52 protein-coding genes and 1 pseudogene (1 of these 53 running past the window's edge) are annotated in these 57,671 nt (G+C 67.9%); 31 read left to right on the top strand and 22 right to left on the bottom strand.

What is annotated here, in order from left to right:
* Positions 1-457 carry the 5' portion of a pyridoxamine 5'-phosphate oxidase family protein gene (locus ACIRRA_RS17930; protein WP_402768890.1) on the bottom strand. It extends 65 nt beyond the left edge of the window, so the window shows 457 of its 522 coding nt (coding positions 1-457); it begins with the start codon at positions 455-457; the stop codon falls past the left edge of the window.
* A gap of 70 nt (positions 458-527) precedes the next feature.
* Positions 528-1,316 (bottom strand): acyl-[acyl-carrier-protein] thioesterase, encoded by a 789-nt coding sequence (locus ACIRRA_RS17925; RefSeq protein ID WP_402768887.1) that lies wholly within the window; start codon positions 1,314-1,316, stop codon positions 528-530.
* A gap of 200 nt (positions 1,317-1,516) precedes the next feature.
* Here ACIRRA_RS17925 and ACIRRA_RS17920 point away from each other — a divergent pair, with 200 nt between their 5' ends.
* A complete protein-coding gene (locus ACIRRA_RS17920) occupies positions 1,517-2,428 on the top strand; it encodes an ADP-ribosylglycohydrolase family protein (protein ID WP_402768884.1) in 912 nt (303 codons plus the stop codon).
* Between the two features lie 5 nt (positions 2,429-2,433).
* On the opposite strand, the gene ACIRRA_RS17915 is transcribed toward ACIRRA_RS17920, so the two are convergent.
* Entirely contained in the window at positions 2,434-3,261 is an 828-nt protein-coding gene (locus ACIRRA_RS17915; RefSeq protein WP_402768881.1) for a PhzF family phenazine biosynthesis protein, read from the bottom strand.
* Positions 3,262-3,655: 394 nt separating this feature from the next.
* On the bottom strand, positions 3,656-6,091 hold the full coding sequence (locus ACIRRA_RS17910) for an HAD-IC family P-type ATPase (protein ID WP_402768878.1): 2,436 nt from the start codon (positions 6,089-6,091) through the stop codon (positions 3,656-3,658).
* Between the two features lie 158 nt (positions 6,092-6,249).
* On the opposite strand from ACIRRA_RS17910, the gene rarD reads away from it, so the two are divergent.
* Complete coding sequence (gene rarD / locus ACIRRA_RS17905; protein WP_402768875.1) at positions 6,250-7,176, top strand: EamA family transporter RarD; 927 nt, start codon at positions 6,250-6,252, stop codon at positions 7,174-7,176.
* A 385-nt stretch (positions 7,177-7,561) separates the two neighbouring features.
* The gene (locus ACIRRA_RS17900) at positions 7,562-7,960 is read left to right on the top strand and encodes a VOC family protein (protein ID WP_402769282.1); all 399 of its coding nucleotides are present in this window, start codon (positions 7,562-7,564) and stop codon (positions 7,958-7,960) included.
* Between the two features lie 28 nt (positions 7,961-7,988).
* Here the strand turns inward: ACIRRA_RS17900 and ACIRRA_RS17895 are convergent, their stop codons facing one another.
* Together ACIRRA_RS17895 and ACIRRA_RS17890 are read right to left on the bottom strand one after the other, a co-directional pair.
* Positions 7,989-8,603, bottom strand: a complete 615-nt coding sequence (locus tag ACIRRA_RS17895; RefSeq protein ID WP_357011372.1) for a methyltransferase domain-containing protein — start codon at positions 8,601-8,603, stop codon at positions 7,989-7,991.
* A 62-nt stretch (positions 8,604-8,665) separates the two neighbouring features.
* Positions 8,666-10,057, bottom strand: a complete 1,392-nt coding sequence (locus tag ACIRRA_RS17890) for an alpha/beta hydrolase family protein (protein WP_402768871.1) — start codon at positions 10,055-10,057, stop codon at positions 8,666-8,668.
* 179 nt (positions 10,058-10,236) lie between these two features.
* On the opposite strand from ACIRRA_RS17890, the gene ACIRRA_RS17885 reads away from it, so the two are divergent.
* The gene (locus ACIRRA_RS17885; protein ID WP_402768868.1) at positions 10,237-11,496 is read left to right on the top strand and encodes a serine hydrolase domain-containing protein; all 1,260 of its coding nucleotides are present in this window, start codon (positions 10,237-10,239) and stop codon (positions 11,494-11,496) included.
* Positions 11,497-11,611: 115 nt separating this feature from the next.
* On the top strand, positions 11,612-15,166 hold the full coding sequence (gene dnaE / locus ACIRRA_RS17880) for a DNA polymerase III subunit alpha (RefSeq protein WP_402768865.1): 3,555 nt from the start codon (positions 11,612-11,614) through the stop codon (positions 15,164-15,166).
* 125 nt (positions 15,167-15,291) lie between these two features.
* Here dnaE and ACIRRA_RS17875 read toward each other — a convergent pair whose 3' ends face one another.
* Positions 15,292-15,516, bottom strand: a complete 225-nt coding sequence (locus tag ACIRRA_RS17875) for a hypothetical protein (protein ID WP_402768863.1) — start codon at positions 15,514-15,516, stop codon at positions 15,292-15,294.
* A gap of 86 nt (positions 15,517-15,602) precedes the next feature.
* On the opposite strand from ACIRRA_RS17875, the gene ACIRRA_RS17870 reads away from it, so the two are divergent.
* Both ACIRRA_RS17870 and ilvA read left to right on the top strand, forming a co-directional pair.
* Positions 15,603-16,040, top strand: coding sequence for a nitroreductase family deazaflavin-dependent oxidoreductase (locus tag ACIRRA_RS17870; RefSeq protein ID WP_402768860.1), 438 nt, complete (start codon positions 15,603-15,605; stop codon positions 16,038-16,040).
* Positions 16,041-16,164: 124 nt separating this feature from the next.
* Positions 16,165-17,520: a threonine ammonia-lyase IlvA gene (gene ilvA / locus ACIRRA_RS17865; protein ID WP_402768857.1), complete on the top strand. Its 1,356-nt coding sequence runs from the start codon at positions 16,165-16,167 to the stop codon at positions 17,518-17,520.
* A 65-nt stretch (positions 17,521-17,585) separates the two neighbouring features.
* Here ilvA and ACIRRA_RS17860 read toward each other — a convergent pair whose 3' ends face one another.
* The gene (locus ACIRRA_RS17860) at positions 17,586-18,263 is read right to left on the bottom strand and encodes a response regulator transcription factor (protein WP_402768854.1); all 678 of its coding nucleotides are present in this window, start codon (positions 18,261-18,263) and stop codon (positions 17,586-17,588) included.
* Between the two features lie 188 nt (positions 18,264-18,451).
* Here ACIRRA_RS17860 and ACIRRA_RS17855 point away from each other — a divergent pair, with 188 nt between their 5' ends.
* A complete protein-coding gene (locus ACIRRA_RS17855; protein WP_402768851.1) occupies positions 18,452-19,624 on the top strand; it encodes a DUF2235 domain-containing protein in 1,173 nt (390 codons plus the stop codon).
* Between the two features lie 12 nt (positions 19,625-19,636).
* On the opposite strand, the gene treY is transcribed toward ACIRRA_RS17855, so the two are convergent.
* Genes treY through ACIRRA_RS17840 form a run of 3 tightly spaced genes read right to left on the bottom strand, consistent with a single transcriptional unit; the run spans position 19,637 to position 24,313 of the window.
* Positions 19,637-22,045 carry a malto-oligosyltrehalose synthase gene (treY, locus tag ACIRRA_RS17850; protein WP_402769280.1) on the bottom strand — a complete coding sequence of 803 codons (2,409 nt, stop codon included), beginning with the start codon at positions 22,043-22,045 and terminating at the stop codon, positions 19,637-19,639.
* 11 nt (positions 22,046-22,056) lie between these two features.
* Positions 22,057-24,168, bottom strand: a complete 2,112-nt coding sequence (gene glgX, locus ACIRRA_RS17845; protein ID WP_402768848.1) for a glycogen debranching protein GlgX — start codon at positions 24,166-24,168, stop codon at positions 22,057-22,059.
* A 10-nt stretch (positions 24,169-24,178) separates the two neighbouring features.
* On the bottom strand, positions 24,179-24,313 hold the full coding sequence (locus ACIRRA_RS17840) for a hypothetical protein (protein ID WP_402768845.1): 135 nt from the start codon (positions 24,311-24,313) through the stop codon (positions 24,179-24,181).
* Positions 24,314-24,363: 50 nt separating this feature from the next.
* Between ACIRRA_RS17840 and ACIRRA_RS17835 the strand changes: the two genes are divergently transcribed.
* From ACIRRA_RS17835 to ACIRRA_RS17820, 4 genes are all read left to right on the top strand, one after another.
* A complete protein-coding gene (locus tag ACIRRA_RS17835) occupies positions 24,364-25,644 on the top strand; it encodes an adenosylmethionine--8-amino-7-oxononanoate transaminase (RefSeq protein WP_402769277.1) in 1,281 nt (426 codons plus the stop codon).
* Positions 25,645-25,699: 55 nt separating this feature from the next.
* On the top strand, positions 25,700-26,200 hold the full coding sequence (locus ACIRRA_RS17830; RefSeq protein WP_402768842.1) for a MarR family winged helix-turn-helix transcriptional regulator: 501 nt from the start codon (positions 25,700-25,702) through the stop codon (positions 26,198-26,200).
* Positions 26,197-27,006, top strand: coding sequence for an ABC transporter ATP-binding protein (locus tag ACIRRA_RS17825; protein WP_402768839.1), 810 nt, complete (start codon positions 26,197-26,199; stop codon positions 27,004-27,006). Before ACIRRA_RS17830 ends, ACIRRA_RS17825 begins: the two co-directional genes overlap by 4 nt.
* 64 nt (positions 27,007-27,070) lie before the next feature.
* Positions 27,071-27,811 (top strand): ABC transporter permease, encoded by a 741-nt coding sequence (locus tag ACIRRA_RS17820; RefSeq protein WP_354843208.1) that lies wholly within the window; start codon positions 27,071-27,073, stop codon positions 27,809-27,811.
* A gap of 57 nt (positions 27,812-27,868) precedes the next feature.
* Here the strand turns inward: ACIRRA_RS17820 and ACIRRA_RS17815 are convergent, their stop codons facing one another.
* Entirely contained in the window at positions 27,869-28,162 is a 294-nt protein-coding gene (locus ACIRRA_RS17815; RefSeq protein ID WP_402768837.1) for a hypothetical protein, read from the bottom strand.
* Positions 28,163-28,267: 105 nt separating this feature from the next.
* Between ACIRRA_RS17815 and ACIRRA_RS17810 the strand changes: the two genes are divergently transcribed.
* The 8 genes from ACIRRA_RS17810 (at position 28,268) to ACIRRA_RS17775 (ending at position 36,624) form a co-directional block, all read left to right on the top strand.
* Positions 28,268-29,422: an 8-amino-7-oxononanoate synthase gene (locus ACIRRA_RS17810; RefSeq protein ID WP_402768834.1), complete on the top strand. Its 1,155-nt coding sequence runs from the start codon at positions 28,268-28,270 to the stop codon at positions 29,420-29,422.
* Complete coding sequence (bioD, locus tag ACIRRA_RS17805) at positions 29,419-30,141, top strand: dethiobiotin synthase (RefSeq protein WP_402768831.1); 723 nt, start codon at positions 29,419-29,421, stop codon at positions 30,139-30,141. The genes ACIRRA_RS17810 and bioD overlap by 4 nt, the downstream gene beginning before the upstream one ends.
* Before the next feature lie 98 nt (positions 30,142-30,239).
* On the top strand, positions 30,240-31,457 hold the full coding sequence (locus ACIRRA_RS17800; RefSeq protein ID WP_402768828.1) for a DUF1800 family protein: 1,218 nt from the start codon (positions 30,240-30,242) through the stop codon (positions 31,455-31,457).
* Between the two features lie 17 nt (positions 31,458-31,474).
* The gene (locus tag ACIRRA_RS17795; protein ID WP_402768826.1) at positions 31,475-32,731 is read left to right on the top strand and encodes a DUF1501 domain-containing protein; all 1,257 of its coding nucleotides are present in this window, start codon (positions 31,475-31,477) and stop codon (positions 32,729-32,731) included.
* A complete protein-coding gene (locus ACIRRA_RS17790; RefSeq protein WP_402768823.1) occupies positions 32,728-33,417 on the top strand; it encodes a response regulator transcription factor in 690 nt (229 codons plus the stop codon). Before ACIRRA_RS17795 ends, ACIRRA_RS17790 begins: the two co-directional genes overlap by 4 nt.
* Entirely contained in the window at positions 33,414-34,811 is a 1,398-nt protein-coding gene (locus ACIRRA_RS17785) for a sensor histidine kinase (RefSeq protein ID WP_402768820.1), read from the top strand. Before ACIRRA_RS17790 ends, ACIRRA_RS17785 begins: the two co-directional genes overlap by 4 nt.
* A gap of 30 nt (positions 34,812-34,841) precedes the next feature.
* On the top strand, positions 34,842-35,309 hold the full coding sequence (locus tag ACIRRA_RS17780) for an SRPBCC domain-containing protein (RefSeq protein WP_402768817.1): 468 nt from the start codon (positions 34,842-34,844) through the stop codon (positions 35,307-35,309).
* Positions 35,310-35,475: 166 nt separating this feature from the next.
* Entirely contained in the window at positions 35,476-36,624 is a 1,149-nt protein-coding gene (locus ACIRRA_RS17775; RefSeq protein WP_402768814.1) for an alpha/beta fold hydrolase, read from the top strand.
* Positions 36,625-36,679: 55 nt separating this feature from the next.
* Here ACIRRA_RS17775 and ACIRRA_RS17770 read toward each other — a convergent pair whose 3' ends face one another.
* A complete protein-coding gene (locus ACIRRA_RS17770; protein WP_402768811.1) occupies positions 36,680-37,519 on the bottom strand; it encodes an RICIN domain-containing protein in 840 nt (279 codons plus the stop codon).
* Positions 37,520-38,012: 493 nt separating this feature from the next.
* Positions 38,013-38,597, bottom strand: a complete 585-nt coding sequence (locus ACIRRA_RS17765) for a TetR/AcrR family transcriptional regulator C-terminal domain-containing protein (RefSeq protein WP_357011335.1) — start codon at positions 38,595-38,597, stop codon at positions 38,013-38,015.
* A 110-nt stretch (positions 38,598-38,707) separates the two neighbouring features.
* Between ACIRRA_RS17765 and bioB the strand changes: the two genes are divergently transcribed.
* The 3 genes from bioB (at position 38,708) to ACIRRA_RS17750 (ending at position 40,778) form a co-directional block, all read left to right on the top strand.
* A complete protein-coding gene (bioB, locus tag ACIRRA_RS17760; RefSeq protein ID WP_402768808.1) occupies positions 38,708-39,745 on the top strand; it encodes a biotin synthase BioB in 1,038 nt (345 codons plus the stop codon).
* A gap of 101 nt (positions 39,746-39,846) precedes the next feature.
* Positions 39,847-40,062, top strand: coding sequence for a hypothetical protein (locus ACIRRA_RS17755; RefSeq protein WP_402769274.1), 216 nt, complete (start codon positions 39,847-39,849; stop codon positions 40,060-40,062).
* Complete coding sequence (locus tag ACIRRA_RS17750) at positions 40,062-40,778, top strand: DUF2567 domain-containing protein (protein WP_402768805.1); 717 nt, start codon at positions 40,062-40,064, stop codon at positions 40,776-40,778. The genes ACIRRA_RS17755 and ACIRRA_RS17750 overlap by 1 nt, the downstream gene beginning before the upstream one ends.
* Positions 40,779-41,041: 263 nt before the next feature.
* Here the strand turns inward: ACIRRA_RS17750 and ACIRRA_RS17745 are convergent, their stop codons facing one another.
* The 3 genes from ACIRRA_RS17745 to ACIRRA_RS17735 all read right to left on the bottom strand — a co-directional run bounded on the left by ACIRRA_RS17745 (position 41,042) and on the right by ACIRRA_RS17735 (position 43,027).
* Positions 41,042-41,623 (bottom strand): carboxymuconolactone decarboxylase family protein, encoded by a 582-nt coding sequence (locus tag ACIRRA_RS17745; protein ID WP_402768803.1) that lies wholly within the window; start codon positions 41,621-41,623, stop codon positions 41,042-41,044.
* The gene (locus ACIRRA_RS17740) at positions 41,623-41,940 is read right to left on the bottom strand and encodes a hypothetical protein (RefSeq protein ID WP_402768800.1); all 318 of its coding nucleotides are present in this window, start codon (positions 41,938-41,940) and stop codon (positions 41,623-41,625) included. The genes ACIRRA_RS17745 and ACIRRA_RS17740 overlap by 1 nt, the downstream gene beginning before the upstream one ends.
* A 103-nt stretch (positions 41,941-42,043) precedes the next feature.
* Positions 42,044-43,027 carry an alpha/beta fold hydrolase gene (locus ACIRRA_RS17735; RefSeq protein ID WP_402768797.1) on the bottom strand — a complete coding sequence of 328 codons (984 nt, stop codon included), beginning with the start codon at positions 43,025-43,027 and terminating at the stop codon, positions 42,044-42,046.
* A 69-nt stretch (positions 43,028-43,096) separates the two neighbouring features.
* Between ACIRRA_RS17735 and ACIRRA_RS17730 the strand changes: the two genes are divergently transcribed.
* Positions 43,097-43,963, top strand: a complete 867-nt coding sequence (locus tag ACIRRA_RS17730) for a helix-turn-helix domain-containing protein (protein ID WP_402768794.1) — start codon at positions 43,097-43,099, stop codon at positions 43,961-43,963.
* A 359-nt stretch (positions 43,964-44,322) separates the two neighbouring features.
* Here the strand turns inward: ACIRRA_RS17730 and ACIRRA_RS17725 are convergent.
* The 5 genes and pseudogenes from ACIRRA_RS17725 to ACIRRA_RS17705 form a co-directional block, all read right to left on the bottom strand.
* Positions 44,323-44,602: pseudogene (locus ACIRRA_RS17725) on the bottom strand (NUDIX hydrolase); the annotation flags it as partial.
* 39 nt (positions 44,603-44,641) lie between these two features.
* The gene (gene hypF, locus ACIRRA_RS17720) at positions 44,642-46,945 is read right to left on the bottom strand and encodes a carbamoyltransferase HypF (protein WP_402768791.1); all 2,304 of its coding nucleotides are present in this window, start codon (positions 46,943-46,945) and stop codon (positions 44,642-44,644) included.
* Between the two features lie 6 nt (positions 46,946-46,951).
* On the bottom strand, positions 46,952-47,989 hold the full coding sequence (hypE, locus tag ACIRRA_RS17715) for a hydrogenase expression/formation protein HypE (protein ID WP_402768788.1): 1,038 nt from the start codon (positions 47,987-47,989) through the stop codon (positions 46,952-46,954).
* Entirely contained in the window at positions 47,986-48,570 is a 585-nt protein-coding gene (locus ACIRRA_RS17710) for an isochorismatase family cysteine hydrolase (protein WP_402768785.1), read from the bottom strand. Before ACIRRA_RS17710 ends, hypE begins: the two co-directional genes overlap by 4 nt.
* 20 nt (positions 48,571-48,590) lie before the next feature.
* Positions 48,591-49,343: a hypothetical protein gene (locus ACIRRA_RS17705; RefSeq protein ID WP_402768783.1), complete on the bottom strand. Its 753-nt coding sequence runs from the start codon at positions 49,341-49,343 to the stop codon at positions 48,591-48,593.
* A gap of 715 nt (positions 49,344-50,058) precedes the next feature.
* On the opposite strand from ACIRRA_RS17705, the gene ACIRRA_RS17700 reads away from it, so the two are divergent.
* From ACIRRA_RS17700 to ACIRRA_RS17670, 7 genes are all read left to right on the top strand, one after another.
* Positions 50,059-51,129 (top strand): hydroxymethylglutaryl-CoA reductase, encoded by a 1,071-nt coding sequence (locus ACIRRA_RS17700; protein ID WP_402768780.1) that lies wholly within the window; start codon positions 50,059-50,061, stop codon positions 51,127-51,129.
* Position 51,130: 1 nt separating this feature from the next.
* A complete protein-coding gene (locus tag ACIRRA_RS17695; RefSeq protein ID WP_402768778.1) occupies positions 51,131-52,315 on the top strand; it encodes a hydroxymethylglutaryl-CoA synthase in 1,185 nt (394 codons plus the stop codon).
* Positions 52,312-53,244, top strand: a complete 933-nt coding sequence (gene mvk / locus ACIRRA_RS17690; protein WP_402768776.1) for a mevalonate kinase — start codon at positions 52,312-52,314, stop codon at positions 53,242-53,244. The genes ACIRRA_RS17695 and mvk overlap by 4 nt, the downstream gene beginning before the upstream one ends.
* Positions 53,241-54,242 (top strand): diphosphomevalonate decarboxylase, encoded by a 1,002-nt coding sequence (gene mvaD, locus ACIRRA_RS17685; RefSeq protein ID WP_402768773.1) that lies wholly within the window; start codon positions 53,241-53,243, stop codon positions 54,240-54,242. Before mvk ends, mvaD begins: the two co-directional genes overlap by 4 nt.
* Positions 54,239-55,351 carry a phosphomevalonate kinase gene (locus tag ACIRRA_RS17680; protein WP_402768770.1) on the top strand — a complete coding sequence of 371 codons (1,113 nt, stop codon included), beginning with the start codon at positions 54,239-54,241 and terminating at the stop codon, positions 55,349-55,351. Before mvaD ends, ACIRRA_RS17680 begins: the two co-directional genes overlap by 4 nt.
* Positions 55,348-56,460, top strand: a complete 1,113-nt coding sequence (gene fni, locus ACIRRA_RS17675; RefSeq protein WP_402768767.1) for a type 2 isopentenyl-diphosphate Delta-isomerase — start codon at positions 55,348-55,350, stop codon at positions 56,458-56,460. Before ACIRRA_RS17680 ends, fni begins: the two co-directional genes overlap by 4 nt.
* Positions 56,461-56,528: 68 nt before the next feature.
* Positions 56,529-57,671: 4Fe-4S dicluster domain-containing protein (locus ACIRRA_RS17670; protein WP_402768764.1), on the top strand; the 1,143-nt coding region annotated here is incomplete at its 3' end.

Genomic DNA, 57,671 nt, shown 5'->3' with positions numbered 1-57,671 from the left:
GGATGGTGAGGCGGTAGAGGTGCCAGGGGGCGGGTCCGGCGCTCTGGGCGCTGTAGGGCGCGGTGACCGCGTCGCCGGATCGTTCCGCGGGCCAACCGCCGGCGCGGTACACGGCGGCGACGCGATCGAGTTCGGCGGGATCGACGATCCGATGGGCTTCTCCGGACAGCACGAGGTCTACGTCCGGGAATCGGATGGACAGTGTGCAGAACGGGTTGGCGGCCAGGTTGCGTGACTTCTTGCTGGCGGGCCCGCTGGTGAAGTAGATGTGGCCGTCGGCTTCGATGCCCCCGATCCCTGCTGAGCTGGGTTTGCCGGATGGGCTGACGGTGCCGAGGAACTGTGGCGTCTCGGGCAGCCCGATCCACGCGTCGATTGCCTTCTGGACGCGGTCCCAGGGCAGCTCGGCCTTGCCGTAGATGTTCAGGTCCTCTGCCGATACCGGATCTGCGAGCATCGTTCCTCCTCGGTGGGCTGATACGAGTCGAGACGGACCGAGACCGTCGGAATCATCGGCCCGGGGGCGATCAGGATGCGACGCGGCGGAGCTGGGCGATGGCCCGGGTGTCGTGGTCGACGGAGAACCAGAGGGTGAGGGCGTCGGGCGTGCGCGCGGTGTGGATGTCCAACGTTTCGCCGTAGCGGATGGGCTTGTTGTATTCGAGGATGAATCGGTGCGGCCCCTGGACGAGATCTGTTGCTTCGGAGGTGAATTCGTGGACGGCATGCCAGTAGGCCGTGTTGGTGATGTGCTGGAAGTGGTCGGTGTCGGTGCGGCGCAGGGGGAATCGGGTGGCGGGCGTGCGCGGCTGGGGTTCGTCGAGCCATTGCCGCCAGCGCAGCCGGTGGTTGTCGGTGGTGGTGCACATGAGCTCGAAGAATTCGTCGGCCAGCCGGGACGGGCTCATCGTCTCCTTGTTCATGTGGATCCAGAAGCCTTCGGTTTCGATCAGGCCGCCGGTGTCGGAGTCGATCCGGACCCGCATGGTGCACCAGCGCGTGGAGATGCCCGAGCACCAGCGGCGGATGCGCAGCTGGGTGGGCCAGGTGATGGGGCGCAGTACGTCGATGACGGTGCGGCGCACGATCCAGTGCGGGTGGGAGTCGAGGGCGCCGACGTGCACGAGATGGTCGACGCCGGCGTCCTGCAGGTGGCGGGCGGTGCCGTCGATGCGCAGGTACTGGTTCTCGTCCATGTCGACGGTGCCGAGCCGGCGGGTGACGTCGAAGATGTGCCCGGAGCCGGGGACGGGAACGAGCGGCGTGGCCGACGGGTGTGCCGCGGTCAGGGTGGGATCGGCGACCTGGTTCATCATCGGCAGAACCTCCGGATCTTCCATCCGAGTGGCGGAGCGGGAGTGCACGGAACAACTGCGGCGGTGACACTGCACGGAAGTGTCCCCGAGCGTAGTGCAGAACCCGTAAAGACGGCGGCTGCGCGGTTCGGCGTGCCCGCGCGGTGGGTAACGTCGCGATAGATCGAGTGGACGCATCGGAGCGGAAGAGGCGAGCGCAGATGGAATTGACGCGGGAGCAGGCCGACCGGGCCGCCGGGGTACTGCTGGGGACCGCGGCCGGAGACGCGCTGGGGGCGGGCTACGAGTTCACCGTGCCGGGTCCGGACGCGGAGATCCGGATGCGGGGCGGAGGCGCGTTCGGGTGGGCGCCGGGTGAGTGGACCGACGACACGGCCATGGCGGTCGCGGTGGCGCGGGCGGCCGCGCGAGTGGGGGACCTCTGCAGCCCGGAGGGGCTGGACGCGGTCGCGGCCGAATTCGTGGCCTGGTGGGATTCCGGACCCAAGGACATCGGCAACCAGACCCGTGAGGTGCTGGAGTGGCGTGATCGGACCGGGCGCGCCATGCAGATGCGCGCCCACGGTCTGACCGGCCTGACGGCGGGCAATGGTTCGCTCATGCGTACCGCTCCGGTCGCTCTCGCCTATCTCGACGATGCCGAGAAGTGCGGTAAGGCAGCCAAACTCGTCAGTTCACTGACCCATTACGATATGCAGGCCATGCAGGCGTGCAAGCTCTGGACCCTGGCGATCCGCCACGCCATCCTGTTCGGCACCTATGACGGCCTGCGCGACGCGCTGTCCCAGGTGGATACGGGTTTCTGGGGACCGTTGCTGGACAAGGCCGAAACCGGCAGCCCGGTCGACTTCCCCAAGAACGGCTGGGTGGTGCACGCCCTGCAGACGGCCTGGTGGGCCATCACACACGCCGAAACCCTGCCCGCCGCACTGGAACTCGCGGTGCGCGCGGGCGGCGACACCGACACTACGGCGGCCATCGCGGGCGGCCTGCTCGGCGCTCGCTGGGGCGCCTCGGCCGTCCCCGCCGAATGGCTGGAGCTACTGCACGGCTACCCCGGCTACCGCACCACGGACCTGCACGCTCTCACCCGGCAGGTCACCGAGCGCTGAATTGCTCAGTCCGGCAGGCGGACTACGCCGTCGAGGTAGCGGCGGCAGCGGCCGGTGAGCCGCACCCGGTCGCCGGTGAGGGCGCAGTGCATGGCCCCGCCGCGCCGGGAGAGCTGGCGGGCGGTGAGGCTGGTGCGCCCGAGTTCGCGACTCCACAGCGGGGTGAGCTGGGCGTGCGCCGACCCGGTGACCGGGTCCTCGGGAATGCCCTGACCGGGCGCGAAGACCCGGGACACGAAGTCGACCTCGTCGCCGGTCGCGGTGAGGATGGCGGCGCGGTTCAACTCGGGAAAGGCCGAGAAGTTCGGACGGGATTCGCGCACTTCGTGTTCGGCGGTCACGACCAGCACCACATCGGTCCCCTCGAACGCACGCAGCGGCCGCACCCCCAGCGCCTGCGCCAGCTGATGCGGAAGTTCCTCGTGCACATCGATTTCCACCGACGACACCGACGGCAGGTCGAGCACCAGGTCGTCCCGGTCCCGATCCACCCGCAACCACCCGCTGCGCGTATAGAAATGGACCCGATCCGCCCCCGGATGCATGTCCTCCAGGATCTGCGCGGCCGCGGCCATGGTGGCGTGCCCGCACAGGTCCACCTCCACTGTCGGCGTGAACCACCGCAGATGGAAGGCGGGCGAGTTGTCCGGCGGCGCACCCGCTTCCGCCGGTAGCGCCGAGGTGTAGAAGGCTGTCTCGGCGAGATTGTTCTCCTCGGCCAGCCGCTGCAGCAGTTCGTCCGGCAGCCAGGACAGCAGCGGCATGACCGCGGCGGGATTGCCCGAGAACGGCGCGTCGGCGAATGCGTCGAGCTGATGCAGCAAGACCTCCATGGCGCTCAAGGTACCTGCGAATTTAATTACTGCCCAGGACGGCACCACCCCGGCGAGCCGAATCATGCGACCAATTCGACCGTCATCGCAGGTCGATGCCGCTCGGATGGCCGCAATCCGAAACCGCCCCAACGCTTTCCCGGGCTGCGTGGCGGGCGGCGGGTCGCACGATTGGATTCCCGATCAGGCCGTGGCTACCGTCCCTTCGGCGGAGGGCACGACGGGCGATGTCCGGATCGTCGATCTCGCGTCGGGTGCGGCCCGGCTGTCATCCCGGTCGATCCCGTCACCCATCGCATCTACGCCCTCGCGGATGAGACGCTCCACATGCTCTCGCGCTGAACATGATTCGAGCCGGGGTGGCGGCACGGCCCCGGCTCGAAACGCTTCCGGATCAGGCGTCTTCGTCCGCCGGTACCCGCGTGTGGGGCGATTCGCCGAGGTACTTGGCGCTGAGCCACCAGGCAACCTCGACCAGGACGATGCCGATTCCGCCGCACACGATGGCCAAACTCGTCAGCGCGACATTCGACGGGTCCAGTTTGAAGAAGTGGCGGGTGAACGGCACCGCGAACAGGATCAGGTATCCCACGATGGAGCCCGCCACCAGCAGGATCTTCCACCAGTTCCATGGGCGGGCGACGATGGCCAGCACCCACACCGCGATGATCAGCAGCGTGATCAGGGCGGTGGTGCCGGCCTGGATCTTCGCGGTCTCGCTGACGTCGGGGCCCTTGTAGGCGATCAGGTACGAGATGAAGGTCATCACGCCGATCACGACACCCGACGGGATCGCCAATCGCATGACGCGGCCGACGAATCCGGTGCGGGCACGCTCGTTGTTGGGCGCCAGCGAGAGGATGAAGGCTGGGATGCCGATGGTGAACCAGGCGGCGATCGTCACGTGGCGGGGCAGGAACGGGTAGCCGATGGCCTTGTAGCTGAAGATCTGTGACCCGATGCCCGCGATGCCGACCAGGAAGGCCAGCACCACCGAGTAGACGGTCTTGGTGAGGAACAGGTTGGAGACCCGCTCGATATTGCCGATCACCCTGCGGCCCTCGCCGACGACATAGGGCAGGGTCGCGAACTTGTTGTCCAGCAGCACGATCTGCGCCACCGAGCGGGTGGCCGGGCTGCCCGAGCCCATGGCGACGCCGATGTCGGCGTCCTTCAGTGCGAGTACGTCGTTGACGCCGTCGCCGGTCATGGCGACGGTGTGGCCGCGCGACTGCAGCGCACCGACCATGGCGCGCTTCTGATCCGGGCGGACGCGGCCGAACACGGTCTTGTGCTCGAGCACGTCCGCCAGCTCGTTCTGATCGGTCGGAAGTTTGCGAGCGTCGACCGGGTCGTCGCCCCCGGGCAACCCCAGTGAGGACGCCACCGCGCCGACCGACACCGCATTGTCGCCGGAGATGACCTTGGTCGAGACATGCTGGGAGGCGAAGTATTCCAGCGTCCCCTTGGCGTCGGGCCGCACCTTCTGCTCGAGCACCACCAGCGCCGCCGGGGTGACCCGCCCGGGCGCGTCGTGCGCATCCACCGGCCGGTCGCTGCGGGCCAGCAGCAGGACGCGCAGCCCCTTGGCCCCGATGTCCTGTGCGGTGTCGGCGATCTCGGAGGCCGGGTCCAGCAGCACGTCCGGCGCACCCATCAGCCAGTTGCCGTGCTCGCCGTAGGACATGCCGCTCCACTTCTTGGCGGAGGAGAACGGCGCGACCCCGGTGGATTCCCAGCCGGGCGCGTCCGGCAGGGCCTCCTTGATGGCCAGCACGCTGGCATTGGGCCGCGGGTCGTCCGCGGCCAGCGCGGCGAGTACCTCACGCAGTGTCGCCTCCGGAATGTCGTTCACGGGACGGACTTCCGCGAGCCGCATGCCGTTCTCGGTGAGGGTGCCGGTCTTGTCCGCGCACACCACGTCCACCCGGGCCAGCCCCTCGATGGCGGGCAGCTCCTGCACGAGGCACTTGCGCGCACCGAGCCGGACCACGCCGACCGCGAAGGCGATCGAGGTCATCAGCACCAGACCCTCGGGCACCATGGGCACCAGCGCGGCCACCATGCCGTTGACGGCGGGCCGCCAGGATTCCTTGGAGGAGAAGAGCTGGTTGTAGATGGACAGCAGGCCCGCCGGAATCAGCAGGTAGGTAATGACTTTCAGAATAGTGTCGATGCCGCTGCGCAATTCCGACTTGACCAGCGTGAACTTGCTGGCCTCGTCGGCGAGCTTGGCGGCGTAGGCGTCCTTGCCGACCTTGGTGGCCCGGTAGGCGCCGCTGCCCGACACCACGAAGCTGCCCGACATGATCTGCGCGCCACGGGTTTTGTCGATGGGGTCGGCCTCACCGGTGAGCAGCGACTCGTCGACCTCGAGCAGTTCGGTCTCGATCACCTCGCCGTCGACGACGATCTGGTCGCCGGGCCCGAGCTCGATGATGTCGTCGAGCACGATCTCCTGCGGCGCGACGGCCCCGGCGATGCCCTCGCGGCGCACCATGGGCTTGGCCTGCCCGATTATGGCCAGCTTGTCGAGGGTGTTCTTGGCCCGGACCTCCTGGATGATGCCGACCGCGCTGTTGGCGATGATCAGCAGCCCGAACATGCCGTCGATGAGCGAGCCGGTGGCCAGCACCAGGATGAACAGCACACCGAGGATCGCATTGATCCGGGTGAACACATTCGCCTTGACGATGTCCTTGACGGACCGGCTGGCCCGCTCCGGCACGTCGTTGGTCAGCCCGTCCTGCCTCCGCTGCTCCACCTCGGCGAAGGTGAGCCCCAGCGCGGGTGGGCTGGGTGGACTAGCTGCCTGCGCAGTAATCGACATGCCCTCCACAGTAAAGGGCGACCAAAGAAAACTGGCCCGTAGCTGCCCGTCACGCACCGGACCGGCATGTGAGGATCATCCTATGTATTCACTGTCGTGACGTTTGTTGCGCAGGCTAACGTAATCGGGTGGCCGAAGGACCGGGGAACGCAGACGTAGTGGTCGATACGACTCGGCGGGATCGGTCGGCGGGACACGAGGGCGCCCGGGACGCGGGCATCGCCTTCGGCATCGGGGCGTATTTCATCTGGGGACTGTTTCCGGCGTTCTTCGGACTGCTGTCCTTCGCGAGCGCGGGGGAGGTGCTGGCCGAGCGGATTCTCTGGACGCTGGTGGTCTCGCTGCTGGTGATGACACTCGCCGGGCGGCTGGGGGAGCTGCGGCGAATCGATGCGCGGACCTGGCGGTTGGCGGCCGTGGCGTCGGCGGCGATCTCGATGAACTGGGGCGCGTACGTCTACGGCGTGATCTCGCATCACGTGGTGGAGTGCGCGCTGGGGTATTTCATCAATCCGCTGGTGACGGTGGCATTCGGGGTCATCGTCTTCCGGGAGCGGCTGCGGGCTCCGCAGTGGGTCGCGCTGGGGCTGGGCGCCACGGCGGTGATCGTGCTGACCATCGATTACGGTCGGCCCCCGTGGATCGCATTGATCCTGGCCTGTTCCTTCGCTACCTATGGGCTGGTCAAGAAGGTGATTCGGCTCGACGCGCTACCCGGCCTGGCGGCAGAGGGATTGGCGGCCGCGCCGTTCGCGCTGATCGCGGTGACCGCGATCGCGGTGACCGGCAACGCGACCTTCGGTTCCTCGGTTCCGCATACGGGATTGCTCATGCTGACCGGCCCGGTCACCCTCGTGCCACTGGTGTTGTTCGCGCTGGCGGCTCCGCGAGTGCCGTTGTCCACCATGGGAATTCTGCAGTACCTCACCCCCGGACTGCAGCTGGCATGGGAGGTGGCGGTGGGGCACGAGCCCATGCCCGCGTCCCGCTGGGCGGGGTTCGCGCTGATCTGGCTGGCGCTGGTCGTCTTCACGGTCGACGCCCTGCGCCGCTCCCGCCGCACGGTGGTCGCCGTCCCGGAATAGCGCGAAACCGCACACCCTCGATCGATGTGCGGTTCCACGTGGGCCGGTCAGGGTTTGCGAGCGGCCCCGGGCCTTCTCCGCGAACTCGTTGGTGCGGGTCGCATCGAGGGCGGTCCTGCACCGGGGCGACATTGCGCGAGTACCGGCCGAGAATGCGCGGGACGTTCTGCGCGCCTTCGGGTTTCATCAGGCTGTCGCCGCACCGCGGGCGACGTGGACGCCGAGCCGCCCCGACTTTCGGGGGCCACTGCGCGCTGTGGCGGTTTGCACAGGGCGCTTGGCGGAATCGGCGGCAGGTGGTTACCGTCGAGGGCGTGGCGATGCTCCTGTCGGCCGACTTGTACCGGTCCAGGGTCGGGATCGTCACGAACACAGGAGAATTCCTATCACTATCCAGTTCAACCACACCATTGTCGCGTGCACGGACAATCGGGTCTCCGCCGAATTCTGGGCGGACATCCTCGGGTTGGAGGTGGGCAAGCCGTACGGTCCGTTCATTCCGATTACCGTCGGGAATGGCGTCACCTTCGACTTCGCCAATCTGCCACCGGGTTTCGAGGGCGAGCCGCAACCGCAGCATTACGCCTTCCTGGTTTCCGAGGACGAATTCGACGCGGCCTACGACAAGATCAAGCGGTACGGCCTGACCTTCTGGGCCGATCCGCGTCAGCAGGGCGTCAACGAGATCAACCACAATGACGGCGGCCGGGGGATCTATTTCCTCGACCCCGTCGGGCACTACATGGAATTGATCACCGTCCCGTACGGCGGCTGGCCGGAGTAGCTCGCACGCCGATCACCGCGGTAACTGCTCACACGGCTACCGCGGTGCCCAAGGCGAGTGCGACCCAGGGCTTCGGCCCCTGCTGGTAATACAGATCGATTTCGCGGATTTCGAAGCCCGCGGTCTCGATCAACCCGCGAATATCGCGGTCGAGGTGGCAGCCACCGGCCAGCGCCTTCTGCATCGGGTTGAACCGGTGCTGCCATTTCTGGACACCGGGATCCGGTGCGAGACCGTGCTCGACGAAATGAAAAGTGCCGCCGGGCGCCAACACCCGGCGCACCTCGGCGAGCGCGGCCTCGACATCCGGGATGGTGCACAGCGTCCACGTCGACAGCGCGGAATCGAAGCTGTCGTCCTCGAACGGCAGCGCCTGCCCATCCAGGCCTGCGCGTTCCACCGGAACCGTCGCCGCCGCCAGCCGACCGGCGGCCAGCCGCCACCCGAGGTCAGCGGGTTCGACGGCGCTCACCGATGTCACCGAGCCGGGGTAGAACGGCACATTGCGCCCGGATCCGAACCCGATCTCGACCACCCGCCCGTGCAGCCCGGCGCAGACCCGCTGCCGCTCGGGGTTCATCTGCTTCGAACCACAGCACAGGTCGACCAGCCTGGGCAGCACCCGATCTTCGTAGATTCCCACGACACCACTCTGGCAACCGGATCGCACGCACGCCACCACTTCGGGCGATGTGTACGAATCGGTCAGTGTGCGGTGGGGAATCGCTGCGTCAGCCAATCCGTCACGAAGGTCAGCACCTGCGGATCGATCGTCGTCTCGATCTTGGCGTACTCGTCGGGCGTGCCCTTGCCGGCGGGCTGCATGAGGTGATTGAGCCCGTCGAAGACGTGCACGGTCGCATCCGGATCGGCGGCCAGCAGCGTGCGCGCCGGGCCCTCGTTCTGGGCCGCGGGCACCTGGAGATCCTTGCTGCCGTAGAAGGCCAGCACCGGCACCCGCAGCGCCGACAGCGCCGGGGCCGGGTCGTAGCCGACCAGCGCCGCCATGTACGGCGTCACCAGCCCGTCGATCTCCGCGTCGGACAGCTTCTTGTCGGCGGGCAGGCTGTCGTTGTGCTGTCGCACATAGGTTTTGGCGGCCTCCCGATCCCCGGAGCGCAGCAGGGTCGACAGGGTGGAGCTGAACGCCACCTGCTGATCGACCTGCTCCGCGGTGGCCCCTTGCGCGGTGAGGATCAGCCGATTCTGTTCCACCAGCACATCCGAGCCCGGCACCGCCGGCCCCACCATCATGATCACGAACGCCACCCCGCTGTCCGGCCGCATGGTGTACAGCGGCGCGAGATACCCGCCCTCGCTGTGCCCGAGCAGCCCGATCCGCTTGGCATCGATCTCTGGACGCCCGTGCAGGAAGGCCATTCCGGCGCCGATGTCGTCGGTCAGATCCCGGTAGCCCGAGGTGTCCAGGTGCCCGCCGGTCTTGCCGACGCCGCGCTTGTCGGTGCGCAGCACCGCGTACCCCGCACGGGTCAGGGTGTCGGCCAGCAGCAGGAACGGCTTGTGGCCCAGCAGCTCCTCATTGCGGTCGTTGGCCCCGCTGCCATTGATCAGCACGACCGTCGGGAACGGCCCGCCGATGGTCGGCTCGGTGAGCGTCCCGGCGATGGTGATGTCCCCGCTGGGGAAGCTGACGTCCTCGGACTTGTACGGGAACGGCGGCTTCGGCTCCTGCGGCCGCGGCGGGCCCTCGACCTTGCCGCGTGTCAGGTTCAGCGGAAACGTCCTACCGGACTGGCTGAACTGTCCCTGGATGCTGTCGGCGCCCTTGTCGTACTTGCCCTGGAACGACGGGTTGCCCGGAATCTTGGTGATGGTCCAGGCCACGCCGCCGGCATCGTTCTTCACCCCGCTCAACGGCGCGGCATCGATACCCTGGGCCGGAATGTCGATGGTGGCCTTGTCCGTGCCGGTGAAGCTGACCCCGACGGCCAGCGGATGGTCGGGTATCTCGATGTTCCCGTGCCAGTCCCCGGTCACGCCGACGGGCGCGGCCTCCTGCTTCGACGACGAACACCCGGTCAGCGCCAGCACGATCACGAGCAGCACCACCGGAACCAACGACCACGCCCTCCGCATGGCCACAGCGTACGCAGCCCCCGCCCGTACTCCCGGGAACTCGCCTTGATCTCGGTAGAGCTCGCTCCGATAACGCCGGTGTCACTACCCGGACACCGGGAATAACCACTGGACCAACGGGAATAACTCTCGTCGCGTCTTCATTGCCGGTGTCACCCGGCGCTCGTACCGTGGAATTCGTGAGCAATGACGCTTCCCCGCCGGGTCTCATGGACCTGCCGGCCACGGTGGGCGGCTACGCGGCCGTCGAATTCGGTCCGCTGGTGCGCACTTTCGCACGGATGGTCGGCGGTCAGCCGGGTGCGGGGGGCGCGCTCACGGTGCACTTGCGCGGGGAACCGCTGGTCGAGATCTGGATCGGGGATGCCGCGCCGCGTCGGCCCTGGGACGCCGACACCGGCGCCATCGTCTTCTCCGCCACCAAAGGCATTGCGGCCACGGTCATCCATCGGCTCGCCGATCGCGGCCTCATCGACTACGACGCACCGGTCGCCCACTACTGGCCGGAATTCGCCGCCAACGGCAAGGGGCGGATCACGGTGCGGCAGGTGCTGTCCCACCGCGCCGGGCTGTACGGGCTGCCCGAGATCGCCCGCGGTCTGGACGACGTGCTCGACCACCGCATGATGGAGGACCACCTGGCCGCCGCCAAACCCGATCATCTGCTGGGCATTCCGACCTATCACGCCCTCACCTTCGGCTGGCTGCTGGCGGGCCTGGCGCGCGCGGTCACCGGCCGCGGCATGGCCGAGCTGTTCCGCACCGAAGTCGCCGAACCGCTGGGCACCGAGGGCATTCACCTGGGCAGCCCGCCGCCCGGGTCGACCACCAGCGCCGCCCTGCTGCACGGCAACAAGCTGTCGGCGGTCGGCACCAACTATGTCTCGCTGGTACTGGGCCGCGCCTACTCGCTACCCGGTCCGCTCGGGGCGGTCGCCCGCGCACTGTTCCTGCCCGGCCTGGATCAGCTGTTGGAAGGCGACGATCCGCCCATCCTGCGCACCGAACTGGGTGCCGGCAACGGCGTCTGCACCGCGACCGGCCTCGCCACCGTCTACGCCGCGCTCGCCAACGGGGGCATGCACCAGGGCCGCCGCTTCCTCTCGCCCGAAACCATCAGGGCCATGCGGCAGGTGGAGACTTTCCGGCTCGACCGCGCGTTGTTCTACATCCCGATGATGTGGCACATGGGCTATCACTCGCTGCCCGTCCCGGGAGCCCACGCGGGCTTCGGGCACATCGGTCTGGGCGGATCGTTCGGCTGGGCCGAACCCCGCCTGGGACTGTCGGTCGGATTCGTCCACAATCGGCTCGGCATCGGGTCGATGAGCCTGGACCAACTCGCGTCGGCATGGGTGCTGCCGCTGGTGGTGCGGGGCGCCCACGCGGCGCGCCGCACCACTATCCCCGCCGTGCCCGCTGCCGCTTCGGTCGCCTAGTCGCGTGCCGCTCCGCGTGACGTCGAACACGACACGCGGAGCCCGCCACGCCGATTCGAGTGATCGCCGCCGCGTGCCTTCGGAACTCGTCGGTGGGGCCGCATAGTATGTCCGGGTGTCAGCCTCGTCGGGATCATTTGTCCATCTCCACAACCACACCGAGTACTCGATGCTCGACGGCGCGGCGAAGATCACGCCCCTGTTCAAAGAGGCGACACGGCTCGGGATGACCGCCGTCGGCATGTCCGACCACGGCAATATGTACGGCGCCTCGGAGTTCTACAACTCCGCCAAGAAGCAGGGCATCAAGCCGATCATCGGCATCGAGGCGTACATCGCGCCGGAGTCCCGGTTCAACACCAAGCGTGTGCTGTGGGGCGACCCGTCGCAGAAGAGCGATGACGTCTCGGGTTCGGGTTCCTACACCCACATGACCATGGTCGCCGAGAACGCGACGGGTCTGCGCAACCTGTTCAAACTGTCGAGTCTGGCCTCCATCGAAGGTCAGCTCGGCAAGTGGGCGCGCATGGACGCCGACATCATCGCCGAGCATGCCGAGGGCATCATCGCCACCACCGGTTGCCCCTCGGGCGAGGTGCAGACCCGGCTGCGCCTGGGCCACGAACGCGAGGCCCTCGAAGCCGCCGCCAAGTGGCAGGAGATCTTCGGGCCGGAGAACTTCTTCCTCGAGATCATGGACCACGGGCTGTCCATCGAACGCCGGGTGCGCGAGGGCCTGCTGGATGTCGGCAAGAAGCTGGGCATTCCGCCGCTGGCCACCAACGACTGCCACTACGTGCACGAGCACGACGCATCCAATCACGAAGCGCTGCTGTGTATTCAGACCGGCAAGACGCTCTCGGACCCGACCCGCTTCAAGTTCGACGGCTCCGGCTACTACCTCAAGTCCGCCGAGGAGATGCGCGCCATCTGGGACGCGGAAGTCCCCGACGCGTGCGACAACACGGTGCTGATCGGCGAGCGCGTCCAGTCCTACGACGATGTCTGGGCCCACCGCGACCGGATGCCGATCTTCCCGGTGCCCGAGGGTCACACCCAGGCCACCTGGCTCGAGCACGAGGTCATGGTCGGCCTGGACCGGCGCTTCCCGAGCGGGGCGCCGGAGGAGTACATCTCGCGCGCCAGGTACGAGCTCGGCGTCATCAACGAAATGGGCTTCCCCGCTTACTTCCTCGTCGTCGGTGACCTCATCACCTACGCGCGCTCGGTCGGCATCAATGTCGGCCCGGGCCGTGGTTCGGCGGCCGGTTCGCTGGTCGCCTACGCCATGGGCATCACGAACATCGACCCGATTCCGCACGGTCTGCTGTTCGAGCGCTTCCTCAACCCCGAGCGCGTCTCGATGCCCGATATCGATATCGACTTCGACGATCGCCGTCGCGGTGAAATGGTCCGCTACGCCACCGACAAGTGGGGCAGCGACCGGGTCGCCCAGGTGATCACCTTCGGTACGATCAAAACCAAAGCGGCGCTGAAGGACTCGGCCCGCGTGCAGTTCGGCCAGCCGGGCTTCGCCATCGCGGACCAGATCTCCAAGGCGCTGCCGCCGCCGATCATGGCCAAGGACATTCCGCTCTCCGGCATCATGGATCCCGAGCACGAGCGGTACAAAGAGGCCGCCGAGGTCCGCGAGCTCATCAACACCAACCCGGACGTCAACAAGATCTACGAGACCGCACGTGGTCTCGAGGGCCTGATCCGCAATGCCGGCGTGCACGCCTGCGCGGTCATCATGTCGTCCGAACCGCTCACCGACGCGATCCCGGTCTGGAAGCGCGCGCAGGACGGCGCGATCATCACCGGCTGGGACTACCCGTCGTGTGAGGCCATCGGCCTGCTGAAGATGGACTTCCTGGGTCTGCGCAACCTCACCGTCATCGGTGACGCGCTGGTCAATATCAAGGCCAACCGCGGCATCGAACTCGACCTCGACACGCTGCCCCTGGAAGACCCGGCCACCTACGAACTGCTCGCGCGCGGTGAAACCCTCGGCGTGTTCCAGCTCGATGGTGGCGCCATGCGAGATCTGCTGCGCCGCATGATCCCCACCGGCTTCGAGGACATCGTCGCCGTGCTCGCGCTCTACCGCCCCGGTCCCATGGGCATGAACGCGCACAACGACTACGCCGACCGCAAGAACGGGCGGCAAGAGGTCAAGCCCATCCACCCGGAGCTCGAAGAGCCCCTGAAGGACATCCTGCGCGATACCTACGGCCTGATCGTGTATCAGGAGCAGATCATGCAGATCGCGCAGAAGGTGGCCGGCTACTCCCTCGGCCGAGCCGACATTCTGCGCCGCGCCATGGGTAAGAAGAAGGCCGAAGTCCTCGAGGCCGAATTCGAGGGCTTCGAAAAGGGCATGCTGGAGAACGGATTCACGAAGCCCGCCATCAAGGCGCTGTGGGACACGATTCTCCCGTTCGCCGGTTACGCGTTCAACAAGTCGCACGCCGCCGGCTACGGCCTGGTCTCCTTCTGGACCGCGTACCTGAAGGCCAACTATCCCGCCGAGTACATGGCCGGTCTGCTCACCTCCGTCGGTGATGACAAGGACAAGGCCGCCGTCTATCTGGCCGACTGCCGCCGCCTGGGCATCCAGGTGCTGCCGCCCGACGTCAACGAGTCCGAACTCGAATTCGCCTCCGTGGGCAACGACATTCGCTTCGGCATGGGCGCGGTCCGCAATGTCGGTGCGAACGTGGTGGCCTCGATCATCGCGGCACGCAAGGAGAAGTCGAAGTTCACCGACTTCTCCGACTACCTGAACAAGATCGACGCCATCGCCTGCACCAAGAAGGTCACCGAATCCCTCATCAAGGCAGGCGCTTTCGACTCGCTCGGGCATCCCCGCAAGGGCCTGCTGCTGGTGCACTCCGATGCCATCGACGCGGTCATGTCGACCAAGAAGGCCGAGGCCATCGGTCAGTTCGACCTCTTCGGCGGCCTCGACGACGCCGACGAGTCCATTGCCAGCGTCTTCAATGTGAAGGTCCCCGACGAGGAATGGGAGACCAAGCACAAGCTCGCCCTGGAGCGGGAAATGCTGGGCCTCTATGTGTCCGGGCACCCACTCAACGGCGTCGAGCACGTTCTCGCGGCCCAGTCCGACACCCAGATCCCCGCCATTCTCGAAGGCGATATCAAGGACGGCGCGCAGGTCACCATCGGCGGCATCTTCGCCAATGTCACCCGCCGCGTGAACAAGAACGGCTTGCCCTGGGCGTCGGCCCAGCTCGAGGACCTCACCGGAGGCATCGAGGTGCTGTTCTTCCCGCAGTCCTACTCCGTCTACGGCATGGACGTCACCGAGGACGCCATCGTCCTGGTCAAGGCCCGCGTCAGCGCCCGCGACGATCGCGTCTCCCTGATCGCCAACGACCTTGTGGTGCCGGACCTTTCGTCCATCGGCGTGGACAAGCCACTGTCGGTGGTCATCCCCACCCGCCTGTGCACCCCCGACAAGATCGGCGAGCTGAAGCGGGTGCTGTCCCGGCACCCGGGCACCGCGAACGTGCACATCAAGCACGTCGGCTCCCGGGATCGCACCACCATGCTGAAGGTGGCCGACAACCTGCGGGTCTCGCCCTCCTCGGCCCTCATGGGCGACCTGAAGGCCCTCCTCGGCCCAGGCTGCCTCGGCGTGGGCTGATCTCGATACCGCCGTCGCATCGTGTGCCCCTCGCCTCGCCGCGGGGCACACGTGTTGTCACAGCCGGGTGAGTTAACAGGGAAACCGCATGAATCGGTCGAAGGGTACGGGCCGGAAGGCTCGAATCAGCGGAAGTTGCGCGTCCCGCCGATGATCCAGCGCAGCGTCGCGATCACCGTCGCGCCGAGCACCGCGGCCTGCGCCGATCCGGTGATCAGGGCGAGTGTCAGGCAGACCACCACACCGGCGAACAAAGCCTCCAGCTTGTAGACCGGCCACGCCGTCCCGGCGATGTCCACGGAAGCGTGCGAGCGAAGCCGCTCGGTGTCCGTAGGGTGAACCACTGCCATACGGTAAGGGTAGACGGTGAACCAAAGTTCGGGCAACCGAAACTTCTGTCGGGAACAACACGGGAACACGTGTGGTTGCCCAGTTCATGCCACTTATCGGAGAGTACGAACCCAGCCCGTCCGACTGGTCGCGAGAGCAGGCCGAGCAGTACGAGAACTCCGGGGGCGCGGAGGCCAACCTCCTGCGCGGTGTGCCGATCATCCTGCTGACCACCCGCGGCAACAAGTCCGGCAAGCTCCGCAAGACCCCGCTCATGCGGATCGAGCACGACGGCGAGTACGCGGTGGTCGCCTCCCTGGGCGGCGCGCCCAAGCACCCGGTCTGGTACTGGAACGTCAAGGCCGATCCGCATGTGGAACTGCGCGACCGCGACGTGGTCAAGGACTACGACGCCCGCGAGGTCACCGGCGACGAGAAGACCCTCTGGTGGAAGCGGGCCGTCGAGGTGTGGCCCGACTACGCCGAATACCAGAAGAAGACCGACCGCGAGATCCCGCTGTTCGTCCTCACCCCGCGCCCCTGAGCGCCGCCCGCCGTATCGCCGGGAAGCACGGCGGCCGGTGAGAGAAGGTCTCGGTTCGATGTGACCGGGACCTTTTCGTGGCGCTGCCGCAGGCCCCTCGCATGCTCCCAGCTAGCATGTTCGGGTGTCTGATCCGCTTGTTGTTGCCGAGAGAGTGTCCGGTTCGCTGCCCGAATTGACGGCGGACGAGATCGATGCGGCCGCGAAGCGAATTTCGGAGATTATCGAGCCGACGCCGCTGCAACGGATTCCGCGGCTGTCGGCGCTGACCGGGGCCGAGGTCTACCTCAAACGGGAGGACCTCACCGCCGTCCGCTCCTACAAGCTGCGCGGCGCCTACAACCTCATGGTGCAGCTGACCGCCGCCGAGAAGGCCGCGGGCGTGGTCACCGCCAGCGCCGGAAACCACGCGCAGGGGGTGGCTTTCGCATGTAAGGCCATGGGCGTCACGGGTCGCATCTACGTGCCCACCACCACCCCGAAGCAGAAGCGCGACAGAATCCGCGTGCACGGCGGCGAATTCGTGGAACTCATCGCCGTCGGCGACACCTTCGACGCGGCCGCCGCGGCCGCCGCCGACGATGTGAAGCGCACCGGGGCGACCATGGTCCCGCCCTTCGACGATCCGCGCACCGCGGCCGGGCAGGGCACCATCGCCGCCGAATTCCTCGAACAGCTCGGCCGCGAGCCCGATCTGGTGGTGGTTCCGGTGGGCGGCGGTGGCTGCCTGGCGGGTATCGCCACCTATCTGCGGGAACGGTCGCCGCACTCCGCGATTCTCGCGGTGGAGCCGACGGGAGCGGCGTCCATGACGGCCGCGTTGGTGGCCGGCGGCCCGGTGACCCTGCCCGAGATCGACCCGTTCGTGGACGGCGCCGCTGTGCGCCGGGTCGGCGCGGTCGGTTACCAGGCGGTGGTGCGCTTCGGCGGCCAGGTTCGCTCGCACGCCTCGCTGCCCCTGCTGACCAGTACTGAAACCGGTTCGGGCGCAGGCTCTTTCCGCATGATACACGTGGACGAGGGCGCCATCTGCACCGCGATGTTGGAGCTGTACCAGAACGAGGGCATCGTCGCCGAGCCGGCGGGCGCGCTCGCGTCGGCGGCGCTGCGCGAGGTCGAGATCGAGCCGGGTTCGACGGTGGTGGTGCTGCTCTCGGGCGGCAACAACGATGTCTCCCGCTACGGCGAGGTCATCGAGCGGTCGCTGGTGCATCAGGGCCTGAAACACTATTTCCTGGTGGACTTCCCGCAGGAGCCCGGCGCGCTGCGCCGCTTCCTGGACGAGGTCCTGGGCCCCGATGACGACATCACCGTGTTCGAGTACGTCAAGCGCAACAACCGCGAAACCGGCGCCGCCCTGGTCGGTATCGAACTGGGTACCCCGGAGGGCCTGGGACCGCTGCTCGAGCGGATGGACAAGGCGCCGATCCAGTGTGAGCGGCTGGATCCGAACTCGCCCGCCTACCGGTATCTGACCTGACCGGTGGCCCGTGTAATCCGACCCCTCGTTCGGATCACACGGGTCCGGTTGCCCCGGTGGGGCATTCAGGCGTGCAGGAGGTATCCCGCCGCCGAGCTGTGAATGATCCGCGGCCGGCCGAGCTTGCGGTCCAGGCGGGTGATCACCTCGTCCACGCCCGCGGTCGAGGTTGAATCGCTGCAGAAGGCGGCGATCTCGGCCGGGGTGACGAGGGTTCCGGCGCGCGCGGCCAGCAGTTCCAGCGCGCAGAATTCGCGGGTGGTCATGGTCAGCAGGATTCCGCGGCGGCGCACCCGGCGACGTAATCGGTCCACCACCAGATCCCCGATGGTGAGCACCGGCGAGTGCGGCGAGCGCCGCGGCGAGCACAGCGCCCGCACCCGCGCGGCGAGTTCGCCCAGCGAGAACGGCTTGGCCAGATAGTCGTCCGCGCCGACCGCGTAGCCCTCGCGCCGATCGGCGGGGCTGTCGCGCGCGGTGATCAGCAATGCGGGTGTGCGATCCCCCGATTCCCGTTGCCGCCGTACGAGTTCCAGTCCGTCGCCGTCCGGTAGCCCGCGGTCCACGATGAGGCAGTCGTAGATCCGCACCCCGCACTGCTCGGCGGCGTCGGTGAGATTGCGGGCCAGATCGACGATGAATCCGGCCGCCCGCAGTCCGTCCGCGACCCGCTCGCCCAGCCGCTCGTCGTCCTCGCATACCAGGACACATACGCTGCGGGCGCTCACTCCATCGTCGGACATGCCGCCACGGTGCCACAGGGATCGTGAACGAATCGTGAGCGATCGCCGCGCGAGCGCGGGGTGTTAACCCTGCGGGGAGAGGTGCCTGTGAGGCGCGCGCCGGGATTAACGACCGCGTGGCGGCGGCGCGATAATCGGGTAGTTCACTACGCGTGAAACCGAACGGTCAGGACGGGAGGCTGACGTTCATGAAAAGGCTGGTCGTGTGTTGTGACGGCACCTGGAAGGCCGAGTCGAGCTCGACGGTGTCGAACATCGTGAAGATTGCGGAAACGGTCAAGCTGACCGGGACGGACAGGGAGGGGAAGTCCGTCGGTCAGCGCATCAACTACGTCTCGGGCCCGGGCTCGCGCGGCTTCATGTCCGACAAGTTGCTGGGCGGCGCGTTCGGGCTGGGTCTGGAGGCCAATCTGTCGGCCGCCTACTGGCAGCTGGCCCTGAACTGGGAGCCCGGGGACGAGATCTACATCTTCGGCTTCAGCCGCGGCGCGTACACCGCCCGCAGCCTGGCGGGGATGATCAACCGGCTCGGAATCCTGACCTACGAGGCCATCATCGGGGGTCGATACCCGAAGGCGCTGGAGATCTACAAGACCCGCAAGAAGAACCCGGACGAACCCGATCCGCCGGAGTGGGCGGCCTTCCGCGCCGCGAACTGCCACCCCGAGAGGCCGGTCATCAATTTCCTCGGCGTCTTCGACACCGTGGGCGCGATGGGCGTCCCGGGCCTCACATCGCGGCTGCACCGCTTCCACGATGTACGGCTCTCGCACATCGTGCTGTGCGCGCGGCAGGCGCTGGCCATCGATGAGCGGCGGCGCGCCTTCGCGCCCTGCCTGTGGGAGATTCCCGACGATCAGCGCAATCTCTACAACCGTCCCGACCGGGTGAAGCAGGTCTGGTTCGAGGGCGTGCACAGCGATATCGGCGGCGGCTACGCCGACTGCGGACTGTCCGACATCACCCTGCGCTGGATGATCGCCGAGGCCGAGGCCGAGGGACTGGCCTTCGATCACGACCGCCTCGGCACCCTGCTCAGCAGTTGCCCGTTCGACGCCATGCACCTGCATGATTCGCTGAGCCCGGGCTTCCGGGTACTGAACTACGCCCGCCTGACGACCAGCCTGCGCAGCCCGCGCTTCTACTGGGATTCGTGGCGCAAGCTGCTGCAGCCCGAGGACCAGGACAGCTTCCTGGCCGCCACCGTCCCGGACCGGAAGGGCTACCGCCCGGCCAATATTCACCGCTGGTGCGAGCATCGGGGCGGTCCGGTGCCGCCGGATCTCATCGAGCCCATCCACCAGGCGCCGCCCACCACCGGTGACGACCAGGGCGGCGGTCCGGAAAGATCCGCCGCCTGACCGGCCGGCCGCTCAGCGCACCAGCAGGGCCACCGGTAGCCGGGCGAACAGCTTCTCCAGCCGCGCGCGCCCGGAGAAGGTATGGCCGGTGAGCCGGTCGGTCCAGTGTCCCTGCGGCAGATCCAGCACCGTGTCGGCCCAGCCGCCCGCCTCGTCCAGCCGGATGCTGTGCCGGGTGACGGCCACGATCACCTCGGGGGTCTCCCCGGTGCGGCCGCGAGCGTAGGAGAGCAGGTGCTGGGCACGGTCGCCGGCCGCGAACAGCGGGATGTAGGCGCCGCCGACGAAGCAGTCGGGGCGTTCGCGGCGCAGCCACAGCGCGTACGCCACGATCCACATCTTGACCGCACCCGTCGGGTCGAGGTCCGGTGTGCCGGTGAGGGATTGCAGCAGCAGGGAACGGTGGGTGAAGTCCACCGGGCGGCGATTGTCGGGATCGACGAGCGAGTCCTCCCACAGTTCGCAGCCCTGGTAGATGTCCGGGATGCCGGGGCCGCACAGTTGCAGCAGCTTCTGCGCCAGCGCGTCGGTCCAGGCGTGGCCGGCCAGGTCGGCCACGAACTCACCCAGTTCGGCGCCGACGGGCCCGTCGATGACGGTGTCGATCCAGCGGTGCACCGCCGTCTCGAACTCGACATCCGGTTCCTCCCAGGAGGATTGGGTGCCGGCCTCGCGAACCGCCTTCTCCGCGAACCGATGCAGCCGCTCGCGCAGCGCGGGTACCGCCGCGGCCGGGCGGCCGTCGGCGGGCCACACCCCGAACATGTTCTGCAGCAGGAACAGTGTGGTCGCGCCGTCGGGTCCGGGCGCGATCTCCTCCCAGGTGCTGATCGAGCGCGCCCAGATGTCGGGCACCTGCGAGAGCATGCCGATGCGGGCGCGCACGTCCTCGCCGCGCTTGGTGTCGTGGGTGGACAGCGCGGTCATGGTGGCCGGCCAGCGTTGCGCGCGTTCGGCATTGGCGAGGTGGAACTCGATGGGCGAGCAGCCGAAGCGGGCCGGGTCCGCGCCCATCTCCTGCAGCGACACCAGCCGCGCGGCGCGGTAGAACATGGTGTCCTCCACGGCTTTCGCGCTCATCGCCCCGCCCACCTGATGGAAGCGGGTGGCGGCCTCGCCACCGGTGGCCAGCGCGGTCACCAGCACCTGCAGCGGCGCGGTCAGCTCGGCATTGCGCCGCGCCACCTCGGCGACGACGGCCCCGACCATGCCCGCCAGCGGTGCGTAGTCGGTGCGGTAGACCGGCATGAACGACAGCACTTCGATGACGGCATTGGTGAGCGCCATGGTGTCGAAGGCGTCGGCGCGGGCGTCACGCTTGACCGCGGCGACCAGCCGCCGCACCTCGGGCACCAGCATGGTCTCAGCGACGGCGCGGCGAATCCGGTGTTCCTGCTCGGTGAACCAGGCTCGGTCGCTGCCGTGCCCGGTGAACTGCCGCGACAGGTCTGTGAGCTGTTTCTCGCCGTCCGGGTCGATGAGCACGCCGCCGATGTCGGCGAGGGAGTCGTAGCCGGTGGTGCCGTCGATGGGCAGGGTGGCGTCGAGCGGTTCACGATTGGAGAGCACCTTCTCCACCAGCAGCAGCCGCTGCGGCCCGATGAGCTGGCGCAGCCGCCGCAGGTACTCGGCGGGCTGGGCCAGTCCGTCGGGATGATCCACGCGCACACCGTCGATGAGGTCGTGTTCGCACCAGGCGGCCAGTTCCCGATGGGTGGCCTCGAAGACCGCCGGTTCCTCCTGCCGGATTGCGGCCAGCCCGCCCACGGTGAAGTAGCGGCGGTATCCGCACAGCCCCGACTTCCAGTTGACCAGGCGGTAGTGCTGCTTGTCGTGAATGCGCAGCGCGTTCTCGCCGTCGGTGCCGGGCGCGATGGGGAAGCGCAGATCGTGCAGTGCCAGCATGGGTTCGGGCCCGGAGCGGTCCACGGTCAGCGCCGCCGGGTCGTTCTCCCCGGCCAGGACCGGCAGTGCGATGCGCCCGCCCGCGCCGTTGCCCGGCGTCCAGTCGATATCGAACCAGGTGGCGTACTTGGACTTCTTGCCCTGCCGCAGCACATCCCACCACCACTGGTTCTGTCGCGGATCGGCCACCGCCACATGGTTGGGCACCAGATCCACGATGAGTCCCATACCGCGGCTGCGCACCTCGTCGGCGAGGGCCTTGAGCCCGGTCGGCCCGCCCAGCCCGGCCGACACCGTGGTCGGATCGGTGACGTCGTAGCCGTGGGTGGAGCCGCGTGTCGCGGTCATGACCGGCGACAGGTACAGATGCGAAATGCCCAGCTGCTGCAGGTATTCGGCGATGGCGCGCGCGTCGGTGAAGGTGAGCGCGTCGGGCCGCAGCTGCAGGCGGTAGGTGCTGCGCACGGGCGTCTGCCGGGCGATGGGTCCGGTGAGGTTTTCGGGCGAGCTGGTCATGGCGGTATCGATCATGCCGTACGGCGCAGCACGAGTAGACAGCGTGCGGGCACTTGCACCGTTGCGGCAGCGGAGAAGACGGTGTCGGCGGCGGGGCGGCCGGTGGGCGTGGCGCAGTCCAGGGCGACCGACCAGGCATTACCGTGCCGGGCGTCGGGGAGGGTGAAGTCCAGGGCTTGGTCGTGAGCGTTGAAGCACAGCAGGAACGAGTCGTCGGCGATGCGTTCCCCGCGCGGGCCCGGCTCGTTGATGCCGTCGCCATTGAGGAACACTGCCAGCGAGCGGGCGAAGCCGGTCTCCCAGTGGGCGTCGGTCATGGCCGCGCCGCCGGGGGTGAACCAGGCGATATCGCCCAGGTCTTGGGGAGCGGGCGCCGGATCGAAGAAGCGGCGCCGCCGGAACACCGGGTGCGCGGCGCGCAGCGCGACCGCGCGCCTGGTGAATTCGAGCAGATCGGCATTGGTGTCCACGAACGTCCAGTCCATCCACGACAGCGGAGAATCCTGACAGTAGACATTGTTGTTGCCGCGCTGGGTGCGGCCGAATTCGTCGCCGTGCAACAGCATCGGGGTGCCCTGGGAGAGCATCAGGGTGGCGAGCAGATTACGGGATTGCCGCGCGCGCAGGGCCAGGATCTCCGGATCCTCGGTCGGGCCCTCGACGCCGCAGTTCCAGGAGCGGTTGTAGTTCTCGCCGTCGTGATTGCCCTCGCCATTGGCGTCGTTGTGTTTCTCGTTGTAGGACACCAGATCCGCCAGCGTGAATCCGTCGTGCGCGGTCACGAAATTGATGCTGGCGCTGGGCCGGCGGCCGGTGGCCTCGTACAGATCCGAGGATCCGGTGAGCCGGGAGGCGAACTCGCCCAGCGTCGCCGGCTGCCCGCGCCAGTAATCCCGCACGGTGTCACGGTATTTGCCGTTCCATTCGGTCCAGGCCACCGGGAAATTGCCGACCTGATATCCGCCCTCGCCCACATCCCAGGGTTCGGCGATGAGCTTCACCTGGCTCACCACGGGGTCCTGGTGCACCAGGTCGAAGAAAGTGGAAAGCCGGTCCACATCGTGCAATTCGCGGGCCAGGGTGGCGGCCAGGTCGAAGCGGAATCCGTCCACGCGCATGTCGAGGATCCAGTAGCGCAGCGAATCCATGATCAGCTGCAGGGCGTGCGGGTGGCGCATGTTGAAGCTGTTCCCGGTGCCCGTGTAATCCATGTAATGCTGCGGATCATCGTCCACCAGGCGGTAATACGCGGCATTGTCGATGCCGCGGAAGCTGATGGTCGGCCCGAATTCATTGCCCTCGGCGGTGTGGTTGTAGACCACGTCGAGGATCACCTCGATACCGGCGGCGTGAAAGGCGCGCACCATGGTCTTGAATTCGGTGACCGCGGCGGCGGGGGAGGAGCCCGCCGCATAGCCCCGATGCGGCGCGAAATAGCCGAAGCTGTTGTAGCCCCAGTAATTCCGCAGTCCGCGATCCAGCAGAATGCGGTCGTCGAGGAACTGGTGCACGGGCATGAGCTCCACGGCCGTCACTCCCAGCCCCCGCAGGTGCTCGAGGATCGCCGGATGCGCCATGCCCGCGAGGGTGCCGCGCAGTTCCGGCGGCACCTCCGGATGCGTGACGGTCATGCCCTTCACGTGCGCCTCGTAGATGACGGTCTCGTGGTACGGGCGTTTCGGCGCGCGATCGTCGGCCCAGTCGAAGTACGGGTCGATGACCACCCCGGTCATGGTGTGCCCGAGTGAGTTCTGCCCGAAGTTGTAGGGCGCGGTGGCGGTCCCGAAATCGCCCTCGAACGCTTTGCCGTACGGGTCCAGCAGCAGCTTGCTGGGATCGCAGCGCAGTCCGCGCTTCGGATCGAAGCCCCCGTGCACCCGGAAACCGTACCGTTGTCCGGGCCCGACGCCGGGCAGATAGGCGTGCCAGACAAAGCCGTCCACCTCGTCGAGCGGCACCCGGGTCTCGCGGTGGTCCGCGTCGATCAGGCACAGCTCCACCCGGCGGGCCACCTCGGAGAACACCGAGAAGTTCGTCCCGGCGCCGTCGTAGGTCGCGCCCAGCGGGTAGGCGGTCCCCGGCCAGACACCGAGCGCGGCGGTGCCGGGAGTCGCGGGAGCCATGATCCAGACCCTAGCGGGCCGGATCGTCCTCCCGGCCGAGTCCCCGCCGCCCGGTCTGCCCGACCAGATCCTCGATCTGGTCGTTGGGTGCGTTGGTCCCGTGCCGGTGGACGCCGGGGTTCGTGGTAACTTGAACGCCGTTCAAGCCCGCTCCTCGAAGGACTTCTCGTGGCATCGACCGAGCCTGTTGCGGCACTGACCGAGCCCGCCGGGGCGCCCTCCGGCGAGATCGCCGCGATCGACGCCGCCCACGTGTGGCATCCCTACGGCGGCTTCCCGGCCACCACCGCACCGCTGGTGGTCGCCTCCGCGTCGGGCACCCGGCTCACCCTGGCCGACGGCCGGGAACTGGTGGACGGCATGAGCTCCTGGTGGGCCGCCGTGCACGGGTATCAGCACCCGGTGCTGGACGCCGCCCTGCTGGCGCAGTCACGCAAGATGAGTCACGTCATGTTCGGCGGCCTCACCCACGAGCCGGCGGTGCGGCTGTCGCAGCTGCTGGTCGAGCTCACGCCCGAGGGCCTGGACAAGGTCTTCCTCTGCGACTCCGGCTCGGTGTCGGTGGAAGTCGCGGTGAAGATGTGCCTGCAGTACCAGCGGGCGCTGGGGCGGCCGGAGAAGCACCGGTTGATGACCTGGCGCGGCGGCTACCACGGCGACACCTTCACCCCCATGAGTGTCTGTGATCCCGAGGGCGGCATGCACTCGCTGTGGACCGATGTCCTGGTCCCGCAGGTCTTCGCGAGCCCGCCGCCGGAAGCCTATGAGCCGCTATACGTTTCGGAGCTGGAGCGGACCCTCGCCGCGCACGCGCACGAATTGGCGGCGGTCATCGTGGAACCCGTGGTGCAGGGCGCGGGCGGCATGCGCTTCCATGATCCGCGCTACCTGGCCGATCTGCGCCGACTGTGCGACGAGCACGGTGTCCTGTTGGTGTTCGACGAGATCGCCACCGGATTCGGCCGCACCGGAACGCTTTTCGCCGCCGAGCAAGCGGATGTCCGGCCCGACGTCATGTGCGTGGGCAAGGCCATCACCGGCGGCTACATGAGCCTGGCCGCCGCGCTGTGCACCACCGAGATCGCCGAAACCATCAGCCGCTCGCACGGCGGGCTCATGCACGGCCCGACCTTCATGGGCAATCCCCTCGCGTGCGCGGTCGCGGTGGCCTCGATCGAACTGCTGCTCTCGCGCGACTGGCAGAGCGAGGTCCGCGAGATCCAGGCCGGGCTCGCCGAGGGCCTGGCCCCCGCGCATGACCTCCCGGCCGTCGCCGATGTCCGCACTCTCGGCGCGATCGGCGTCATCGAACTGAACCATCCGGTGGACATGCGCAAAACCACCCACGCCGCAGTCGAATCCGGTGTCTGGCTCCGCCCGTTCCGCAATCTCATCTACTGCATGCCGCCATTCATCAGCACCCGCGACGACGTCCGCCGCATCACCGCCGCCATGTGCGCCGCCGCAGCCGTCTGACCGTCGATTTCGCGCTCCGGTCGAAATACCTCTGAAACAGAGCTATCGTGGGAGCGTGTCCGAAACTGGCCGGGGGAACGCGGAGAGTGACGACTACGCCGAGCTGATGACCCTGCTGTTCGGCTCCATGGGTCGGCTGCGGCGGCAGGTCGGCCGGCTGGCCGGGCGGTCGTTCGATGAGCCGGGGCTCTCCGGCGCGCAGTCGGAGTTTCTGCGGCTGGTGGGGCGGCGGCCGGGCATCTCGGTGAAAGAGGCTGCCGGAGAACTGGGTTCGGCGGCGAACAGTGTGTCGACGTTGGTCACCGAGTCGGTCAGGGCGGGGCTCGTGGTGCGCGAACCGGATCCGCGGGACCGCCGGACCATGCGACTGTCCCTGACCCCGGATGCGCAGCGGATCGCCGACGAGACCCGGCGGCACCGGCACGCCGTGGTCGCCGAGGCGCTCGACCAGCTCACCGAAACCGAACGCGCGCAACTGCGCAGCGGTCTGGCGGCCATGACGCGCCTCACCGATCTGCTGCACGAACGCGAGCACTCCCGCGGAGGCGACCGATGACCAGCGTGCCCGCCGTCGAATGCGTCGGCCTGACCCACCGCTACGGAACCAACACCGTGGTCGACGATCTCGCCCTCACCATCGAACGAGGTGAAGTGTTCGGCCTGCTCGGCCCCAATGGCGCGGGCAAGTCCACCACCATTCAGCTGCTCACCACGCTCATGCCCATCCAGTCCGGCAGCGTCCGGGTGTTCGGGCTCGATGTCACGACCCGCGCCGCGGACGTCCGCTACAACCTGGGCTATGTGCCGCAACAGCTCTCGATCGAGGCCGGGTTGACCGGGCGGCAGAATGTGGCCTGGTTCGCGCGGCTGTTCGACGTGCCGCGCACCGAGCGGGCCGAGCGGGTGGACGAGGCGCTCGACGCCATGAACCTGCTGGATGTGGCCGACCGGCTGGCGGGCGGCTATTCGGGCGGCATGATCCGCCGCCTGGAGCTGGCCCAGGCCCTGGTGAACCGCCCCGCCCTGCTGGTGCTGGACGAGCCGACGGTGGGTCTGGATCCCATTGCGCGCGACAGCGTCTGGGAGCGGGTCGCCGAGATGTGCTCCGGCCACGGCACCACCGTGCTGCTCACCACCCACTACATGGCCGAGGCCGACGCGCTCTGCGATCGAATCGCGCTGCTGCACAAGGGCGTGCTGCGCGCGACCGGTTCGCCCGCCGAACTGAAGGCCGGAATGGGCCCCGGGGCGACCCTCGAGGATGTCTTCCGGCATCACGCGGGGGAGGGCCTCGACGATGTGACCGAAGGGAACATGCGCAATGTCCGAAGCACTCGCCGGACCGCCCGGCGCGCGGGCTGATACGGCATTCACGCCGGTCCTGGCCCCGCGCGGATGGGCGCGCCTGCCCCGGCTGACCTCCCGCATGGGCACCTTCGCGCTGGTGGAGATCCAGAAGCTGCGCCACGACCAGACCGAAGTCCTCACCCGCGCAATCCAGCCCGTGCTGTGGATGGTGATCTTCGGGACCACCTTCTCCCGCCTGCACGCCCTGCCCACCGGGTCGGTGCCCTACCTGGACTTCCTCGCACCCGGCGTGATCGCCCAGTCGGCGCTGTTCATCGCCATCTTCTATGGCATCCAGATCATCTGGGACCGGGACGCGGGCATTCTCACCAAACTGCTCGTCACCCCGACCCCGCGGGCCGCGCTGATCGCCGGAAAGTGTTTCGCCGCAGGCGTTCGCGCCATCGCCCAGATCCTGGTGATCGTGATCGTGGCGCTGCTCATGGGCGTGGCTCTGACCGGTAACCCGCTGCGCGTGCTCGCCACCGTTCCCGTGGTCTTCCTCGGCACGGCCTTCTTCGCCTGCCTGTCCATGACCATCGCCGGGCTGGTGCGCGCCCGGGATCGGCTGATGGGTATCGGCCAGGCCATCACCATGCCGCTGTTCTTCGCCTCCAACGCGCTCTACCCGGTTGACCTCATGCCGACGTGGCTGCGGGTCGTCAGTCACGTCAACCCGCTCAGTTACGAGGTGGACGCGCTGCGTGGCCTGCTGATCGGCACACAGGCCGACCTCTGGCTGGACTTCGGTGTACTGGCCGGGGCCGCCACCCTCGGCGTCGCCACCGCGTCGGCCCTGCTGGGCCGGCTGGTCCGGTAGGCCGACGCGGTCTCGGCTACCGGTGTGGTGTCGTGTCGGCTCGCGCGGTGCGAGCCGTCAACGGTTGGCCCGTTTTTCGCGTACCTTGTCTGAATTGTCACTGTCTGACAGGACTTCCCAGACCTTGAATACGCAGTGATAGTCGTCGGACCAGCCACGGGCGATCAGCATGAAGGTGTCGCCGTCTCGCAGGATGGTGCGGCGGCTGATCAACTTCGGATGATCGGGTTGGAATTTCGAGACGAGGTCCGGGACTTTCGCGAGGGCTTGTTCGCGGGTTCCCACCACCTCTGTGAGGATCTTCGGACTCCAGGTTTTGCTGTCGCCGAAGCCGGTCGTCTGCTCGACCACTATTGCCCATCGTGGCATCGCGCAGCCTCCTTACGACTTCCCAGCATAGCGCCGCGTACCGACACCCATGGCCCCCTGAACGGTGTTCAAGTATGCTTCCGAGCTGTGACTGCCGATCCCCTGAGCTGGCTCGACGCGCGCGCTGCCGAGCGCGTGGACGCCGGACTGCGCCGTGAGCTGCGCCCCCGCACCTCCGACACGGTGACCATCGACCTGGCCTCCAACGACTATCTCGGGCTGGTGCGCCACCCCGAGGTGATCGAGGGCGCCGTCGCCTCGGTGCGGTACTGGGGCACCGGCGCGACCGGCTCGCGCCTGGTCACCGGGACCACCGCCGAGCACGAGAAGCTCGAGACCGAGCTCGCCGAATTCGTCGGCGCGGAGGCCGGATTGGTGTTCGCCTCCGGCTACGCCGCCAACCTGGGCGCGGTCACCGCGCTGTCCGGTCGTGGCGCACTGGTGGTTTCGGACGCGGGCAGCCACGCCTCGCTGGTCGACGCCTGCCGGCTGTCGCGGGCGCGGGTGGAGATCGCGCCGCACTGCGACCCGGCGGCCGTGGACCGCCTGCTGTCCGAGCGCACCGAGGAACGAGCACTGGTCTTGACGGATTCGGTGTTCAGCGCCGACGGGGATCTCGCGCCGCTGACCGAACTGCACCGGGTGACCCGGGCCAATGGCGCGGTGCTCATCGTGGACGAGGCGCACGGCCTGGGGGTGCGCGGCGACGGCGGCCGCGGCCTGGTGCAGGAGTGCGGGCTGGCCGGCGAGCCCGACCTGGTGATCACCGCGACCCTCTCCAAAGCCTTTGCCGCCCAGGGCGGCGCGGTGCTGGCCAGCGAACGGGTGCGCGCCCACCTCATCGACGCCGCCCGCAGCTTCATCTTCGACACCGGCCTGGCGCCCGCCGCCGTCGGCGCGGCCCGCGCGGCCCTGCGGCTGCTGCGCCGCGACCCCGAGATGGCCCAGCGGGTGCTCGACCGCGCCGCTGATCTGGCCCGCATCGCCGGTGTCGGCCAACCGGATTCGGCTGTCGTCCCGGTCATCCTCGGCGATGCCCAGGTCGCCTACGACGCCGCCCAGGCCTGCCGCGCCCGCGGCCTCAGCGTCGGCTGCTTCCGCCCGCCGTCGGTTCCCGAGGGCACCTCCCGCCTGCGCCTGACCGCCCGCGCCGACCTCACCGAGGCCGAGCTGGCCACCATCGCAACCGTTCTCGGCGAGGTCCTCGCCGAAGCCCGTGGGCGGCAGGTGGTCCCGGCATGAGCCGCCTCCTGTTCATCACCGGCACCTCCACCGACGTCGGCAAGACCATCGTCACCGCGGCCCTGGCGGCGACCGCCCGCTCCGCAGGTCTGGACGTCGCCGTCTGCAAACCGGCCCAAACCGGCGTGGCCCCCGGCGAACCCGGCGACCTCGCCGAGATCACCCGGTTGAGCGGGGTCACCCGCACCCTCGAACTGGCCCGCTACCCGGAGCCCCTGGCCCCCGATACCGCCGCCCGGCGCTGCGGCCAACCGCTGCTGACCCTGTCCGAGACCATCGCCGGCATCGAGTCCTGCGCGGACGCGGACCTCGTCCTGGTCGAGGGCGCCGGCGGCCTGCTGGTCCGCATCGGCGACTTCACCCTCCTCGACCTGGCCCAGAAACTCAGCGCCCCGGTACTGCTGGTAGCAGCCCCCGGCCTCGGCACCCTCAACCACAGCGAACTGACCACCCGAGCGCTGGCCGCCGCGGGCGTCCCCTGCACAGGCCTCGTCATCGGATCCTGGCCCGCCACCCCCGATCTCGCCTCCGAGTGCAACCGCACCGACCTCCCCGCCGTAACCGGCGTCGACGTGGTCGGCTCCATCCCCTCCGGCGCCGGCTCCTGGCCCGCCCCCGATTTCACCACCGCCGCCCCCACCTGGTTCGACCCGACCTGGACCGCCGGCCACCTCCTGACCCGTGCCCAGCAATCGCCCGGGTGGGTCGGTGCCTCGTAGCACCGGTTGCTGGCTTTGCCGGCAGTGACGCGAGTTCCGAGGAACTGTCGGCCGGGCGCCTCATGAATTCCTAACAGGTGGTTCGGCAGGCTGGCAGCATGGATGAGCCCGGGGTTGCGCATGTGCTGCGGCGCACTACGTTCGGACCGTTTCCCGGGCAGGTGGAGTCGTTGGCGGGGCGCGGGACCGAGGGCGTCGTCGACGCGGTGCTCGGGGCGAGACCGATGCAGGTTGCGACGCCGGTATTCGACGAGGAGGCCGATGCCGCTTCGAATGGGCCGGTCGGTGCGTGGCTGCGGGCGATGGTGGATCCGGCGGCCGGGGTGCACGAGAAGATGGTGTGGTTCTGGCACGGGCATTTCACGTCGAGTCATGACAAGGTCGACACCTGGGACCTGATGTGGCGGCAGCATCTGTTGTTCCGGAAATTCGCGCTGGGGAATTTCCGGGAGCTGGCGCAGGCGGTGACGGTGGACGGGGCCATGCTGCAATGGCTCGACGGTGCCGGATCGGTTGCACAGGCGCCCAATGAGAATCATGGGCGGGAGCTCATGGAGTTGTTCACCCTCGGGCGGGGGAACTACACGCAGCGGGATGTGAAGGCCGCGGCGGTCGCATTGTCCGGGTGGAGTGTCGACGACCACGGGTCGGTGGCATTCGATCCGGAATCCGGGAACCAGCGGGCCGTGGAACTGCTGGGACGACAGGTGACCACGGTCCGCGATGCCGTCGACGTGCTGTGCGATCGGCCCGAGTGCGCGCGGTTGATCGCCGCGAAACTGCACCATTTCCTGGTCGGTCGGGTCGCCTCGGAGCAGCGGCTGACCGAGCTGGCCGCGGTGTTCACGCAGGCGCGCTTGGAGATTCGGCCCCTGGTGGCGGCGATCCTGCACGATCCGTCGTTCACGGAGGCGAGGTACGCGCGCCCGCGCTATCCGGTCGAATGGGTCACCGCCACCCTGGCCGTGTGCGGGATCGACAATGCGGCAACCGCTTTCGAGACCATGACCGCGCTCGGCCAATCGCCGTTCTATCCGCCGAATGTGGCGGGCTGGCCGCCGGGGAATCGGTGGGTCGCGCCGGGTGCGGCCGTCGCACGAGCGGCACTGGCGGTGAACGCGCCCGCGCTGACCGAGATCGCGGGGGCCGGCGACCCGGTCGCGGCCGCGTTCACCCGCGCCTCGATCTACGACCCGAGCCCCGGAACCCGCACCGCCGCACACGATCTGGCGTTCGAACTGCGCCGGAACCCGGAACAGGCCGCGACGGCCCTGCTGGCCCTGGTCATCACCTCGCCGGAATTCACGCTGGCATGAACCGGAAGGACTTTTCCATGGTCTCGTTGAATCGGCGTACCGTGCTGCGGGCGGGTATCGGCGCCGGGGCGGTGGCCGCGGTCGGCGGGGTGGCGGGCCATCGGCTGCTCGGCTCGTCAGGCTCGCCCCAGGTCTGGAATCCGCCCGCGCCGATACGGGCGGCGGCGCTCGACAAGCGGCGGCTGGTGGTGATCGAAATGGCCGGGGGCAGTGACGGATTGTCGATGGCCGTGCCCTACGCCGACTCCCGCTATCACGACCTGCGGCGCGGAACCGCGATCGCCGCCGAGCACGTGCACGCCATCGATGGCGCGCTCGGCTTGCATCCGCAGCTGAAAGAACTTGCCGCCGCGGGCGTCTCGGTGATTCCGGGCGTGGGCACCGCCAAACCCGATCTGTCGCATTTCGAGATGCTGCACCGCTGGCAGACCGGCGATCCCGAGGGCACTGCCCGGCCGGACACCGGATTCCTCGGGCGGCTCTGCGACCACCTCGGCGACCCGGCCGCACCGGCGGTGGGTGTGTCGCTGGGCATCGGCGCGACACCGGCGCTCGCCTGCGAACGGGTCACCACACTGTCGGTGGATGCCGGAAACGACGGCCTGTTCCCGGTTTTCGAGGACGAGAACGTCCGCGCTGCCTGGCTGGCCGCCCAGCGGGCCATGGCGCACCCGGACCGCGCGGACGCGCCGCTCTTCGCCGCCGCCCGGGCCGGCAGCGCGGCCGCGCTGCGGTTCTCGGATGTGGCGGCCACCCTCCCGGCGGCCGCGGACGGCTATCCGGGCAGTGATCTGGGTGTCCAATTGCGTTTGGCCGCACGGCTGCTCGCCGACGACAACCACGGCCTGCGCATCGTGCACGTCCCCATGGGCGCGGACTTCGACACCCACTCGAAGCATTCGCGCCGCTACGAGATTCTGATGCGGGCGCTGGACGCGGGGCTCGCCGCCTTCCGCCGGGACCTGGCTGCCCGTGGCATCGCCGATCGCGTGCTCGTCGCCGCGTACAGCGAATTCGGCCGCCGTGTCCCGGTGAACGACTCGGACGGCCTCGATCACGGCGCGGCCGGGACCGCCCTGCTGCTCGGGCCCACCCGCCCCGGCGTCTTCGGGGAGACACCGTCGCTGCGCGCCCTCGACGCGGACGGCAATCTGCACGCCACGGTCGATATGACCGAGTTCTACGCCACCCTCGCCGAGAGCTGGTTCGGTGTCCCGGCCGGGGACGTCCTGCCCGGTTCCCCGCGTCCGCTGCCCGGGGTCGTGGCCGCGTGACCGGTCTGGATGCTGTAATTGCGCAGGTGCGGGTACTGGTGTGCGAGGACGACAGGAATCTGGGCGACGAGGTCGCGGCCGGGCTGCGTGCGGCCGGTTTCGCGGTGGACCTGGCCCGCGATTACGCCGATGCCGACCTGAAGATCACCGTCAACACCTACGACTGCCTGGTCGTCGATCGCGGCCTGCCCGACGGCGACGGCCTCGACCTGGTGCGCGCCCATCGGGACTCCGGGCAGCGCACCCCGGTCGTCATGCTCACCGCCCGCGACGCCCTCGCCGACCGGCTCGACGGCTTCGCCCAGGGCGCCGACGACTATGTCGTCAAACCGTTCGCCATGGACGAACTGGCCGCCCGCGTGGGCGCGTTGTGCCGGCGCCGGGAGCTGCCCGCACCCACCCGCACGGTCGTCGGCACCCTCGTGGTGGACCGGCCGCGCCGCCGTGTCCACCGCGCGGGCACGCTGCTGACCTTGACTCCGAAGGAGTTCGGCGTCCTGGAGCTTCTCGCGGTGCGCGCCGGAACCGTCGTGACCCGCGCCGAACTCATCGAATGCTGCTGGGACGAAATGGCCGAACCCGCCTCCAATGTCGTCGATGTCGTGGTCGCCCAGCTGCGTCGCAAGCTCGGCTCCCCGCCCCTCATCGAAACCGTCCGCGGTGCCGGTTTCACCGTCACGCCGTGAAGATCCGGCGGCATGTGACGGCCCGTGACCGTCCCGGCAACGCGGGCACGCGACCGGACGCCGATCCCGGTGCGGCCGACCATGATTCGGCGCGAGGCGGGCTCGCCCGCCGGCGGTGGAGCAGGCCCGGGCCACGACCGACCACGCTGGGTCGGCTGCGGCGCACGCGATGGCTGCTGACCGCGCTGTTCACCGCGCTGACCGCCGTCTGCCTGATCGTGCTGGCGTCCCTCGCGGCCTCCATCGATGGGCATTCGCGGGAGAAGGCCCTGGACGCGGGCGTCGACCGGGTGGTGACCGGGCTGGTGCGCGAGGTGTACTGGAACGAGGACGGCAGTGTCGATCTGGAGACCGTGCGCGGCGACGACGATCTGACCAGCGGCCCCAGCGCCGTCGCGATTCTGGTCCGCGAGCAGAACGGCCGATGGCAGGAACTGTTCGTGCACAGGCGATCCGGGCTGCCCGCGGACCTGACCGGACTCGCGCAGCGGGCCGCCGATGCCGAGGACACCCAGTGGCACAGCCTCACCGACCGCGGCGGCAATCCGGTGCGACTGGCGGCGGCCCCGGCCTGGGACAACGACTCCACGGTCGGCGCCGTCGTTTTCGCGGGCGGCGACCCGGCGCCGGGGGAGAGCGACCACCGCAGCCTGGTCGTGGCCCTGTGGGGCGGCGGGCTGACCCTGGTGGCGCTGGCCGCCCTGGCCGGACACCTGTTGTCCGGGGTGAGCATGCGCCCGGCGGTGCGCATGCTCGACCAGCAGGAGCGCTTCCTGTCCGAGGCCTCGCACGAATTGCGCACGCCCCTGGCCACTTTGCGGCTCTACCTGGATGCGGCGCTGCGTGATCCGGCCGACGCCCGGCGCGCGGTCACCGACGCCCGCGCGCTCACCGACCGCATGGGACGGATGGTGGCCGGGCTGCTGGCCCGCACCCGCGCCGAAACCGGTGTGGGCGAACTGGATCGGCAGCGCCTGCACCTGGACCAGCTGGTGGAGGGTGTGGTCGCGGAATGCGGCGGGGACGTCACCCTCACCGCGGAACCCACTGCGGTGCGGGCTGATCCGGATCTGCTGGCCCTGGCGGTCCGCAATCTCATCGACAATGCCCTGGTGCACGGCGGCACGCCCGTGGAGGTGCGGGTGGCGGAGGGGCGGGTGCTCGTGCGCGATCACGGGCCCGGCCTGGATCCCGCGCTCACCGATCCCTTCCGGCGTGGCGCGGTCGGGGCGCGCGGGCATCACGGCATCGGCCTGTCGCTGGTGCGGTGGGTGGCGACCGTCCATTCCGGTTCGGTGACCCTGGCTCCCGCACCGGGCGGCGGCACCCTGGCCACGCTGGCGCTGCCGGTCGCGCCCGAGGACGCGCCGGGTGGCCCGGTGGAGTTGCCGTGATCTTCATCACATCGGGCGTAGGGTGGCGCGGTGCCTTCCACTCGAGTCGAGAAGTTCGTCGGTGCCCCGCGTCCGAATGTCTTCCGGGCGCTCCTGGATGCGCATTCGGTGCGCACGTGGATGGTTCCCGACGGCATGACCAGTCGCATCCATGAGTTCGATCCCCGCGTCGGCGGGAGGATCCGGATCTCGCTGACCTACGACCTGCACACCCGGGCGGGGAAGACGACCTCGCACACCGACACCTTCCACGGTGTGTTCGCCCGGATCGTGCCCGATCGCGAGGTGGTGCAGACCCTCGAATTCGAAACGGACGACCCGGATCTGCGCGGCGAAATGACGGTGACCTACACCCTCGACGATGTCCCGGGCGGGACTCGCGTGACCGCGTACCACGAGAACCTGCCGCCGGGACTCTCGCCCGACGTGAACGAGATCGGATTCCGCACGGCCCTGGCCAAACTCGCGGAGCACACTGAGCAGGTCGCCGAGGACTGACACCGCCCGCCCTCGAAATTCACTGACACCGCCCGCGACATCGCCCTCGATCCATCGGCATTGCGCGGCGATGACCGCTGCTCATCGAGATGGCCTGTGCGCTACCAGGAGATGACCGGCAGAACAAGCCTGGATGAGCAGCCGGAAATTCGTACAGTTGATTGGTATGGCGCTGCCGGGTTTTCCGAATCCGTCCGCCGCCGCCGACTATGACGATCGGCGGCGTCGCGCGCGCCTGCGCGCGACCCGCTCGGGCGTCGGCTGGGTCCGGTGGCGGCGGACCCGGCTGCTGGTCCTGCGGCTGAGCCTGGTGCCGCTGGTGGCGCTGGGCGCCTTCGCCGAATACATGGGTTTGGACGTGTTGCCGGAGCAGGCGCGACTGGCACGCACCGAACCCGCGGTGCTGCCCATCGCGGGCCCGTCGGATCCGCGGGCCGGCGACACCGCCGTCTTCGATCTGGTCGGCCTGGGTGTCCTCGACGCCAGTGACACCGCCCGGGCGCTGCCGTCACTGCGGCGGCTGGGATCGGTGTGGGCGGTGCGCTACGACAATGACGGTATCGACACCAAGGTCATCTCGGATCTGATCGTGAAGGTCACCGACGCGGCCAAGGTGCCGAACGTGGTGCTGACCGGGCACAGCATGGGCGGGGTCATCGCACTGGAGATCGCGAAGCACCTGCATCAGGACAGCAGGAAGCGGGTGCGGGCGGTGATCCTGGACTGCACGCCGGTGGATCTGAACGCGGTCCGCCCCGAGAGCCGCGACCAGGGCGAGGAAATGCTGCGCTGGATGGGCTGGGTGCCCGGTGCGCGGGAGAGCCGGCTGCTGCGGCTGATCGTGGAAACCTATGCACGCCATGAGAGTTTCGTCGGCGGACGCTATGTGATCCGCGGCGACGAGTTCCGCGAGGCGGTGAAGAACGTTCTGCGCGACAAGATCCTGAACACCAATGCCGCCAGCAACGGCCTGATCGAGGCCCAGTTCAAGGCCATTGTGGCCGGTGGCGCGGTCGACGATCTGCGGGCGCTGTCCAAACCCGCTGCGGGCAAACCACGTCCGGCCATCGTGTTCATCCGGCCGCACAACCCGTACGACGATCCGATCGTGGATGTGGAGTACTCGCACAAGGTGCTCATCGACCAGGTGGGCGGTGTGAACGGGACACTGCTGGTGGTGACCACGCGAACCACCGCTCACGCCAACCCGATCGAGCGGCCGCAGGAGTACAACACGGTCATCCAAAATCAAATAGTCCCGTTCATCCGACAAATTCAGGACGACGAGGCCGCGGCAGCCTCCATGGGCCGCTGAATGGGCTACGAATCCCGGAGTCCGGCAATGGATTCCACTGCCGCCGGCCGCGATGTCAACTACTGGTCAACTGCCAGTTGTGCGTCGGGTCGCTGTACTCGTCGAGCTCGATCAGTGCTCCGTCGGCGGCGCTCTGGCCTCGGATGTGCATGCTCATCACCGCCTGGGCATTCGTAATCTTGACCAAGCCGTTGCCCGCATCGTTCAGATTCCAATGTTGGCCCGGATAGCCCGTCTCGTTCCATTGCAGCACCACCGCCCCCTGGAAAGCGCCGGAGGTGATATCCAGGAGCAACCCACTGGATGCGCTGACTATCTTGAACACTCCCGTGCCGATGGGAATGATATTCCAGCGCTGGTTCGCGCCACCGTTGTCATCCCATTGATCCATTCTCGTTCCAGCGGCGGTGTTGAAGCCCGGAACCTCCAGGACCTTGCCGGTCGAAGCATTGACGATCTTGACGTTGACCATGACCATTTGCCATTGCTGGTTGGTGCCGTTCCCATCGTCCCAGATCTGAATGTGGGTGCCGTCGGCCGGGTTACCGCCGGGGAGATCCAAGATCTTGCCGGTCGCCAGGGAAGTGGCGATCTTGACCAAGCCGTTTCCCAGATAGATGATTTGCCAGTGCTGGTTCGCGCCGCCGTTGTCGCCCCACTGGTCGATCGGCGTTCCGTTGGCGGTGTTGTTGCCCGTCAGATCCAAGAGCTGCCCGGTCCAGGCATTGACGAACTTGGTGAGGCCGTTGCCGGCGTCGATCAGTTCCCAGTGTTGATTCGCGCCGCCGTTGTAGTCCCATTGATCGAGTTGAGAGCCTTGGGCCGAGTTCGTGCCCGGAACCTCCAGGACTTTTCCGGTTGCCGCATTCACGATTTTGTACTGGACGCCAGCCATGATTAACTTCGCCTTGTCTCGATGAGCGGATTTTGCGAAAGTGATCGACCGGGATCGGCCGAGTTGGTCGGCGATACCTCGGGTCGAAAAACAAAATGCCTTCCCGCGAGGAACGCTTCAGCGAACACATCGCTCTTTTCAAGATCTCCGATTCGATCCGATCCAAAAATATTATATCCAAGTGGTTTCCGGATGGACGTGTCTTTCCGCGGCTGGATGAAAAAGATGGACTCCGCCCGACTTTGGATAGAAACCAGTTGGATTTCTTGCCGCCGGGCAAGGATTCAGCGGACCGCGTCGTCGGACGCGGTCCGAATGCCGGAGTCGGGCAGCAGGTTCCAGTGTTCCAGCTGGACGCGCACCTGCTCGCGGGGTCTCCGCGTGATCAGGGTTCGCGTCGCCGGATCGTGCTGCGGCTCACCGGAGTGGTGTGGCAGGCGGTGCGGATTCCTGCTGCGACAACGGGTGCCGCTACCCCAGCGGGCCGCGCAGATCAGCGGATGCGGCTGCCGAGCAGGTGGCGGACGCCGCTGACGAACAACTGCAGCCCGAAGTCGAAACGGGCGGTGGCGTCGGGCATGTCGTAGAGCGGCGAGTTCTCCTCGGTCAGCGCGCCCGCGGAATCCATCTGGATGCGCGACTGCTCGTCCACCGTCTGGCCGAGCACGTAGTACAGCAGCGTGTAGGCGGCGAGCTCGGCTTCCTCGCGCGTCATGCCCGCGCGAATCGCGGCGCTGGCCAGGCGTTCCCGGCCCTTGCTGGTGGTGAGGCGGGAAGCGTAAGTGGCCGAGACCAATTCGGCGCCGTCCCGATAGGCCAGCAGGCATTCGCGCAACCGGTGCGCCAATTCGGTCATCTGCTTGGACCATTCGTCGGCCCCGACCGGTTCGTCCATGGGCGCGAGAATCCGGTCGGCGATCGCACCGAGCAGCGCCTGCTTATTGGGGAAGTGCCAGTACAGCGCACCGGGCTGGACGTGCAGCGAGCCGGCCAGCCGGCGCATGGTCAGATCCGCCAGACCGTACTGGTCGAGAATGGCGATGGCCCCGTCGACCACGTCCGTGCGATGGAGTTGCACTGAAAACCCGACCCTCTCGTGTTCCGGCTCACGTTCCGGACTGCTAGCCTACCCTGAACACCGTTCAAGTTGCTCGGCCACACCGGTCGGACGAAGGGATTCGCGCGGACATGACTCAGGCAGCCGTCACCACCGATGCTGTGACCACAGCAGGCGATGACATTCTCGCCATCGCCCGCGAGCAGGTGCTCGAGCGCGGCGTCGGTCTGACCCAGGACCAGACCCTCGAGGTGCTGCGCCTCGGTGACGACCGGCTCGAGGAGCTGCTCGGCCTGGCGCACGACGTGCGCATGAAGTGGTGCGGGCCCGAGGTCGAGGTCGAGGGCATCATCTCGCTCAAGACCGGCGGCTGCCCGGAGGACTGCCACTTCTGTTCGCAGTCCGGCCTTTTCCAGTCCCCGGTGCGCGCCGCGTGGCTCGACATCCCGTCGCTGGTCGAGGCCGCCAAGCAGACCGCCAAGACCGGCGCCACCGAGTTCTGCATCGTGGCCGCGGTGCGCGGTCCGGACGAGCGGCTCATGGCGCAGGTCGCCGCGGGCGTCGAGGCCATTCGCAACGAGGTCGACATCCAGGTCGCCTGCTCGCTCGGCATGCTCAACCAGGAGCAGGTGGATCAGCTGGCCGCCATGGGCGTGCACCGCTACAACCACAACCTCGAGACCGCGCGCTCGCACTTCCCGAACGTGGTCACCACCCACACCTACGACGAGCGCTGGGACACCCTGCGCATGGTGCGCGAGGCGGGCATGGAGGTCTGCTCCGGCGGCATCCTCGGCATGGGCGAAACCCTGGAGCAGCGCGCCGAATTCGCCGCGCAGCTGGCCGAACTGGAGCCCGACGAGGTTCCGCTGAACTTCCTCAACCCGCGCCCGGGCACTCCCTTCGGCGACCTCGAGGTGCTGCCCGCCGCCGACGCCCTGCGCGCGGTCGCCGCCTTCCGCCTGGCCCTCCCGCGCACCATCCTGCGCTTCGCGGGCGGCCGTGAGATCACCCTCGGCGACCTGGGCGCCAAGCAGGGCATCCTCGGTGGCATCAACGCCGTCATCGTCGGCAACTACCTGACCACTCTGGGCCGTCCCGCCGAGGCCGACATCGATCTGCTCGGCGAGCTCAAGATGCCGATCAAGGCGCTCAACGAAACCCTCTGAGACGAGCGGGCTATGGAAAACCGGTACCGTGGCGGTACGGTCTCTGCGGCCCGCTTTACAGTGCACTGCTATTGAGACACGAAGGATCCATCGAGGTGATCGTGGACATCGAGGAGCGCTACAACCCTTTCACGGGTAAGCGGATCGTGCCGGGTCTGGATGATCCGGTTCCAGCGGCCGCCGCTCTGGGCCTCGAGCCCCCGCGCTTCTGCGAACAGTGCGGCCGCCGCATGATCGTGCAGGTCAGTCCCGACGGCTGGTGGGCGAAATGCTCCCGCCACGGTGTTCTCGACTCCGCGAGCCTGGAACACCGCTAGTGGCAACCACACTCACCGCCGAGCCGGGCGGACTACGCGTCGACGTACTGATGCGGGAAGTACGCGCGGCGGCGGTGGTGTGCACCGCCCTCGTCGCGGTGAGCGCCCTGGCCGGGGTGGTGTGGGCGTTCCTCGCTCCCACCGAGCAGCTGCTGGTGGTCGAAACGGACCGTGGCACCGCCCTCACCGGCGAGAGCATGCATCGTTTCGACGCCCTCGCTATTTTCGTGCTGATCGGCATCGTGCTCGGTGTCCTCGGCACGGCCGCGGCCTGGCGCTGGCGCCGGGTGCGGGGGCCCGTGCTGCTGTCGGGCATTCTGCTCGGATCGCTGGGCGGCGCCTTCCTGATGAAGGTGGTGGGGGAGGCCGTCGCCGAGCAGTTGCACACCCGCCCCCAGCATCCCGCCCTCCACTCCATCGTGGATTTCGCTCCCGCCGTGGAGGGTTGGGCCGCGCTGATCGCCCAGCCGCTGGTCGCGGCCATGGTGGCGCTCCTGCTGACCGCCCTCAGCACCTCCGACGATCTCGGCAGCGGCCAGCTCCTCCCGTTCGGCGGCGGCCGCCCCGATCCGGCCGTGCTCGCCGGGCCCCAGTACGGTTCCGCCATCACCTACGGTCCGTACCCCGGCGGTGCGCAGCAGGTCATGGGCACGCGAGAACCCATGGCGCCCTTCGACGCTCCGGGTTCGCTACCCGATTCCGGCGCCACCCGCTGACCGGGCTCCGGCAATATTCGCTGGAGCCCGGGCGTTGTACCCCCTACCGTGTTCGCGTCCACGGATCCGAACCACCCAGGGGAACCCCATGAAGCCCGCACCTGCCGATCGTGCCCACCCGGCACCGGCGGAACGCCCCGACCTCACCGCGTGGCGTCAGCGCCATGAACTCCGCAGATCCAATGCGTCCCAACCGATCCCGAGCGGCCGCCGCTACAAGCGCAACACCAAACACCGAACCCGCTCCCAGGACCGGTGATCGTCTAGCGGTATCCCCGTTCGAGCAGGTACCTGGCACCCGCTCGGAAGGCCGCCGGGGTGAGGAGCGCGAAGTCGAAAGCATCGGCGAGGCGATTGGTCGTGTTGAAGGCGGCGCAGACCGCCAGGGCATCCTCGATCTGCTGCGGTGTGACGCCGGCCGACAGTAAGTCGCGCATGTCCGCGCCGGTCACCGTACCGTCGCGAGTGAGTGCGCCGAGCATGCGGAGGGTGGCCCGGAGACCGTCCTCGATCGGCGCCGAATCCACGTCGGTCAGGACCGATCGGACACGGTCGTCATCCGCGTAGGCCAGACCGGCGGTGGCGGTGTGCGCGCCGATGCAGAAGCCGCATTCGTTCACCTTGGAGACATAGGCGGCCATCAGTTCCCGGTCGGCGACCGACCAGGCCGAGGGGCCGCGCATTGCCTCGTGCGTGAATGTCTTCGCCCGGGCGCCATAGAAATCGGGGCGGTAGAAGACCAGCTTGGCGGCATCGGGCACGGGCTGGCGAGAGAACAGCCCGATGAGGCTGAACAGGACCTTGGTCGTCAGGCGGTAGCCGTCGTTGAGAACGTCCGGCCGCATCAGGCGTCCTCCTCTGCGGCGGCCAGGGCGGCCAGCCCGGCCTCGTACAGCCGGGCCGACTGGCCGACCGCCGCGCAGACCACCAGTTCGAAGAGCTGATCCTGGCCGTAGCCGGCGGACTCGGCGGCGGCGAAGTCCTCGTCGGTGGTCTGTGTCGGCCTGGTGGCGACCTTGTCGATGAGCTGGCGCAATGGGGGCGGTAGATCGGCATTGTGAAAGGCTCGGGCGCGCAGGACTTCCGGCGCCATGCCCGTCCCGTTCAGCACCCGGTCCACCAGGGCACGGTGTGCTGATCGCTTCCTGTCCTCGGTTGCCACGACCGCCTCCGTCGGCTCAGCTACCTGCCTTTCCCTGTGACCACCATAGGCCCGCGCTCGATCCAGGGGACGCGCACTCCTCGCGCGACGGGTTCGGAGCCGTTCACGAGGCGTGAATCCTGCTGAAGGGCAACAGGATTTCGGCGGTGCGCGATGGGTCCTCGACGAAGGGGGAGTGCCCCGCGTCGGGGACGGTCATCACTGTCGCACCGGGGACGCTGCGATATTCGTCCGTGGCGGTGTCGGGGCGCCAGCGGCGGTCCTGGTCACCGAAGATCACCAGGAGGGGTTTGCCGAGGTCGGTGAGGCGGTCCGGGAGGGTGCGCTGGCTGATGTAGTCGGTGCTGGCCGCGTCTGTCGCGGTGACAGCATGGTAGGTCATGCCGCGCAGGTCGTCGACGAACTGCTGGGGGATCGGGTAGGTGTCGGTGGCGAAGGCGCTGTGCAGGGCCTGACGAAGGAGGTCGTCGGTGCGAACCTGCCAGAGCAGGTCGCCGACGCCGGGGGTGGTGAGCAGTTGGGAGGCCGGGCTTTCGGAGGTGTAGTCGCTCATGGCGGGGCCGGCGTCGATCAGGGCCAGGCCGGTCACCAGATCGGGGCGTTGTTCGGCGATCGAGGTGGCGACCGCGCCGCCGGTGGAGTGGCCGACGACGAGGGCGTGCCGGATACCGAGCTGGTCGAGCACACCGGCGACCCGATGTCCTTGCTGCGGAATCGAATAGTCGTCACCCGCGGGTTTCGCGGATCCGCCGTGGCCGAGCAGATCGACGCGAATGACGTGATAGCCGGGCAGCAGCGGAGTCAGCCGGTCGAACCAGTGGGTGGAGGCGCCGAGGCCGTGGATCAAAACGAGGGCCGGATCGCCGGCGGGACCGTCCTGGCTGATATGGATGTCCTGGCCGTCGACGGTCAGCGTCGAATCGGCGGTGGCCGCGGCGCTCTGCGGGGTCGTCACCGCTGCGCTGCCGATCACGAGCATCGCGCCGACGACAGCCGCGGCTATCGGGCGGCGCGGGCCGCGTTTCCGGGCGCGGCGCTGGGCCTGCGCTGTCTGCGAACGGTCTGGGAGTACAGCTGAAGAATTCACGCACTTACTGTCGCCGTCACCGCGGCCTCCCGGCTTGAACAAATGTTCCGCGGCCTCCACCATGAAGGCGTGCACGTCACCGCACCCGAACCTGTCTGGGATGTCGTCTGCCCCTCGCGGCCCGGCCGGCTCCCCGGCATCCGCATGGCCGGGTTCCGTGATCACGGGGTGAATCCTGTTGACCAGCTGGCGCTGCCGCATCCCGACATCACGCTGCTGCTGGAGTTCGGCCCCGGCGCGGTCACCGTCGACGACGCCGCGGGCCGGTGCGGGGGCAGCCTCGTCGGCGGGCTCGGGACCGGCACCCGGCGCGTGCGCGGCGCGCAGATCGAATGCGTGCAGGTGCGCCTGTCTCCCCTGATCGCGGGTCCGCTCCTGGGCGTCTCCCTCACCGAATTGTCGGACGCCCTGGTGCCTTTGGACGCCCTGTGGGGTCGCGGGTCCGCGCTGATCCGCGAACGACTGGCCGAAACCCCGTCGTGGGAACAACGTTTCGCACTGATCGAGGCGCTGCTCGCCCGCCGCTACGCGGCCGCGCCCGCGGCCGACCCGGAGGTGGTGTGGGCCTGGCGCCGCATCCGATCCGGTCACGGCCTGGTCCGGGTCGACGCCCTCGCCGACGAACTCGGCTGGACCCGCAAACGCCTGTGGTCCCGATTCCAGACCCAGCTCGGCCTGCCCCCCAAACGAGCCGCCACCCTGGTCCGCTTCGACCACGCCGTCCACCGCCTCGCCGCCGGCACCGACCCGGCCCGCGTCGCCGCCGAAACCGGCTACGCCGACCAATCCCACCTCCACCGCGACATAGTCGCCTTCTCCGGCATCACCCCCACCGCCGTCGCCGTCACCTCCTGGCTCGCCGTCGACGACATCGCCTGGCCGACCGCCGCACTCCACCAGCAGGACATGGACCTCCGGCCCGCGGCCCAGGTCTAGCGGAGCTCGCCTTCGCGTGCCCCTTCAGCACCGGCGCGGGGACGGCGCCGACCCTGCGCGCCGCCTCCTCGACCGAAATACCGTTCCCGGCAAGCTGATCCGGCAATTCCAGGGTCGTTGCTACTCGCAGGATGCCGTGCTCGATCGGCATGCGCTCGTAGGTGGGCATTCCGTAGTTCATGACCTCCCGGAACCCGGTCAGTCGCGCCCGGCGCAGTTCCCGTAGCGCGGTCAGCGCGGGTCTGCGGTCCTCTGGTAGTTCCGCCAGGTATTCCTCGACTGTGTTCGCTGTGCTCGGTGTGGCATGAAACCCCAGGGTATGCCGATGGTTAGCGGGGTGGTCGGAGGGTGGCGAATTCGTCGGTGACGTATCCGAGTGCGGCGCAGTAGATTTCGCGCAGCGTGGACATGGTGAAGGCTTCGGGGCCAGGCCGAAGGCGAGATATTGGTGTAGGAGAGCTTGGCGGCCAGGCGATTTCGGGCGTGCCGGACGACCGTACCGTGGCCGAAGGACATGGCGGGCAGGGCCGAGACCGGATGCCAGCGAGTGTCGGGCGGGGGCACCGGTTCGGCGGTCGGCGGCACCAAACCCAGATAGGCCGAGGCGATTCGGCGATCAGCGGGCACTCGTTCGGGATCGCACCAGGAGATCGACGAGGACCTGCCGATGTATCGGAATCACGCGCCGCGCCGGGAGTCCGCGACCACCAGCTGGCCGAGGGCGATGCCGCCGTCGTTCGGAGGGACCTGACGGTGGCCGTAGACCTCGAAGTCGTCGCGCTCGAGCGTCGCGAGGCAGTTGACCAGGAGGAATTCATTGAGGAATACGCCGCCGGAAAGCACCACCTGCCGGATGCCGGTCGCGCGGGAGATCTCGCGGCATCCGCGCCGCACCATGGTGACCACGCCGGAATGAAACCTGCGGCTGATCTCGGGGATCGGTACCCCGGCATCGAGATCGGCCGCTATCGCGCGGATAACCGGTCGGTAGTCGACTTCGGTTGTGGTGTAGTCGAACTCGTAACCGTCGACCAGACCGAGGTCACGCCCGAGTAAGCCCTCCAACTCGATCGGGCCCTGTGCTTCGTACTCGGCGTACGAGCAGACATCCACCAGGGCGGCGACCGCGTCGAACAACCGGCCCATGCTCGACACCTCCGGCGAATTGACGCCGCGCGCCCGCATCGTCGAGTACACGTGCCGACGGTCGGGTTCCAACCGCCCGATCGCCGGGAATGCCATGACGGCCGTGTCGATATCGCCGAACGCGTCCAACGCGACCGATACCGCGGTCCGAATCGGTTCGTATACCGCCCGGTCGCCGCCGATCAGCGTCAGGCGGCGCAAATGCCGTGCGCGCTCGGCCCTTTCGAAGCCGCCGACCAGGAATTCCCCACCCCAGATGGTGCCGTCGCCGCCGTACCCGGCTCCGTCGAACACCACGCCGATGGCTTGCCCGGTGAGTCGATTCTCGGCCATGCAGGAGGCCATATGGGCGTGATGGTGCTGGACGAACACGGGGTCGCCCGATTCGCCGATGCCTTCCTGCGCGGTGGTGGAGCGGAATTGCGGGTGCATGTCGTAAACGCCCGCGGCGGGCCGCAAATCGTAGAGCGACGCCAGATGTGCCGCCGTCTTGCGGTGGGAGGCATAGGTTTCGTCGTTCTTCAGATCGCCGATGTGCTGGCTGAGGAAGACACGGGAACCGGCCGAAAGGGCCACTGTCGTCTTGAGTTCCGCGCCGTAGGCGACCAGTGGCGCGAGCGGACGGCCGATCTCCACCGGGTACGGCGCATACCCGCGCGCTCGGCGCAGGAACGTCAGCACTGGGTCTTCCAACTCGGGATGCGAGGACAACCGCACCACGGAATCGTCGACCCTGACCTCGATGTCGCGATCGTGATAGAGGATCACGTCGGCGATCTCGAAGAGCTGCCCGAGGGCGTCCTCGTTGCGATGGACGATCGGATAGCCGGAGATGTTTCCGCTCGTCATGACCACCGTGTCCAAGCCGGATTCGTCCAGCAGCAGGTGATGATGCGGCGCGGAGGGCAGCATCAGGCCCAGGTTCGGACTTCTCGGCGCGACGCCCTCTGGGATCGCTCCGGAACGCTTGCGCGCGAGCAGAATCGGCCGCGCGGGCGACCGCAGCACCGCCTCCTCCGCCGGGGACATTTCCACGATCCGATGGGTGGCGGCCAGATCCCGGACCATGACGGCGAAGGGTTTCGAATCCCGGCGTTTGCGTTTGCGCAGCAAAGCCACCGACTCGGCGTTCCGTGCGTCCACGGCGAGGTGGAAACCACCGACGCTCTTGATGGCCGCGACCCGCCCCGCCGCCAATTCCCGGGCACAGCGCCGCAACGCCTCCTCCCCCTCGAGGAGCGTTCCCTGCCGGTCGACGAGGAACAGTCGAGGTCCGCAGTCCGCACAGGCATTGGGCTGCGCGTGGAAGCGCCGGCTCATCGGATCCCGATACTCCCGGTCGCAGCGCCCGCACATGACGAAGGAAGCCATGGTGGTCTGCGACCGGTCGTAGGGCAGTGCGCGAATGATCGAATAGCGCGGCCCGCAGTTCGTGCAATTGATGAACGGATATCGATAACGGCGGTCGGCCGGATCGTTCAGCTCGGCCAGACAGTCGGAGCAGACGTGCGTATCAGCCGGTACCAGAGCCGCTTTCGCCCCGGTGTGCGCACTGTGCACGATCTCGAACTCGGTGGCCCGCGATGCCCCGGCCGACCTGTTGACGGCCACCACGCCGTCGACCCGGGCCAGCTCCGGAGCCTTGGTCGCCAATTCCTCGCCGAAGACCCGCAGCACGGACTCGAGGCCGCTGGCCTCTATAAGAACGCCCTCGGGATCATTGCGAACCCAGCCGGTCAAGCGCCGCTCGCGGGCGAGCTTGTAGACGAACGGACGGTACCCGACTCCTTGCACGACGCCGGTGACCCTGATCGTCCAGGTTGCCTGTTCGCTCATGGCGCGTCAGCACAGCCGGGGCAGCTCTGCGCCCCGGAGCGGTTGCAGGATCGATTCGCGGCCCTCGGAGTCCCGCAGCACCACCGCGGCGCCATCTCGTGCGGTGACTTCGCCGATGGCCACGGCGTGCCGTCCGTACTCGTGACCGTGCAGCGTGGCGAGCACGTCGGCGGTCGCGGCGGGATCGATGAAGATCGCCAGGCACCCCTCGTTGGCGCAGTGCAGCGGGTTGATCCCCAACATGTCCGCCGCCATCGCGGTCTCGTGCTGGATCGGCAGCGCCGCCGCCTCGATCACGATGCCTTTGTCCAATTTGCCTGCGTACTCGTGCAATACGGCCGACAGGCCGCCGCGCGTGACATCCCGCATCGAGTGAATCGACCCGGTGGGCGCGACGGCGAACAATCGATCGATCAGGGTGTTGAGCGGTGCGCAGTCGCTGCGTACCCGGCTTTCGAAGCCGAGACCTTCCCGGATCGACAGCAGGTGAACGGTGTGGTTGCCGATCGGGCCGGACAGCACGACCGCGTCGCCGGGACGCACGGCATCCATCCGCAGGGGCTCCCGGGAGAAGAAGCCGACCCCACTCGTGTTGAGGTACAGCTGATCCGCCTCGCCGGCGCGCACGACCTTCGTATCGCCGCACACGATCTGCACTCCGGCTTCTCGCGCGGTCTCCCGAATCGAGGTCAGCACCTGGAACAGGTGGTCGAACGGCAGTCCCGTCTCGAGGATCAGGCCGAGCGTGAGGTAGCGGGGAGTCGCCCCCGAGACCGCGAGATCGTTGACGGTCCCGCAGACGGCGATCTTTCCGATGTCGCCGTTGCCGAAGAACGGCGGATCAACCACGAAGCTGTCCGTGGTCATCGCGATATGGCTGCCTTCGACAGCGAGGACCGCGCTGTCCTCCATCTCGCCCACATACACATCGCCCAGGGTCTGCGCGATGAACTCCACGAGCTCGCCCGACAGCATGGCGCCGGTGCCGTGATCGAGTTGGATCTGCTGCGTTTCGAGAGTCATCTGCTGGGTTGTGAGTGTCACGGTGTCTTGGTCTCCTTCCGCGGGAGACCGCCGTTCTCATCGATCGTCCGCAACAGTTCCTCGGAGCTGGCGACCGTGGCGCAGTAGCCCTCGAGCCATTCGAGCGCGCGCCGACGGTCGGCTTCGACGGCGGAGAATACGCAGTCGCTCGGGACTCCGACGATGTATCCGCGAAAGAATGCGTCGGCCGCCGTCGTCTGAATACAGATCTGAGTTTGCAGACCGATGAGAATCAGGGTCTCGACGCCGATCGCCTGAAGGCGCTGGTGCAGGTCGGTCTCGTAGAAACCGCTGTCCTTGCTCCGCTCCTGAATGATGTCTTCCGGGTCGAGGAATTCGCGAATAACCTCGGCGCCCGCGGTGCCCCGGAGGGCGGGAATGCGACCGTCGTACCTCTCCGCGAGGGGGTCGTCGGGTGTGTTGAGGAGCTGCAGGTGAAAAATGGGATGACCGCGCTTCCGCATGGCGGACAAGAATTCCGTCACATGTGGAGTCGCCGCGGTGATCGCCGCCTGACGCTCCGGGTTCTTTCCGACGATATCGTATTGCAAGCCGCTGGTGATGACTGCGATCTTTGACATGTCGACTACTCCGATAAGTGCTAGTTTTTCGGCACTGCGCTCATACGAGTTTGCAGATCCCGAGCGATGTTCGACCAGTTGACCGCGCATTGATACGCGAATTCGACGATGTGTTCCCACGTATGGGGTAGAGCGGCGTCGGCTATCTTCTCGATATCGCTGCCCTGCACCGCGTGCTGATGTAGCCACCGCAGGAGGTCGCGGCCACTGGCACTCATACGTAATGCGGGGTCCCGGGACAGCAGCGCCAGCAGGGCGCCGAGATTCGCGGGTTTGTCGGGAAGCGGGAGCAGGGCGGTCCGGTCGGGAGTTTCCGGGGGTTTGCTCACCGAATCCGGGGGTATGCGCGTCGTTTTGCTGTCGTTCGAATGCAGGAGTGGATCCTCCCCGCGTTCGAGCCGCGTGCGGACGTCGCGAACGGTGGACGGAGACAGACCCACCTCCTGGGCGATGCTGCGCAGCGACGCGTCGGGACGGGCCAGGATCAGCTCGGCGGCGGTGCGCCGGGCCGACTTGGTGTCGACGGGTCGCAGGCGGCCGTCGCTGCCCAGGCGGTGGGTCGACCGTGAATCCTCATCGATGCGGGCCCGGATCGAGGCCACGGTCTTCGCGGACAGGCCCGCGGTGGTCGCGATCGAACGATCCGACCAGTGCGGATGTGTCCGCATGATGCGCTCCGCAGCCGCACGCCGATCGCTCAGCGACAGCGGCAGGCCGTGGGTCGTGTTCTCCCGGACCCCGACAATGAACGCGAGCTCCTCGGAACCGTCCACCAGATATGCATCAATATGTGTGAATCCCTTCAGTCGCGCGGCGAATGTGCGGTGAAATCCATCGATAACTCGCAATGTCGGCCGATGAACGAGAATTGGTGGCAAAGGCCACTCGGCCTCGACCAGCCTTTCGATATGTGAATGATCCTCACCCTCGGATCTGGGCGATCCGACGGTGACCAGTGATGCGATCTCCAAGGAGGTTCTGATGCGGTTCAATTTCGAGGACTGCTCCAAAAGCGTAGTGTCCCTTGGCCTTTCAAGATCATCAATCGAAAGTTACCCGAGAGTACCTGACCCGGCAAGGGGGGCGGAGGTGAGCGGGTGCCGTTGTGGTCCGTCCATGGTCGGGTACCCGTGCGGCTGTGTCGATCCACAGGATCCATGGGGTGTGCAACTGCGTGAAAGTCTCAGTTGCACAGCATGATTCGAAGCATTTCCGCAGGTGGGGCGATCTCCTGGGGTGAGGTGGGCATGTCTGCGCCGCCTCGTGGGCCGGGCGTCGCGCGCGGTGAGCTTTATAACGGTCTTCCGTGCTTGCTGGGGAGATCGACATGTGCGGTAATACCGTGGCCGACTTTGGTTGCGGTACATGTGAATTGACTTCACAGAGAAGTGCTCCGTTGGTCGACACTTACCAGGTTGCCTTGTCCTGGACGGTGATTCGTCGGTGATTCAGAGCGGCATGAAATCGATTGGAGCTGTGGGAGATTAAATGTCTGTTAACGGCGCCGGGCCCGAGTTGGATGCGGCGATAGTCCCACTGCGCTGGGTGGGCCCGGCCAAGATCACTGGTAATGTGATGGACGAACTGGTCGAAATACCGCTGGCCACTTACGAATCGCCGCTGTGGCCGTCGGTCGCGCGCGGCGCGAAGGTCACCAGACGCTGTGAACGCGGCATCGTGGCCACCCTCGTCGATGAACGGATGACCCGGTCGGTCCTGCTCGAGGCCGACGACGCCGGAACCGCGCTGGCGACGGTCCGTCGGCTCGGGGACTCGCTGGCCGACATGCGCCGGATCGTCTCCGAATCCAGCCGCTATGCCGAGCTCCTGGAGGTCCATCACCAGATCGCCGGGAACCTGCTGTTCCTGCGATTCGAATTCGCCACCGGAGACGCCTCCGGCCACAATATGGCGACCCTGGCGGCCGATGCGCTCCTCGCCTACATCGTGCGGGTATTCCCCGGCGTGCGCTACGAATCCGTGTCGGGAAACCTCTGCACCGACAAGAAGGCGTCCGCGGTCAACGGCATCCTCGGCCGCGGCAAGAACGTGGTGACCGAACTGCTGATCCCGCGGGCCGTGGTGGAGAACGATCTGCGCACGACCGCGCGGCGGGTGGCGGCGCTCAATGTCCACAAGAACTTGATCGGAACGAGTCTGGCGGGCGGAATCCGCACCGCGAACGCGCATTACGCCAACATGTTGCTGGCCGTCTACCTGGCCACCGGACAGGACGCGGCGAATATCGTGGAGGGCTCACAGGGCATCACGCACGCCGAGGACCGCGACGGCGATCTCTATTTTTCGTGCACACTGCCGAATGTCATTGTCGGAACCGTGGGAAACGGAAGGGGGTTGGATTTCGCCGCGGCGAATCTGGCCAGGCTGGGATGCCGTGCGGAACGCCCGGCGGGGGAGAACGCCCGGCGGCTGGCCGTGGTGACCGCGGCATCGGTCCTGTGCGGCGAGCTATCGCTGATGGCGGCCCAGACGAACGCCGGGGAACTGATGCGGACGCATCTCGATTTCGAACGCTCATCATCGGATGGAGAGAATTGACGTGCTGTCTCCCATAGGAATTCACGATCTCGCGTTGGCGACCGGGCACTACGCGCTGAACCTCGGGGAATTGGCGGAGCGCCACGGCGTCGACCCCGGCAAGTACACCCTCGGTCTGGGACAGGCGACGCAGACCGTTCCGGCGACCGACGAGGACATCGTCACAATGGCCGCGGCCGCGGCGAAACAGATTCTGGCCGAGCACGACGCGGGGGACATTCACACCGTCCTGCTCGCCACCGAAACCGGAATCGACCAGTCCAAGGCCGCCGCGATCTACGTGCAGGATCTGCTCGGACTACCGTCCTCGACGCGGGCGGTGGAATTGAAGCAGGCGTGCTACGGCGGTACGTCGGCGCTGCAGTTCGCGGCCGGGCTCGTGCATCGCGATCCCGATCACAAGGTTTTGGTGCTCACCAGCGATATCGCGAAATACGATATCGATTCCGCTGGTGAGGCCACCCAGGGCGCGGCCGCCGTCGCCATGCTGGTGTCGGCGGACCCGGCCATCGCCGTGCTGGAACCCGGTTCGGGTCTGTACACCGCCAATGTGCAGGACTTCTGGCGGCCCAACTATCGCTCGACGCCGATGGTCGACGGCAAGCTGTCGGTCTCGCTGTACATCGAGGCCGCCGAACAGGCGTGGAAAGACTACGAAGCCCGTGGCGGCCGGACGATCGATGACTTCGCGGCCTTCTGCTATCACCAGCCCTTTACGAAAATGGCCTACAAGGCGCACTCGCGGCTGCTCGAGATCCACGGCATCGGCGTCGACAAGGAAAGGCTGGACGCGGATCTCGCCCACACCACCGTCTACAACCGCCTGATCGGCAACAGCTATACCGCCTCGCTGTATGTGGGCCTGCTGTCGCTGCTCGACCACGCCGAGGATCTGAGCGGACGCGCGGTCGGGCTGCTGAGCTACGGATCCGGTTGTGTGGCGGAGTTTTTCGGACTGTCGATGGTGCCGGGATACCGGCAGCGGCTGCGGACCTCCGCCAATCGGGAGGCCATCGCGCGACGTCAGCCGATCTCGTACGAAAGATACCGTGCGATAAGGGATTTCGATCTCCCCGAGGACGGCTCGTCGAAGACTCTGGAAATCGACGGCGCCGGACCGTACCGGTTGCGGGCTGTCGCCGGGCATTCGCGAATGTACGAGGCGCGTCACCCGATTCCGGCATGAGAATGGACACGATACGGCCGGACAATGGTCTGCTCGGCACGGGCCGGGCCGCCGCCAAACTGATCCTGCTCGGTGAACACGTGGTGCTGTACGGTCGTCCGGCGATCTCGCTGCCGGTGCCCGATCTGGGAGTGACCGCCACCGCGCACCGATCCGGGGGAAACGCCGCGCGACCGGACGACACCGCGGTGGCGCGGACGGCCATCGCGGCGGTCTGCCGATATCTTCGGGTTCCCCAGGCCGACCTGGCCGTAGCCGTCGACAGCGATATCCCGCGCGAGCGGGGTCTGGGCTCGAGCGCGGCCACCGCGGCGGCCATCATCGCGGCGGTGGCCGACCTGTCGGATCGAAAGCTCTCCGATGAAACCCTTTTCACGCTGGTGCAGGAGTCCGAAGCGCTGGCACACGGCAACGCCAGCGGCATCGACGCGCGCACGGTGATCAGCGCGGTGGGCCCGCTGTGGTTCCAGGACGGGGTGGTGCGACCACTTCCGGTGGCGGACAGCGAGGTTCGAGCGGTCCTGGTGGTAGCCGACACCGGTGTCGCCGGGAGCACCCGCCAGGCGGTGGCCCTCGTGCGTCGGCGACTGGCCGAGCTCGGGGCGGAGGGTGAGGCACTGCTCGAGCGGGCCGGGCAGCTCAGCACGGGGGCCGCCGAGGATCTGCGCCTCGGGCGGTTCGCCGAATTGGGCCGGGCCATGACCGCCGCACAAGGGATTCTGGTGCGGTTGGGCGTCAGCTGCCCGGCCGTGGACGGGCTGGTGGCCGCCGCGCTGGCCGGAGGCGCGCTCGGCGCCAAACTCTCCGGCGGCGGGCTCGGCGGCTGCGTCATAGCACTGACCACCGATGCCCCGGCCGTGCGCGCGGCCCTGCTCGCGGCGGGCGCCCAGCGCTGTCTCGAGGTTCCGTTGGGGCCGGTGCGCACATGAATTCCATTGCGGCGGTTGCAAATCCGAATATCGCCTTGATCAAGTACTGGGGTAAGCGGGACGAAGTCCTGCACCTGCCCATGACCACCAGCCTGTCGCTGACCCTGCGGGAATTCCCGACCACGACCACGGTCGAGCCGAGACCGGAGTTGACCGCCGACCGCGTGACCCTCGCCGGAGCACCCGCATCGGAGGCGTTCACCGGGCGGGTCGCACGATTCCTCGACCTGGTGCGCGCGGGGTCCGGCGACCGGCGGTACGCGATGGTCGACACCGCGAACACGGTGCCGACCGGAGCCGGACTGGCCTCCTCGGCAGCGGGTTTCGCCGCCCTGGCGCTGGCCGCCGCGACCGCCTACGGACTGGACCTGGACCCGCGCGCGCTGTCTCGGCTGGCGCGCCGCGGGTCCGGCAGCGCGGCACGATCGGTCTTCGGCGGCTTCGTAGTGTGGTGGCGCGGCGAGGGCGTCGGTGCCGCCGGTGACCTGAGCAGCTTCGCCGAGCCGATCGACGTGCCGCCGATGGATGCGGCGCTGGTGGTGGCCCTGGTCGATACCCGCGAAAAGGCCGTTCCCAGTAGGGAAGCGATGCGGCGGACGGTGTCCACCTCGCCGTTCTACCCGCCGTGGGTGGCGGAGTCCGCCCGGCATCTCGACCGCATGCGCGCGGCCCTGCGGGCGGGCGATCTGGCGACCGTAGGGGAAATCGCGGAGGCGAACGCCCTCGGGATGCACGCCACCATGCTCGGTGCTCGGCCCGCCGTACGGTATCTCGCGGCCGGCACCCTCGCGGTGCTGGACCGGGTGCAGGAGTTGCGCGCCGCGGGTATCGGCGCGTGGGCCACGATGGACGCCGGTCCGAATGTGAAGGTGCTGTGCGATTCCCGCGACAGCGCCGCCGTCGCGGCCGCCGTCGCCGAAGTGGTCGGTGCGGCCGAGCGGATCGTGATCGCCACTTCCGGACCCGGTGCCGTTATCTGCGGCAATGGACATCGATGATCACGGTCGCGGTTCCGGGCAAGCTGTACATCGTCGGCGAATACGCGGTCCTGGAGCCGGGCAGCGCGGCCGTGCTGGTGGGGATCGATCGTCAGGTGCGTCTGCGTCTGACCCGGACGACGTCGGCGGGCCCGGCGGTCCGGACGATCACGACCAGCCACGCTCCGGGACGTGTCATCGAATTCATCCACCGCGGAACAGGTTTCGTGCCGGTCTCGGCGACGACGGCCGACGCGGCCGGGTTGTCCCATGTGCTGGCCGCCCTGGAGGTCGTCGATCGCTATGCCGCCGAGTCGGAGCACGAGCCGACGGGATTCGCCCTCGATATCGACTCCCAGCTGGACGATCCCGGAACGGGCCGCAAATACGGGCTGGGCTCCTCCGGCGCGGTGACCGTGGCGGTGGTCCGGGCCGCCGCCCGGGCATACGGGCTGTCGCTGAATCCGGACATGGAGCTGAAACTGGCTCTGCTGTCGGTGTTCTCGGTGGATCCGCACTGCTCCGGCGGTGATGTCGCGGCCTCGGCGCGCGGCGGCTGGGTGTATTACCGGACCCCGGATCGTGCGGCCCTGACCGCCGCGCTGGCGCGAGACGACCGGAGTTTCGCCACGCTGATCCGTCAACCGTGGAAACACCTGGCGGTACGGTCGCTGCCGCCGCCTCGGGGGCTCTCGCTCGAAGTGGGCTGGGTCGGCAGACCGGCGAAGTCCGGCGAGCTGGTGTCGGCGATGAAACAAGCTGTCCGACACCGCCGTTCGGCCTATCGGGAATTCGTCACCGCCAGCGATCACTGCGTCGACCGGTTCGCGGCGGCCTGCCGCGACGGCGACGATCGTGCGGTCGAGGCCGCGCTGAGTACCGCGGGGCGATTGCTGCGCGGCCTGGCCACCCTGTCCGGTCTGGCCATCGAAAGCCCCGACCTGGCTCGATTGCGCTGTCTGGCCGAGGAACTCGGTGCGGTGGCGAAGAGCTCGGGTGCGGGCGGCGGCGACTGCGGGATCGCCCTGATCGATCCCGCCCGCGCCCCGATCCTGTGGCGGCGTTGGCGAGCCGCCGGGATCGAGCCGCTGAATCTGCGGGTACACCAGAGGAAAGGGAGCATCGGATGAGCTATGCCAGCCGCAAGGACGATCACGTCCGCCTGGCCGTCGCGCAGCATCGCGAGTCACTGGCCGGGCATCGCGCGACTCCGTTCGACGAGGTCGCCTTCGTCCACCACGCGCTCCGGGGCACCGCGGAGCACGCCATCTCGCTGGCCACCGAGGTGGGCGGTGCGATCTGGCCGACGCCCCTGTACATCAACGCGATGACCGGCGGCAGCGCCCGCACCGGGGAGGTGAATCGCGGGTTGGCCATCGCCGCCCGGGAGACCGGCCTGGCCATCGCGTCGGGCTCGATGAGCGCGTATCTGGCGGACAGCTCGGTGGCCGCGACCTACCGCGTCCTGCGCGAGGAGAATCCGGACGGGTATGTCATCGCCAATGTCAATGCCAACGCCACCCCCGACATGGCGATCCGGGCGGTGGAACTATTGGACGCCGACGCACTGCAGGTGCACGCCAACGCGATCCAGGAGATCGTGATGCCGGAGGGTGATCGGGACTTCTCGGCCTGGCCGCGCAATATCGCCCGCTTGGCCGAGACCCTGGGTATACCGGTGATCGTCAAGGAAGTCGGCTTCGGGATCAGTGCCGATACGGTCACCCAGCTGGCCGACCTGGGCGTGCGGATTGTCGACGTATCCGGCAATGGCGGAACGAATTTCGCGCTGATCGAGAATGCCAGGCGGCGGCGAGCCGACTTCGGCCTGCTCGCCGACTGGGGCCTGTCCACCCCGGCCTGCCTGATCGACGGAGCCGATGCGGCGCTGCTGCACGGGGTCACACTGCTGGCCTCGGGGGGAGTGCGCACGCCGCTCGACGTCGTGCGCGCGCTCGCGCTCGGCGCTCGAGCGGTGGGGGTGTCCGGGCACTTTCTGTCGATCCTCGAGACGGAGGGAGTCGAGGCGTTGATCGCCGCCATCACCGGGTGGATCACTCGGATTCGGCAACTGATGGTGGTGCTCGGGGCGGAAACCATTGGTGCGCTGGCGGAAACCGATGTGCTGCTGACAGGCGGACTCGCCGAAATTTGCAGACTGCGCGGTATTGATCCGGGTGTCCATGCCCGTCGCTCCCGGAATCCGATGCGGTCGGCCGTGCCTGTTACCCGTGAGTAGCTTAGGTCGAGTTATGATGCGCCGAGCGACGAACGATATTGCGTCCCTTCGTAAGTGAAAGGCACTGTATGAGCCCCCTGCAGATGACGCTGGGCATCATCTCCATACTGATCGGTGTCCCCGCGTGGGCCGGGTTCATAGTGGCGATACGCCGGATGGTCCGCACCATCCGACTGGGGCAGCCCGCCCCGGACCGGTTCCGGCCGTTCCTGCCGCGATTCGGCACCATGGTAAAGGAATTCGCCGCGCACACCCGCATGGTGAAGTTCCGGACCGTCGGCTGGGCGCACTGGCTCGTCATGGTCGGCTTCCTGATCGGATTCGTCACCGTCTTCCAGGCCCAGGGGCAGATCTTCAGCCCCACCTTCACCTGGCCGTGGATCGGTGACACCCTCGTCTACCACCTCCTCGACGAGTTGCTGGGTCTCGGCACCATCATCGGCGGGCTGGCGCTGGTCATCATCCGGCAGGCGAACCACCCGCGCCGACCCGCGCGGCTGTCGAGGTTCTCCGGCTCGAATTTCCTGGCGGCCTACTTCGTCGAGTTCATCGTGGTTTCCGAGGGCATCAGCATGGTCGGAGTGAAGGCTCTGGTCATCGCCTACACCGGAGAACACCGTGCCGCCAGCGACTTCGTCAGCATGAATATCGCCAAGCTGCTGCCCGCGAGCGCCGCGGCGGTCTCGGTCTTCGCCTTCTGCAAGCTGATGACGGCCCTGGTGTGGGTGGTGGTGGTCAGCCGCAATATCGACTGGGGTGTGGCGTGGCACCGCTTCGCGGCGTTCTTCAACATCTACTTCAAGCGTGAGGCCGACGGCGGCGTCGCCCTCGGCGCGGCCAAGCCGATGCTGTCGGGCGGCAAGCCGATCGAGATGGAGACCGCGGACCCGGACAACGACACCTTCGGCGTCGGCAAGATCGAGGATTTCAGCTGGAAAGGCCTGCTGGACTTCACGACCTGCACCGAGTGCGGCCGCTGCCAGTCGCAGTGCCCAGCCTGGAACACCGGCAAGCCGCTCTCGCCCAAGCTGTTGATCACATCGCTGCGCGACCACACCTATGCCAAGGCCCCCTACCTGCTCAACGGCAAGGCGGGGGCTGAGGCGGAGCGTCCGCTGGTCGGTGGTGAGGATGTCGAGGGCATCATCGATCCCGAGGTGTTGTGGTCGTGCACGACCTGTGGTGCGTGTGTGGAGCAGTGCCCGGTCGAT

The organism is Nocardia sp. NPDC101769 (assembly GCF_044766925.1).
Taxonomy (GTDB): domain Bacteria; phylum Actinomycetota; class Actinomycetes; order Mycobacteriales; family Mycobacteriaceae; genus Nocardia.
This window is presented reverse-complemented; position numbering and strand designations above follow the sequence as displayed.

Excerpts from the sequence above, each read along its gene's own strand:
- ACIRRA_RS17925 (WP_402768887.1), bottom strand. The coding sequence starts at position 1,316 with ATGATGAACCAGGTCGCCGATCCCACCCTGACCGCGGCACACCCGTCG.
- ACIRRA_RS17920 (WP_402768884.1), top strand. The coding sequence starts at position 1,517 with ATGGAATTGACGCGGGAGCAGGCCGACCGGGCCGCCGGGGTACTGCTG.
- ACIRRA_RS17915 (WP_402768881.1), bottom strand. The coding sequence starts at position 3,261 with ATGGAGGTCTTGCTGCATCAGCTCGACGCATTCGCCGACGCGCCGTTC.
- ACIRRA_RS17910 (WP_402768878.1), bottom strand. The coding sequence starts at position 6,091 with ATGTCGATTACTGCGCAGGCAGCTAGTCCACCCAGCCCACCCGCGCTG.
- ACIRRA_RS17890 (WP_402768871.1), bottom strand. The coding sequence starts at position 10,057 with ATGCGGAGGGCGTGGTCGTTGGTTCCGGTGGTGCTGCTCGTGATCGTG.
- ACIRRA_RS17875 (WP_402768863.1), bottom strand. The coding sequence starts at position 15,516 with ATGGCAGTGGTTCACCCTACGGACACCGAGCGGCTTCGCTCGCACGCT.
- ACIRRA_RS17870 (WP_402768860.1), top strand. The coding sequence starts at position 15,603 with ATGCCACTTATCGGAGAGTACGAACCCAGCCCGTCCGACTGGTCGCGA.
- ACIRRA_RS17860 (WP_402768854.1), bottom strand. The coding sequence starts at position 18,263 with ATGTCCGACGATGGAGTGAGCGCCCGCAGCGTATGTGTCCTGGTATGC.
- ACIRRA_RS17855 (WP_402768851.1), top strand. The coding sequence starts at position 18,452 with ATGAAAAGGCTGGTCGTGTGTTGTGACGGCACCTGGAAGGCCGAGTCG.
- treY (WP_402769280.1), bottom strand. The coding sequence starts at position 22,045 with ATGACCAGCTCGCCCGAAAACCTCACCGGACCCATCGCCCGGCAGACG.
- glgX (WP_402768848.1), bottom strand. The coding sequence starts at position 24,168 with ATGGCTCCCGCGACTCCCGGCACCGCCGCGCTCGGTGTCTGGCCGGGG.
- ACIRRA_RS17825 (WP_402768839.1), top strand. The coding sequence starts at position 26,197 with ATGACCAGCGTGCCCGCCGTCGAATGCGTCGGCCTGACCCACCGCTAC.
- ACIRRA_RS17820 (WP_354843208.1), top strand. The coding sequence starts at position 27,071 with ATGGGCACCTTCGCGCTGGTGGAGATCCAGAAGCTGCGCCACGACCAG.
- bioD (WP_402768831.1), top strand. The coding sequence starts at position 29,419 with ATGAGCCGCCTCCTGTTCATCACCGGCACCTCCACCGACGTCGGCAAG.
- ACIRRA_RS17800 (WP_402768828.1), top strand. The coding sequence starts at position 30,240 with ATGGATGAGCCCGGGGTTGCGCATGTGCTGCGGCGCACTACGTTCGGA.
- ACIRRA_RS17795 (WP_402768826.1), top strand. The coding sequence starts at position 31,475 with ATGGTCTCGTTGAATCGGCGTACCGTGCTGCGGGCGGGTATCGGCGCC.
- ACIRRA_RS17775 (WP_402768814.1), top strand. The coding sequence starts at position 35,476 with ATGGCGCTGCCGGGTTTTCCGAATCCGTCCGCCGCCGCCGACTATGAC.
- ACIRRA_RS17770 (WP_402768811.1), bottom strand. The coding sequence starts at position 37,519 with ATGGCTGGCGTCCAGTACAAAATCGTGAATGCGGCAACCGGAAAAGTC.
- bioB (WP_402768808.1), top strand. The coding sequence starts at position 38,708 with ATGACTCAGGCAGCCGTCACCACCGATGCTGTGACCACAGCAGGCGAT.
- ACIRRA_RS17745 (WP_402768803.1), bottom strand. The coding sequence starts at position 41,623 with ATGCGGCCGGACGTTCTCAACGACGGCTACCGCCTGACGACCAAGGTC.
- hypF (WP_402768791.1), bottom strand. The coding sequence starts at position 46,945 with ATGAGCGAACAGGCAACCTGGACGATCAGGGTCACCGGCGTCGTGCAA.
- ACIRRA_RS17710 (WP_402768785.1), bottom strand. The coding sequence starts at position 48,570 with ATGTCAAAGATCGCAGTCATCACCAGCGGCTTGCAATACGATATCGTC.
- ACIRRA_RS17700 (WP_402768780.1), top strand. The coding sequence starts at position 50,059 with ATGTCTGTTAACGGCGCCGGGCCCGAGTTGGATGCGGCGATAGTCCCA.
- mvk (WP_402768776.1), top strand. The coding sequence starts at position 52,312 with ATGAGAATGGACACGATACGGCCGGACAATGGTCTGCTCGGCACGGGC.
- mvaD (WP_402768773.1), top strand. The coding sequence starts at position 53,241 with ATGAATTCCATTGCGGCGGTTGCAAATCCGAATATCGCCTTGATCAAG.
- ACIRRA_RS17680 (WP_402768770.1), top strand. The coding sequence starts at position 54,239 with ATGATCACGGTCGCGGTTCCGGGCAAGCTGTACATCGTCGGCGAATAC.
- fni (WP_402768767.1), top strand. The coding sequence starts at position 55,348 with ATGAGCTATGCCAGCCGCAAGGACGATCACGTCCGCCTGGCCGTCGCG.